This is a genomic window from Leifsonia sp. CL147 (assembly GCF_900114565.1).
Lineage (GTDB): Bacteria > Actinomycetota > Actinomycetes > Actinomycetales > Microbacteriaceae > Leifsonia.
Genome location: NZ_FOTM01000016.1, coordinates 1 through 56951, shown reverse-complemented (window position 1 = coordinate 56951; position 56951 = coordinate 1). Strand labels below are relative to the sequence as shown.

General features: G+C 69.0%; 48 protein-coding genes, 1 tRNA gene and 1 pseudogene (1 of these 50 running past the window's edge). 13 read left to right on the top strand and 37 right to left on the bottom strand.

The window, feature by feature from the left end:
* On the bottom strand, nucleotides 1–954 hold the 5' portion of the coding sequence (tdh, locus tag BM287_RS13540) for an L-threonine 3-dehydrogenase (protein WP_170857555.1). It extends 90 nt beyond the left edge of the window; 954 of the gene's 1044 nt are visible here — the first part of the coding sequence; its start codon is at nucleotides 952–954; its stop codon lies off the left edge, out of view.
* Between the two features lie 109 nt (nucleotides 955–1063).
* Between tdh and BM287_RS13535 the strand changes: the two genes are divergently transcribed.
* A complete protein-coding gene (locus BM287_RS13535; protein WP_090040567.1) occupies nucleotides 1064–1801 on the top strand; it encodes a cysteine hydrolase family protein in 738 nt (245 codons plus the stop codon).
* Between the two features lie 496 nt (nucleotides 1802–2297).
* Nucleotides 2298–3983 (top strand): alkaline phosphatase family protein, encoded by a 1686-nt coding sequence (locus BM287_RS13530; protein ID WP_090040568.1) that lies wholly within the window; start codon nucleotides 2298–2300, stop codon nucleotides 3981–3983.
* A gap of 218 nt (nucleotides 3984–4201) precedes the next feature.
* Here the strand turns inward: BM287_RS13530 and BM287_RS13525 are convergent, their stop codons facing one another.
* From BM287_RS13525 to dnaK, 4 genes are all read right to left on the bottom strand, one after another.
* Entirely contained in the window at nucleotides 4202–4615 is a 414-nt protein-coding gene (locus tag BM287_RS13525; RefSeq protein ID WP_090040570.1) for a heat shock protein transcriptional repressor HspR, read from the bottom strand.
* A 2-nt stretch (nucleotides 4616–4617) separates the two neighbouring features.
* The gene (locus BM287_RS13520) at nucleotides 4618–5619 is read right to left on the bottom strand and encodes a DnaJ C-terminal domain-containing protein (protein WP_090040572.1); all 1002 of its coding nucleotides are present in this window, start codon (nucleotides 5617–5619) and stop codon (nucleotides 4618–4620) included.
* Nucleotides 5620–5748: 129 nt separating this feature from the next.
* On the bottom strand, nucleotides 5749–6414 hold the full coding sequence (locus BM287_RS13515) for a nucleotide exchange factor GrpE (RefSeq protein WP_090040574.1): 666 nt from the start codon (nucleotides 6412–6414) through the stop codon (nucleotides 5749–5751).
* A 2-nt stretch (nucleotides 6415–6416) separates the two neighbouring features.
* Nucleotides 6417–8291, bottom strand: a complete 1875-nt coding sequence (gene dnaK, locus BM287_RS13510; protein WP_090040576.1) for a molecular chaperone DnaK — start codon at nucleotides 8289–8291, stop codon at nucleotides 6417–6419.
* A 283-nt stretch (nucleotides 8292–8574) separates the two neighbouring features.
* Between dnaK and BM287_RS13505 the strand changes: the two genes are divergently transcribed.
* On the top strand, nucleotides 8575–9309 hold the full coding sequence (locus tag BM287_RS13505) for a GTP pyrophosphokinase (protein ID WP_090040578.1): 735 nt from the start codon (nucleotides 8575–8577) through the stop codon (nucleotides 9307–9309).
* 429 nt (nucleotides 9310–9738) lie between these two features.
* Here BM287_RS13505 and BM287_RS13500 read toward each other — a convergent pair whose 3' ends face one another.
* On the bottom strand, nucleotides 9739–10818 hold the full coding sequence (locus BM287_RS13500) for a hypothetical protein (protein ID WP_090040580.1): 1080 nt from the start codon (nucleotides 10816–10818) through the stop codon (nucleotides 9739–9741).
* A gap of 145 nt (nucleotides 10819–10963) precedes the next feature.
* Between BM287_RS13500 and BM287_RS13495 the strand changes: the two genes are divergently transcribed.
* Nucleotides 10964–12403, top strand: a complete 1440-nt coding sequence (locus tag BM287_RS13495; protein WP_090040582.1) for an MFS transporter — start codon at nucleotides 10964–10966, stop codon at nucleotides 12401–12403.
* Nucleotides 12404–12902: 499 nt separating this feature from the next.
* Here BM287_RS13495 and BM287_RS13490 read toward each other — a convergent pair whose 3' ends face one another.
* Nucleotides 12903–13502 (bottom strand): TMEM175 family protein, encoded by a 600-nt coding sequence (locus BM287_RS13490; protein WP_090040584.1) that lies wholly within the window; start codon nucleotides 13500–13502, stop codon nucleotides 12903–12905.
* Nucleotides 13503–13579: 77 nt separating this feature from the next.
* Entirely contained in the window at nucleotides 13580–14575 is a 996-nt protein-coding gene (locus BM287_RS13485; RefSeq protein ID WP_244528283.1) for a MarR family winged helix-turn-helix transcriptional regulator, read from the bottom strand.
* A 56-nt stretch (nucleotides 14576–14631) separates the two neighbouring features.
* On the opposite strand from BM287_RS13485, the gene BM287_RS13480 reads away from it, so the two are divergent.
* Together BM287_RS13480 and idi are read left to right on the top strand one after the other, a co-directional pair.
* Nucleotides 14632–16371 carry a DUF2339 domain-containing protein gene (locus tag BM287_RS13480; protein ID WP_090040586.1) on the top strand — a complete coding sequence of 580 codons (1740 nt, stop codon included), beginning with the start codon at nucleotides 14632–14634 and terminating at the stop codon, nucleotides 16369–16371.
* On the top strand, nucleotides 16368–16919 hold the full coding sequence (gene idi, locus BM287_RS13475; protein WP_090040589.1) for an isopentenyl-diphosphate Delta-isomerase: 552 nt from the start codon (nucleotides 16368–16370) through the stop codon (nucleotides 16917–16919). Before BM287_RS13480 ends, idi begins: the two co-directional genes overlap by 4 nt.
* A gap of 99 nt (nucleotides 16920–17018) precedes the next feature.
* Here the strand turns inward: idi and BM287_RS13470 are convergent, their stop codons facing one another.
* The 11 genes from BM287_RS13470 to BM287_RS13420 all read right to left on the bottom strand — a co-directional run bounded on the left by BM287_RS13470 (nucleotide 17019) and on the right by BM287_RS13420 (nucleotide 25255).
* Nucleotides 17019–17759, bottom strand: a complete 741-nt coding sequence (locus BM287_RS13470; protein ID WP_244528281.1) for a glycoside hydrolase family 16 protein — start codon at nucleotides 17757–17759, stop codon at nucleotides 17019–17021.
* 10 nt (nucleotides 17760–17769) lie between these two features.
* Entirely contained in the window at nucleotides 17770–18297 is a 528-nt protein-coding gene (locus BM287_RS13465) for a hypothetical protein (RefSeq protein WP_090040593.1), read from the bottom strand.
* A 44-nt stretch (nucleotides 18298–18341) separates the two neighbouring features.
* Nucleotides 18342–18944, bottom strand: coding sequence for a dCTP deaminase (gene dcd, locus BM287_RS13460; protein ID WP_090040595.1), 603 nt, complete (start codon nucleotides 18942–18944; stop codon nucleotides 18342–18344).
* Nucleotides 18945–18953: 9 nt separating this feature from the next.
* Nucleotides 18954–19376 carry a hypothetical protein gene (locus tag BM287_RS18250; protein ID WP_090040597.1) on the bottom strand — a complete coding sequence of 141 codons (423 nt, stop codon included), beginning with the start codon at nucleotides 19374–19376 and terminating at the stop codon, nucleotides 18954–18956.
* Between the two features lie 140 nt (nucleotides 19377–19516).
* Entirely contained in the window at nucleotides 19517–19921 is a 405-nt protein-coding gene (locus BM287_RS13450; RefSeq protein ID WP_139230686.1) for a hypothetical protein, read from the bottom strand.
* A 16-nt stretch (nucleotides 19922–19937) separates the two neighbouring features.
* A complete protein-coding gene (locus BM287_RS13445; RefSeq protein WP_090040601.1) occupies nucleotides 19938–21248 on the bottom strand; it encodes a polymorphic toxin type 44 domain-containing protein in 1311 nt (436 codons plus the stop codon).
* Nucleotides 21239–21601, bottom strand: coding sequence for a hypothetical protein (locus BM287_RS13440; protein WP_090040603.1), 363 nt, complete (start codon nucleotides 21599–21601; stop codon nucleotides 21239–21241). The genes BM287_RS13445 and BM287_RS13440 overlap by 10 nt, the downstream gene beginning before the upstream one ends.
* Complete coding sequence (locus tag BM287_RS13435; protein WP_090040605.1) at nucleotides 21598–21882, bottom strand: TIGR04197 family type VII secretion effector; 285 nt, start codon at nucleotides 21880–21882, stop codon at nucleotides 21598–21600. The genes BM287_RS13440 and BM287_RS13435 overlap by 4 nt, the downstream gene beginning before the upstream one ends.
* Nucleotides 21883–22332: 450 nt before the next feature.
* Entirely contained in the window at nucleotides 22333–23421 is a 1089-nt protein-coding gene (locus BM287_RS13430; protein WP_090040609.1) for an ABC transporter substrate-binding protein, read from the bottom strand.
* A gap of 95 nt (nucleotides 23422–23516) precedes the next feature.
* Complete coding sequence (locus tag BM287_RS13425) at nucleotides 23517–24395, bottom strand: ABC transporter permease (RefSeq protein ID WP_090040649.1); 879 nt, start codon at nucleotides 24393–24395, stop codon at nucleotides 23517–23519.
* A 5-nt stretch (nucleotides 24396–24400) separates the two neighbouring features.
* Nucleotides 24401–25255, bottom strand: coding sequence for an ABC transporter ATP-binding protein (locus BM287_RS13420; RefSeq protein ID WP_090040651.1), 855 nt, complete (start codon nucleotides 25253–25255; stop codon nucleotides 24401–24403).
* A 160-nt stretch (nucleotides 25256–25415) separates the two neighbouring features.
* Here BM287_RS13420 and BM287_RS13415 point away from each other — a divergent pair, with 160 nt between their 5' ends.
* Both BM287_RS13415 and BM287_RS13410 read left to right on the top strand, forming a co-directional pair.
* Entirely contained in the window at nucleotides 25416–27020 is a 1605-nt protein-coding gene (locus tag BM287_RS13415) for a sensor histidine kinase (protein WP_170857554.1), read from the top strand.
* Nucleotides 27017–27706, top strand: coding sequence for a response regulator (locus BM287_RS13410; protein WP_090040613.1), 690 nt, complete (start codon nucleotides 27017–27019; stop codon nucleotides 27704–27706). The genes BM287_RS13415 and BM287_RS13410 overlap by 4 nt, the downstream gene beginning before the upstream one ends.
* Before the next feature lie 144 nt (nucleotides 27707–27850).
* Here BM287_RS13410 and BM287_RS13405 read toward each other — a convergent pair whose 3' ends face one another.
* A complete protein-coding gene (locus BM287_RS13405; RefSeq protein WP_090107337.1) occupies nucleotides 27851–28381 on the bottom strand; it encodes a hypothetical protein in 531 nt (176 codons plus the stop codon).
* A gap of 518 nt (nucleotides 28382–28899) precedes the next feature.
* Between BM287_RS13405 and BM287_RS13400 the strand changes: the two genes are divergently transcribed.
* Nucleotides 28900–29871 carry an LCP family protein gene (locus tag BM287_RS13400; protein ID WP_244528279.1) on the top strand — a complete coding sequence of 324 codons (972 nt, stop codon included), beginning with the start codon at nucleotides 28900–28902 and terminating at the stop codon, nucleotides 29869–29871.
* Between the two features lie 36 nt (nucleotides 29872–29907).
* Here the strand turns inward: BM287_RS13400 and BM287_RS13395 are convergent, their stop codons facing one another.
* Together BM287_RS13395 and BM287_RS13390 are read right to left on the bottom strand one after the other, a co-directional pair.
* Complete coding sequence (locus BM287_RS13395) at nucleotides 29908–31062, bottom strand: cation diffusion facilitator family transporter (RefSeq protein ID WP_090040617.1); 1155 nt, start codon at nucleotides 31060–31062, stop codon at nucleotides 29908–29910.
* A complete protein-coding gene (locus tag BM287_RS13390) occupies nucleotides 31059–31439 on the bottom strand; it encodes an ArsR/SmtB family transcription factor (protein ID WP_170857553.1) in 381 nt (126 codons plus the stop codon). The genes BM287_RS13395 and BM287_RS13390 overlap by 4 nt, the downstream gene beginning before the upstream one ends.
* Before the next feature lie 623 nt (nucleotides 31440–32062).
* On the opposite strand from BM287_RS13390, the gene BM287_RS13380 reads away from it, so the two are divergent.
* Complete coding sequence (locus BM287_RS13380; protein WP_090040619.1) at nucleotides 32063–33580, top strand: outer membrane protein assembly factor BamB family protein; 1518 nt, start codon at nucleotides 32063–32065, stop codon at nucleotides 33578–33580.
* Between the two features lie 12 nt (nucleotides 33581–33592).
* On the opposite strand, the gene BM287_RS13375 is transcribed toward BM287_RS13380, so the two are convergent.
* The 11 genes from BM287_RS13375 to BM287_RS13325 all read right to left on the bottom strand — a co-directional run bounded on the left by BM287_RS13375 (nucleotide 33593) and on the right by BM287_RS13325 (nucleotide 49209).
* Nucleotides 33593–33844, bottom strand: coding sequence for a CsbD family protein (locus BM287_RS13375; RefSeq protein ID WP_090040656.1), 252 nt, complete (start codon nucleotides 33842–33844; stop codon nucleotides 33593–33595).
* A gap of 85 nt (nucleotides 33845–33929) precedes the next feature.
* Nucleotides 33930–39374, bottom strand: coding sequence for a fibronectin type III domain-containing protein (locus BM287_RS13370; protein WP_170857552.1), 5445 nt, complete (start codon nucleotides 39372–39374; stop codon nucleotides 33930–33932).
* Between the two features lie 94 nt (nucleotides 39375–39468).
* Entirely contained in the window at nucleotides 39469–40299 is an 831-nt protein-coding gene (gene kduI, locus BM287_RS13365) for a 5-dehydro-4-deoxy-D-glucuronate isomerase (protein ID WP_090040623.1), read from the bottom strand.
* 55 nt (nucleotides 40300–40354) lie between these two features.
* The gene (gene kduD, locus BM287_RS13360) at nucleotides 40355–41119 is read right to left on the bottom strand and encodes a 2-dehydro-3-deoxy-D-gluconate 5-dehydrogenase KduD (RefSeq protein WP_090040625.1); all 765 of its coding nucleotides are present in this window, start codon (nucleotides 41117–41119) and stop codon (nucleotides 40355–40357) included.
* Entirely contained in the window at nucleotides 41116–42042 is a 927-nt protein-coding gene (locus BM287_RS13355; RefSeq protein WP_090040627.1) for a fumarylacetoacetate hydrolase family protein, read from the bottom strand. The genes kduD and BM287_RS13355 overlap by 4 nt, the downstream gene beginning before the upstream one ends.
* Before the next feature lie 28 nt (nucleotides 42043–42070).
* Nucleotides 42071–43261 (bottom strand): glycoside hydrolase family 88 protein, encoded by a 1191-nt coding sequence (locus tag BM287_RS13350; RefSeq protein WP_090040629.1) that lies wholly within the window; start codon nucleotides 43259–43261, stop codon nucleotides 42071–42073.
* A 30-nt stretch (nucleotides 43262–43291) separates the two neighbouring features.
* Complete coding sequence (locus tag BM287_RS13345) at nucleotides 43292–43963, bottom strand: hypothetical protein (protein ID WP_090040631.1); 672 nt, start codon at nucleotides 43961–43963, stop codon at nucleotides 43292–43294.
* A 5-nt stretch (nucleotides 43964–43968) separates the two neighbouring features.
* Nucleotides 43969–44886, bottom strand: a complete 918-nt coding sequence (locus tag BM287_RS13340; RefSeq protein ID WP_090040633.1) for a carbohydrate ABC transporter permease — start codon at nucleotides 44884–44886, stop codon at nucleotides 43969–43971.
* Entirely contained in the window at nucleotides 44886–45818 is a 933-nt protein-coding gene (locus BM287_RS13335; RefSeq protein WP_090040635.1) for a carbohydrate ABC transporter permease, read from the bottom strand. The genes BM287_RS13340 and BM287_RS13335 overlap by 1 nt, the downstream gene beginning before the upstream one ends.
* Nucleotides 45819–45895: 77 nt before the next feature.
* Nucleotides 45896–47200 carry an ABC transporter substrate-binding protein gene (locus BM287_RS13330; protein WP_090040637.1) on the bottom strand — a complete coding sequence of 435 codons (1305 nt, stop codon included), beginning with the start codon at nucleotides 47198–47200 and terminating at the stop codon, nucleotides 45896–45898.
* 50 nt (nucleotides 47201–47250) lie between these two features.
* Nucleotides 47251–49209: a DUF2264 domain-containing protein gene (locus BM287_RS13325; RefSeq protein WP_244528277.1), complete on the bottom strand. Its 1959-nt coding sequence runs from the start codon at nucleotides 49207–49209 to the stop codon at nucleotides 47251–47253.
* Nucleotides 49210–49330: 121 nt separating this feature from the next.
* Here BM287_RS13325 and BM287_RS13320 point away from each other — a divergent pair, with 121 nt between their 5' ends.
* The 3 genes from BM287_RS13320 to BM287_RS13310 all read left to right on the top strand — a co-directional run bounded on the left by BM287_RS13320 (nucleotide 49331) and on the right by BM287_RS13310 (nucleotide 52653).
* Complete coding sequence (locus tag BM287_RS13320) at nucleotides 49331–51328, top strand: heparinase II/III domain-containing protein (RefSeq protein WP_244528274.1); 1998 nt, start codon at nucleotides 49331–49333, stop codon at nucleotides 51326–51328.
* Entirely contained in the window at nucleotides 51325–52455 is a 1131-nt protein-coding gene (locus BM287_RS13315) for a substrate-binding domain-containing protein (protein WP_090040641.1), read from the top strand. The genes BM287_RS13320 and BM287_RS13315 overlap by 4 nt, the downstream gene beginning before the upstream one ends.
* Nucleotides 52456–52579: 124 nt before the next feature.
* Nucleotides 52580–52653 (top strand) — tRNA-Gly (locus tag BM287_RS13310).
* A 4-nt stretch (nucleotides 52654–52657) separates the two neighbouring features.
* Here the strand turns inward: BM287_RS13310 and BM287_RS13305 are convergent.
* The 4 genes and pseudogenes from BM287_RS13305 to BM287_RS13290 all read right to left on the bottom strand — a co-directional run.
* On the bottom strand, nucleotides 52658–53140 hold the full coding sequence (locus BM287_RS13305; protein WP_090040643.1) for a hypothetical protein: 483 nt from the start codon (nucleotides 53138–53140) through the stop codon (nucleotides 52658–52660).
* A 32-nt stretch (nucleotides 53141–53172) separates the two neighbouring features.
* Nucleotides 53173–54843: a UvrD-helicase domain-containing protein gene (locus BM287_RS13300; RefSeq protein ID WP_090040645.1), complete on the bottom strand. Its 1671-nt coding sequence runs from the start codon at nucleotides 54841–54843 to the stop codon at nucleotides 53173–53175.
* Entirely contained in the window at nucleotides 54840–56459 is a 1620-nt protein-coding gene (locus tag BM287_RS13295; RefSeq protein WP_090040659.1) for an ATP-dependent nuclease, read from the bottom strand. Before BM287_RS13295 ends, BM287_RS13300 begins: the two co-directional genes overlap by 4 nt.
* Nucleotides 56460–56617: 158 nt before the next feature.
* Nucleotides 56618–56951 (bottom strand): annotated as a pseudogene (locus BM287_RS13290) (hypothetical protein); the annotation flags it as partial.

Here is a 56951-nt window from a genome sequence, read left to right as displayed (position 1 = left end):
ATCGGAGACGATGGAGGCGATGGCGTCGTGCAGCGTCGCGGAGGTCTGCAGCATGGCGCCCATGGCGTTCCAGGTCTCGAACATCTCCCGTCCGTAGATGCCCTTCAGGGTGAGCATGTGCGTCACGACGATGCCCCAGTCGATCGCGATCGTGTGCGACGGCAGCCCGAGCATCGCGATGCGGCCCCCGTGGTTCATGTTCTCGATCATCGACGGCAGGGCGGTCGGAGCACCGCTCATCTCGAAGCCGACGTCGAATCCCTCGCGCATGCCGAGCGCGGCCTGGGCCTCATGGATGTCGTGCTGGGACACATCCACGGTGAAGTCGGCGCCCATCCCGCGGGCGAGCTCGAGGCGCGCCGCGCTGATGTCGGTGCCGACGATGAACCGTGCGCCGACGTGGCGGGCGACCGCGATGGCCATCAGGCCGATCGGGCCGCATCCCGTGACCAGCACATCCTCACCGACGACCGGGAACGCCAGCGCGGTGTGGACGGCGTTGCCGAGCGGGTCGAACAGCGCTCCGACCTCGGGCTCGATCGCGCTGTGGTGCACCCAGACGTTCGTCGCCGGGAGCACGAGCTGCTCCGCGAACGCACCGTCGCGCTGCACGCCGACGCCCTTCGTCCGGATGCACATCTGCCGGCGGCCGGCGCGGCAGTTGCGGCAGGTGCCGCAGACGATGTGGCCTTCGCCGGACACCAGGTCCCCGACGGCGACGTCGTGGACGAACGGCCCGACGTCGATGACCTGGCCGTAGAACTCATGGCCGGGGATGAGCGGGGCCTTCACGGCCGACGCCGCCCACTCGTCCCAGCGCTGGATGTGCAGGTCGGTCCCGCAGATCCCGGTGCGCAGGATGCGGATGCGGACGTCCTCCGGCCCCATCTCGGGCTCCGGGACGTCGACCAGCTCGAGGCCGGGCGCGGCCTCCCTCTTGAACAGGGCTCTCATCGTCGCTTCCTCGTGGGACTCGGTGTGCTTCATCGCGTGGGCGTGCGCGCCTTGTGGGCGGTTCGGCCGGCACCAGCCTACTCGCGCAGGGCGGCACTAGAGTGCTCCCATGAAGCGCGCGCTGATCGTGATCGATGTCCAGAACGAGTACGTCACGGGCAACCTGCCGGTCTGCTTCCCGGACCTGATGACCTCCCTGCCGAACATCGAGATCGCCTGGGATGCGGCGGACGACCACGGCCTTCCGGTGGTCGTGGTCCAGCACATCGAAGAGGAGGACGCGCCGGTGTTCGCGCGCGGGTCGGAGGGTGCTGCGCTGCACGAGACGATCCTCCACCGGAAGCCCGCGCACGTGATCACCAAGAGCAGCGTCTCGGCGTTCCCCGGAACGGACCTGGAGGAGTGGCTGCGCGCGGCCGGCGTCGACACGGTCGCCATCGCCGGATACATGACCCAGCACTGCTGCGCCGGAACGGCACGGGATGCGGCCGAGCTCGGCTTCACGGTCGAATTCCTCTCCGACGCGACCGGGACGCTCGACCTCGTGAACGCGGCCGGGGCGATCTCGGCGGACGCACTGCACCGCAGCGTCCTGGTCACCATGCAGTCGGAGTTCGCCGCGGTGGCGACCACCGAGGAGTGGACGCTCGCCGTGGAGGCCGGCGACACCCTCCCGGTGTCGAACCTCTGGGACAGCACCCACCACGCGCGCGTTCCCGGCAAGCACGCCGAGCTGCACAAGCTCATGCGGGAGGTGCGGGCCGGGATCGACCGCGACATCGCCGCGGGCGAAGCGCACAGCATCCAGAACACCCTCTACGTCGGCCAGGGCGTTTCGTCGCTCTGAGCCGCCCCCGCCTCGCCGCGAGGCCTCCCTGCCTCCCCGCTTCGCCGTCCCGCCTCCGGACCTCCGGACCTCCGGACCTCCGCCGAAGTGCTCGTAGTTACAGCCGACACGCCGTGTCGCCCTGCAACTACGAGCACTTCGGCGCCTGGGGCGGCTCCGGGGCGCGAGACGGCACCGGGGGCGCGAGACGGCACCGAGGCGAGCGTGAGACGGCACCGAGGCGAGCGCGAGACGGCACCGAGGCGAGCGCGAGACGGCCGCGGCCCCCACGGCCCCCGCGTCCGCCGCGGCCGCCGCGGCCGCCGCCTGAGCGGACCCACAGGCTCGCCTCCGCCAGCCTGGGAGCGCGCTTCGAGGCGTCCCCCGTGCGGTGAATGCAGCGTGAACCTTCGACGAGCACTCGCTCGCGCGCATGGCGCCGGCAGTGGCGCGCCGACAGGATCGAGCACGGTTCGAACCACCCCCGGCCGGGGGTGGGCCGCTCGAAAGGATGCTGATGCTCTCCACCAGACGGACGGCCGGTTCCCGCGCCATCGCCCTCTGCGCCGCCCTCGCCGGAGGCGCTCTGCTCGCCGGCGCCGCAGCCGCGCCCGGGCTCGCCGACGAGGGACAGGGCCACGGCGGCAGTGGCCGCGCGGACGCCAAGCACGTCCTCCTGATCTCCGTCGACGGCCTGCACCAGAAGGACCTGGACTGGTACGTCACGACGCATCCCGCATCCGCCCTCGCCGCGCTGGCACACCGCGGGACCGATTTCACGAACGCCGTCACGCCCGTCCCGTCCGACTCGTTCCCGGGCATGGTGGCCCAGGTCACCGGCGGAAACCCCGGCACGACCGGCGTGTACTACGACGACACCTACAACCGGGCGCTGCTGCCCGCGGGCACCACCGACTGCACGAATGCGAAGCCGGGAGCCGAGGTCGCCTTCACCGAGGCGGCGGACACCGACCAGAACAGCATCGACGCCGGGCAAGGACTCAGCGGCCTGCCCGGCAGCATCCTGTCGATGACCGGCTCGCCCGCATCCCTCCTCGATCCGGCGGCCCTGCCGGTCGATCCGGCGACGTGCAAGCCCGTCTACCCGCACCAGTACCTGAAGGTGAACACGGTGTTCGAGGTCGCGAAGCAGGCCGGGCTGCGGACCGCCTGGAGCGACAAGCACCCGGCTTACGAGATCCTGAACGGTCCGTCGGGCGCCGGTGTGGACGACCTGTTCACGCCGGAGATCAACAGCATCGCCCCAGCGCCGTTCAGCGGCGACTGGACCACGGACAACGCCGCGACGCAGCAGTACGACGGCTACAAGGTCGCGGCGGTGCTCAACGAGATCGACGGCAAGGACCACTCCGGCACCACCGCGGAGCCCGTCCCCGCCATCTTCGGCCTGAACTTCCAGTCGGTCTCCACCGCGCAGAAGCTGCCGACCTCGGACGGCCTGACCGGCGGGTACCTCGCCGGCGGCACCACGCCCGGCCCGCTGATGAGCAAGGCGCTGGACTTCGTGGATGCGTCACTCGCGAAGTTCACGGCCGAACTGAAGAAGACCGGCCACGACCGCGACACGACCGTCATCGTCTCGGCCAAGCACGGCCAGTCGCCGACCGACCCGGCCGCGCTCAAGCGCGTGGACGACGGCCCGATCATCGACGGCCTCGACGCCGCCTGGACCGCCGCCCACCCGGGTGCGGGAGCGCTCGTCGCCTTCGCCACCGACGACGACATCATGCAGCTGTGGCTGAGCGACCACTCGCAGGCGGCGGCCGACTTCGCCAAGCAGTACCTGGCGACGCACAGCGCAGCGGGCGACACGATCACGAAGGCGCCCATCTCGGTGGCCTCCTCCGGACTGACGACGATCTACGCGGGTTCGGGTGTGGCGAAGTACTTCGGCACCTCGGTCTCGGACGCGCGCATCCCGAGCGTCCTGGGCATCGCCCAGACCGGCGTCGTGTACACCGGCGGCACCTCCAAGATCGCCGAGCACGGCGGAGCCGCGGCGGACGACCGCACGGTCCCGATCCTCGTGTCGACTCCGGACGCCCGCCACGGCAAGCGGATCGGCGCTCCGGTCGAGACGACGCAGATCGCGCCGACCATCCTCGCCGAGCTCGGCCTCGACCCGCACGCCCTCCAGGCCGTCCGCATCGAGGGCACCAAGCCCCTCCCCTCGGAGCGCTAGCCCGTCCCGTCCCCGTCCCCGCCCCGCGTCCCGTCCCCGCGTCCCGTCCCCCGCGTCCCCCGCTGGGACCTCTGCCGAAGTGCTCGTAGTTGCAGCCGACACGCCGTGTCGCGCCGCAACTGCGAGCACTTCGGCGCCCTGGCGGGACGCGACAGGCGGGACGCGACAGGCGGGATGCGACTGGCGGGATGCGGCTGGCGGGATGCGGCGGGCCGGGGTCAGCGCTCCAGGGGACGCCAGACGACGAGCTGGTTGCTGCGGCGGACGCGCGTTCCGGCGCGCATCGACACGACCTCGCCCTCGGAGCCGGCCGCGAACACGCGGCGGCCCGGGCGGTTGAGCAGCTCGTCGGCGAGCGCAGCCTCCAGCTCGCGGACCCGGCCGCGGAGCTCGGTCACCTGGTCTTCGAGCTCCAGGATGCGGCGGATGCCCTCCAGGCTCACGCCCTCGGAGCCGAGGCGCGCGATCTCCTGCAGCTTCGCGATGTCGCGCACCGAGTAGCGGCGCGACTTGCCGGCCGTCCGGCTGGGGCTGACGAGTCCCAGCCGGTCGTACTGCCGGAGCGTCTGCGGGTGCATGCCCGCGAGCTCCGCCGCGATCGAGATCACGAAGACCTGGCTGTTCTCGTCCATGGTCAGGTCCGGGCCTTGGCCAGGAGGTCGTCGCGGGGATTCTCCTCGGGCAGCTTGGCGGCGAACGCCTCCAGGGCCTCCTTCGCCTCGCCCGACAGGTGCGACGGGACGGCCACCTGGACGACCGCGAGCAGGTCGCCGGTGCCCTTGCTGGTCTCCACTCCCCGGCCCTTCACCCGCAGCACGCGGCCGCTCGGGGTCCCGGGCGCCACGCGCAGCCGGACGGGATCGCCGCCGAGCGTCGGAACCTCGATGGTCGCGCCGAGCGCGGCCTCCGTGAACGTCACGGGCACGTTGACCCGCAGGTTCAGGCCGTCGCGCTCGAAGACGGGATGCTTTCGGACGGACACGGTCAGCACGATGTCGCCCGCCTCGCCCCCGTCCGGGCTCGGCTGCCCCTTGCCGCGCAGCTTGATCTTCTGGCCGTCGGCGACGCCGGCCGGGATCTTCACCTTGATCGGCTTGCCGTCCGACGCCTGCAGCGTGATCGTCTCGCCCTTGGTGGCGGTGACGAAGTCGATGGTCGTGTGCGCCGTCACGTCGCGGCCGCGCGTCGGTCCGCCGTAGCCGCGGTAGCCGCCGGTCGTGGAACCGAAGCGGCCGTTGCCGAACAGCCCGCCGAACACGTCGTCGAAGTCGCCGCCCTGCGGGTATCCTCCCGCATTCGTGAAGTACTGCCGCTGCCCGCCGCCCTGGCCGAACATCCCGCCGAAGACGTCGTCGAAGCCGCCCTGCGCACCCGAACCGGGCGCGGTGAACCGGGCACCGGAGCCCATTGCGCGGATCTGGTCGTACTCCTTGCGCTCCTCGGGATCGCTGAGGACCGAGTAGGCCTCGCTGATCTCCTTGAACTTCGCCTCCGCGGCGGTGTCGCCAGGGTTGGAGTCGGGGTGGTACTTGCGCGCCAGCTTGCGGTAGGTCTTCTTGAGGTCTGCGTCGCTGACGTCCTTGGAGACGCCAAGGACCTTGTAGAAGTCCTTGTCGAACCAGTCCTGGCTAGCCACGGGCGCCTCCCTTCCGTTCTCTGTGAATAATGTCGTGGACCGTGCATGAAGTCTGCACGAACCCGGCGTGCACCGCGAGCGGAGCGGCGGGACCGTGGTCCCGCCGCTCCGCGGCGCGCTCACTCCGGGTCAGGCCGGCACCGAGACGACGACCTTCGCCACCCGGACGATGGTCGAGCCCAGGCGGTAGCCCGTCTCGACCACCTCGGCGACGGTGTCGGCCGTCACGTCGGGGGTCGGCTGCTGGAAGATCGCCTCGTGGATCTGCGGGTCGAAGGGCTCGCCCTTCTCGCCGTACGGCGTGAGCCCGAGCCGCTCGACCGCTGTGCGGAGCTTCGCCGCGATCGTGGTGAAGGCGGACCCCTCGCCCAGATCGCCGTGCTTCTCGGCCCGCTCGAGGTCGTCGAGCACCGGGATGAGCCCCTTCACGGCGTCGCCGACCGCGCGCTCGCGTTCGAGCTCGCGGTTCGCCTCCGTGCGCTTGCGGTAGTTCGCGTACTCCGCGGTCACCCGCTGGAGGTCGGCGAGGCGCTCGGCGGCGAGCTGCTCGGCGGTCGTCTGCCCGGAGAGGATGTCGAGGTCGTCATCGCTGAGGATGGTCTCCTCGTCTTCGCTCTCGGCCGGTCCGACGTCCACGAGCTCCTCGTGTGCGAGGTCGTGCTCGCCGGCCTCCTCGGGCTTCTGCTCACCCTCCGGCTGCCGGACCTTCCCGGTCTCGGGGTCGATCCTCCGCTTGTCGCGGACGACCGGCTCCTCGCGTTCCGGCTCCTGGGAGCCTCCGTTCTGGTCCGACATCGTTACTTCTTCTCCTCGTCTTCGACGACCTCGGCGTCGATGACGTCCTCGTCGTCGGAGGACGACGCGCCGGACGGCTGGCCCTCGCCGGCGTCACCGGCCGGAGCCTCCGATCCCTGCGAGGCCTGCGCCGACGAGTAGATCGCCTCGCCGAGCTTCTGCTGGCTGGAGCTGAGCTTCTCGAACGCGGTCTTCACCGCCTCGTCGTCGTCGCCGGCGAGAGCGGTCTTCAGGCCGTCCACGTCGCCCTGGACCTCGTTCTTGACGTCCTCAGGGAGCTTGTCCTCGTTGTCCTTGATCAGCTTCTCGATCGAGTAGACGAGCTGCTCCGCCTGATTGCGGGTCTCGGCGGACTCGCGGCGCTTCTTGTCCTCGGCCGCGTGCTCCTCGGCCTCGCGCACCATCCGCTCGATGTCCTCCTTCGGCAGGCTCGAGCCGCCGGTGATGGTCATCGACTGCTCCTTGCCGGTGCCCTTGTCCTTCGCGGACACGTGCACGATGCCGTTGGCGTCGATGTCGAAGGTGACCTCGATCTGCGGGATACCACGGGGCGCCGGGGCGATGCCGGTCAGCTCGAACGTCCCGAGCGGCTTGTTGTCGCGGGTGAACTCGCGCTCGCCCTGGAAGACCTGGATCGCGACGGACGGCTGGTTGTCGTCGGCCGTGGTGAAGGTCTCGCTGCGCTTGGTCGGGATGGCCGTGTTGCGCTCGATGAGCTTGGTCATGATCCCGCCCTTGGTCTCGATGCCGAGGGACAGCGGGGTGACGTCGATGAGGAGGACGTCCTTGCGCTCGCCCTTCAGGACACCGGCCTGCAGGGCGGCGCCGACGGCGACGACCTCGTCCGGGTTGACGCCCTTGTTGGGCTCCTTGCCACCGGTCTCCTGCTTCACGAGCTCGGAGACGGCGGGCATGCGGGTCGAGCCGCCGACGAGCACCACGTGGGCGATGTCGGAGACCTTGATGCCGGCCTCGCGGATGACGTCCTGGAAGGGCTTCTTGGTGCGGTCCAGCAGGTCACTGGTCATCTGCTCGAACTGGGCGCGGCTGAGCGTCTCGTCGAGGTTGGCCGGGCCGTTCTCGGTCAGCGAGAGGTAGGGCAGCTGGATGCTGGTCGACATGCTCGACGACAGCTCCTTCTTGGCCTGCTCAGCGGCCTCCTTCAGGCGCTGCAGAGCGATCTTGTCCTTGGAGACGTCGACCCCCGTGCTGTCCTTGAACCGCTTGATCAGCCAGTCCACGACGCGCTGGTCCCAGTCGTCGCCGCCGAGACGGTTGTCGCCGGCCGTGGCGCGGACCTGGATGGTGGAGAAGTCGTCGTCCTTACCCACCTCGAGCAGGGAGACGTCGAAGGTGCCGCCACCGAGGTCGAAGACGAGGATGAGCTCGTCCTCCTTGCCCTTGTCGAGTCCGTAGGCGAGCGCCGCGGCGGTGGGCTCGTTGATGATGCGGAGCACGTTGAGGCCCGCGATCTCACCGGCCTCCTTGGTGGCCTGGCGCTCGGCGTCGTTGAAGTACGCGGGAACCGTGATGACCGCGTCGGTGACCGTGTCGCCGAGGTACTGCTCCGCGTCGCGCTTCAGCTTCTGCAGGATGCGGGCCGAGATCTCCTGGGCGGTGTACTTCTTGCCGTCGATCTCCTGGGTCCAGGTGGTGCCCATGTGGCGCTTCACCGACGAGATCGTGCGGTCGACGTTGGTCACCGCCTGGCGCTTGGCGGTCTCGCCGACGAGGACCTCGCCGTCTTTGGTGAAGGCGACCACCGACGGGGTGGTGCGGAAGCCCTCCGCGTTCGCGATGACCGTGGGCTCGCCGCCCTCGAGCACCGAGACGACGGAGTTCGTGGTTCCGAGGTCGATACCTACTGCACGTGACATGTGTGCTTCTCTCCTTTGTTGCTGGCTGGATGCCGTGAAAGTCTGCGGTCAAGACTTGAGCCTCGACGACTCAAGACTGTCATCCACGCGGGATGGTGTCAAGACGCCGGACCTCAAACTTGAGTACACGTGACTCAACTTTGGAGGGTGGGGTGGTATTCCCTGTGCCGTCCGGGCATCCGGTGTTCCGTCCGGGCATCCGGTGTGCCGTCCCTGCATCCGGTGTGCCGTCCGGGTCGCGATTCACACCGACCGCACAAGCACCGTCGCTAGCGTCGGATCCATGGAAACGGACCCCGTCGCCGCGCCGCTCCTCTCGACCCGCGCCATCGAGGCGCTTCAGAGCATCGACCCCGCCACGCTGAGCGAGGTGCAGGCGTTCCGGGACGATTTCGCGCGGTTCATCATGCCGTACAAGTTCGGCATCGACGAGATCTCGACCAAGGTGAGCATCCTGCGCGAGGAGTTCGCCGAACTGCACGACTACAACCCGATCGAGCACATCGCCAGCCGTCTCAAGTCGCCCGAGAGCATCGAGCAGAAGGTGATCCGGAAGAACTGCGAGCCGAGCTTCGACGCCATCCGCGAGGCGATCACCGACATCGCCGGCATCCGCATCGTCTGCAGCTTCGTATCGGACGTCTACCGCGTGTTCGACCTGCTCACCGCCCAGGAGGATGTGCGGGTGCTGCGCCTGAAGGACTACATCGCGCACCCCAAGCCCAACGGCTACAAGAGCCTCCACGTCATCGTCGAGGTGCCGGTGTTCCTCAGCGACGGTCCGGTGCTGGTGCCGGTCGAGATCCAGCTGCGGACGGTCGCCATGGACTTCTGGGCCAGCCTCGAGCACAAGATTTACTACAAGTACGACGGCGAGGTCCCGGCGGGTCTGCTGCGCGACCTGACGGCGGCCGCGGTGACGGCGAACCAGCTCGACGTCACCATGGAGAACCTGCACCGCCAGGTGCGCGGCGACGATCACAGCGGGACGGTGTACAGCCTGCCTGCCGCTCGCTGAGCTGCGCGCGGGGTCGGGGGTGCGGGGTCGGGCACGGTGACCGCGACCAGCTCGGCGTCGGGCGGGGTGCGGGGTACCCGCGCCTCCGTCCCTCCGCCCCCTCCTTCCCTGCGACCCCTCCGCACCTCCGCCCCTCCGTCCCTCCGTCCCTCCGCCGAGGTGCTCGTTGTTGCAGGGCCGTCCGGCGTGTCGCCTGCAACGACGAGCACTTCGGCGAAGAAGTGGGGGTGTCCGCCCGCTCCGTCCGTCCCTCCGTCCCTCCGTCCCTCCGCCCCCTCCTTCCCTGCGACCCCTCCGCACCTCCGCCGAGGTGCTCGTTGTTGCAGGGCCGTCCGGCGTGTCGCCTGCAACGACGAGCACTTCGACGAAGAAGTGGGGGGCGACGGGAAGTGGGTCCCTCCGCTGAGGATGTGACGGCGACGGAGCGGGTCAGTAGCCGGCGACGCCGGTGAAGTCGGGAGAGCCGTCCGGGCGCGCCGGGAGCGGTGTGCCGTTGATGTAGCGAGGCCATTCGAGGCGGAGTCCGCCCTGAGCGTCGAGACGCGGATACGGGGAGACGGATGGCGCCGCAGGATCGGCTCCGCCGGCCGCCGGGGCGGACGATGAATATACGGACGGGCCGGGCGAGCGAGAGGGCTCGAACGGAGCCGGGCTGGGGAAGGTCCCCGCCGGATCCGCCGCGAAGGCCCCAGGCTGCGGCGCGAAGGGCGCGGGCTGCGGCGCGAAGGCCGCAGACTGCCGCTCGAAGGGCGCGGGCTGCGGCGAGAGGGGCGCAGGAGGCGAGAGGGGCGCAGGCGGCGCGAAGGGCGCAGGCGGCGCGAAGGGCGCAGGCGGCGCGAAGGCCGCAGGCGGCGCGAAGGGCGCGGGATGCTGGCGCTTGGGCCCGAAGAGCGAGTACGTGAGCGGGATGAGGACCGTGCCCAGCGCATCCAGAATCGCCACCACCGCCAGCAGGCGCCAGTACGTCTCGCCGAAGTCGACGCGGGTCCAGATGAGCGGCAGCGACAGGCCCGCGGTGAGGAGTCCGACGAGCGCGAGGGTGGCGACGGTCACCTTGCTCATGAGGGGGCCGGTGAACCGGCGCTGGGTGTTCAGCACCAGGTGGATGTGCAGCAGCCCCGCGCGGGTGACGAGCACGAGCAGGAACCAGGCGAACGGCTCCCACCAGGGGGCGTACCAGGCGGGACCGCCGCGGTCGTCGATCTGCCAGGTGGGCGACCACACTTTCCACAGGCCGACGCCGAACAGGTACACGGAGGTGACCACGCTCACCGCGCCGAACCAGGCGGCGCGGCGAGCGGAGATATCGGCGTCGTACCAGGAGATCAGGGCGACGAAGACGAAGAGGGCGACCGTGCCGATGAGCCGCCAGCACGTCTCGTCGAAGCGGCCGAGGACCACCGCGTAGACGCCGATCAGGGCGGCGGCGATCAGCGCTCCGATGACCAGGCGGGCCACCACGTGGCGGACCCATCCGTACGGGTTCGGGGCGATGCTGGCTGTTGTCACGGAACCTCCGTCGTCGGTGTGCCGCCAGCCTAGGGCAGCGGACCGGCGCCGCAATCGTTGCGGACACCGTCCTCAAGTCCGAGCCTGCACGGTCCCGGCGGCGTTGTCGTGGGGACATCGACGTACTGCGCTCTAGGGTGAGGGCATGACGACCGAGGTTCCGGGACTGGGCGCGGGCGATGACGCCCTGGTGAGCCCGGCCAGCCCGCTCTTCGCGGACAGCGCGACCGACCGCCGCATCCCCCGCCGGTGGGTGGTGTCCTGGGCGCTGTGGGACTGGGGCGGCGCCGCGTTCAACGCCGTCATCACCACTTTCGTCTTCACGGTGTACCTGACCAGCAGCCTGTTCGTGGATCCCGCGATCGTCGCGGCGCGCAACGCGGAGACCGCCTCCACCGGACACGCCCATGTCGCCTACGCCGCGGCCGTCGCGGTGCTGTCGAGCGGGCTGGCGTGGGGCGTGGGGATCGCGGGCGCCGTGGTCGCGCTGCTCGCGCCCGTGCTCGGCCAACGGACGGACGGCACCGGCCGGCGGAAGCTCTGGCTGGGAATCAACACCGGGATGGTCGTCGTCGTCACCGCCCTGATGTTCTTCGTGGTGGGTGAGCCGTCGTACTTCCTGTTCGGCGTGGCACTCGTCGCCATCGGGACCGTCTTCTACGAGATCGCGACGGTCAACTACAACGCGATGCTGGTGCAGGTATCGACGCCGAAGACGGTCGGCCGGGTGAGCGGCTTCGGCTGGGGCGCCGGCTACCTCGGCGGCATCGTGCTGCTGCTCATCGTGTACTTCGGGATGGTGACGGGCGAGGGCGGGCTGCTGCACGTCCCCCAGGCGGGCGGCTTCAACATCCGCATCATCGCTCTCATCGCGGCGGCGTGGACGCTGATCTTCTCGCTCCCGGTCCTGTTCACCGTGCCCGAGATCCCGCCGAACGCGCGGACGCCGCGGGTGGGATTCTTCGCCTCGTACGCGGTGCTGGTGCGCGACGTCGGGCGGCTGTGGAAGGAGAGCCGTAACACCGTGCTGTTCCTGATCGCGTCGGCGCTGTTCCGGGATGGGCTGGTCGGCGTTTTCACGTTCGGCGGCATCCTCGCGCAGGGCACCTTCGGGTTCACCAGCGGCCAAGTGATCGTCTTCGCGATCGCAGCGAACGTCGTGGCCGGCGTCAGCACGCTCCTGTCCGGGCGCCTGGACGACCGGTTCGGGCCGAAGACCGTCATCGTCACGTCGCTGGCCGGGCTCATCGTCGCCGGGCTGGCCGTGTTCTTCACCCATGATCTCGGGGCGGCGGCGTTCTGGGTCGGAGGACTCGTCCTCTGCCTGTTCGTCGGACCCGCGCAGTCCGCCAGCCGGACCTTCCTCGCGCGGGTCACGCCGGCCGGGCGGGAGGGTGAGGTGTTCGGCCTGTACGCGACGACCGGCCGGGCCGTCTCGTTCCTCGCTCCGACGCTGTTCGCGGTGTTCGTCGCGGTGGGAGGCGCGCAGTTCTGGGGCATCCTGGCGATCGTGCTGGTGCTGGCGGTCGGGCTCGCGCTGCTGCTGCCGGTCCGGGCCCCGCGCCGGTCGGTCTCCGCGCCCTGACCCGTCGCGGGCGCGGCGGGCGCGGCGGGCGCGGCGGGCGCGGCGGGCGCGGCGGGCGCGGCGGTCGGGCCGCGAGTGCGGTGGTTCGTAACGAATGCGGCTGCTCGACGCGCGGCATACGTTACAAGAAGGCGCAGGCGCCGACTGACCGGTCGCGCCGCGAGTGCGGTGGTTCGTAACGAATGCGGCTGCTCGACGCGCGGCATACCTTACGAGGAGGCGCAGTCACCAACCGACGGGTCGGGCTGCGAGCGCGGCATCCCGTGAGGGCGCAAGCGCCGACCGACCGGTCGCGGTGCGAGTGCAGTGGTTCGTAACGAATGCGGCTGCTCGACGCGCGGCATACGTTACGAGGGGGCGCAGTCGCCGACGGGAGGGTCGGCGGGGGAGGCGGACGGGAGAGGCGGACGGGAGAGGCGGACGGGAGAGGCGGACGGGAGAGGCGGACGGGACGCGGACGGGACGCGGACCGGAGGCTACCGGAGGCGGACGGGCCGGGTCAGTTGTCGGAGACGCCGGTCTGGTTGAAGAGGTAGTAGATGCTGAGGGCGGCGAAGGCGGCCAGCATCGCGGGGGCGTAGAACAGGCCGATGACCGTCATGAGCGGGTAGAGGAGCACGCCGGCGCTGAACCGGAGCATCCGGGCACGTCGGGCACGCTGATCCATCGCGCCCGAGGCCACCAGCATGGAGGTGATGCGTCCGTAGAGCAGCGTGAAGGCGACCGCCATCCCGGTCATGACCCCGCCGTAGACCGCCGCTGCCACCCGGATGTCGGCGGCGTCGCCTTCCGCGATCGCGCCGGACAGCGTCGAGGAGGCGAACGGCAGCGTCGTGACGAACAGCAGCAACAGCAGGTTCGCGAAGAGCAGCCATCTGTCGACGGAGTCGGCCAGCCGCACGATCGCGTGGTGGTTCACCCAGATGACGCCGATGACGACGAAGCTCACCAGGAACGCCACGAAGGACGGCCATGCTGCGAGCAGCTGGCCCAGGAGGTGTCCCCCGGAGGTCGGCTGGACGTGCAGGTCCAGCACGAGCAGCGTGATGGCGACCGCGAGAACCCCATCGCTGAACGCTTCCATCCGTGCTCTCGACATCGTGTCCCCTCCACGTCGGCCCACCGGAAGGTACCACCGCCGGCGACCGGATGCACCAACGGGCGCGGGATTCGGCGTCAGGAGCCCGCGCCGGCCGAGGGTCCCGACTCGGGACCGGGTTCCGCTTCGGGACCGGGTCCGGACTCGGGACCGGGTCCGGACTCGGGACCGGGTCCGGCTCCGGACTCGGGACCGGCTCCGACTCCGGACTCGGGACCAGGTCCGGACTCGGGAGCGGGTCCGGACTCGGCCGAGGGTCCCGACTCGGCCGAGGGTCCCGACTCGGGACCGGGTTCCGCTTCGGGACCGGGTCCGGACTCGGGACCAGGGCCCGGCCGCGGCCACGCGCGGACGAAGCGGTCGAAGAGTTCGGCGAAGGTGCGCGCTTCCTCGGGGGAGAAGCCGGCGAGCGCCGCCTCGACCGCCGAGCGCCGGTGCGTCCGCAGCTCCTGAAGCTGCGCCCGGCCGGCCTTCGTCAGCTGGATGAGCGCCCTGCGGGCGTCGGACGGGTCGGGCACGCGCCGGACCACGCCACGCTCCACGCCCTCCTGAACCAGCCGGCTGGCGCGCGGCTGGTCGACGCCGATGGCCTCCGCGACGCCGCTCACGGACAGGCTGCGTCCGTCGGACTCCGCCCCCTCCAGCGCCTCCAGCATGCGGACGCGCGCGATGCGGCCGAGGGATCCGTCGCGGCCTCGGCGCCCCGGTCCCGGACGTGCGGAGTCGCCGAAGGGCGGGGTGCCGAACGGAACGCCTCCGAACGGCCCGCCGCCGAACGGTCCGCCTCCGAACGGAACGCCGCCGAACGGTCCGCCGCCCGTGTGCGGGCCCGCTTCTGAATGGCCGGCGGGGAACGGCCCCCCCGTTGGCGATGCGCCGCCGAAAGGACCGCCGCCCCACGGTCCGTGGTGACCGTGCGGGTGGGCGCCGTCGTGGCCGCGGGGTGAGCCGTCGGCCCAGGGCGGCCGTCGGCGGGACTGGTCCCGGCGGACGGCGAGCAGCGCATGCTCGATCATGGCGACGATGTCCGCTTCTGGCGGAATCGGCGGATCTGCTTGACCTCCGGTGTTCATGCATGTAACTATACATTTACTTGTAAGAGTACATGTAATGAGAGGAGGAGTTCCCGATGACGAACATCGATGACTCCACGCAGACGCCGCCCGGATACTGGTTCGGCGTGATCGAGGGCCGGCTGCACGAGCGGATGCGCGAAGCGCTCGCCGACCAGGGACTGCGCCGTGGAGGCTGGCGCATCCTGCACACACTCGCCGCGTCTCCGGCGTCCGCCGCCGAATTCGGCGAGAAGCTGCCGCACCGCGGCGACCGCGGGCGCGACCGCCACCACGACGGCGACAGCGGGCGCGATCGCCACCACGACGGCGACCGGCTGCACGACCGCGACCGGCGCCACGATGGCGACCGCGACCAGCACAACGACCACGACCGGCACAACGACCACGGACGCAACAGCAACCGAGACCCCGCCGCCGCGAACAGCGATGCCGCCGAGCGCGGCGAGCGTGGCGACGTCCACGAGGACCCCCGACGCGCCCATGGATGCGAACACCACGCCCACGGCGGAGGCTACGGCGCATACAGTCAATACGGCGCATACGGCCAATACGGCCACCGCGGGTATGGGCAACGCTACGGCGACCCTCGTGACGGCGGCCCCCGTTACAGCGACCTCCGGCCCGGGTTCACGCCCGGCGGTCACGGCCGCCCCGGATGGCGCGACCAGGAACCGCGGGACGAGCGCCCGACCGGTTCGGGCTCCCCGACGGACGGTCAGCGTCCCGGCCCGGACGCGGACCACGCGGATCACAATCACGAGCTCTACGACCACGACCACCGTGAACACGAGCTCGCCGACCACCAGTTCCACGGCCACGCGCACCATCACGACGGTCACGCCGCTCACCTCGGCGTCGAGAACGCGTTCGAGCGCGGCTACGAGCACGGCTTCGACCGCGGTTACACCTTCGGAGCGGCCCGGGCCGGCCAGGCCTCCCCCGGGGCGTTTTCGCCGAGGCCGTTCGGTCCCTCCCACGGCGGCCACCCGTTCGCCGGACCCTTCGCGGGCAGCGGCGTGCCCTTCCCCGGATACTTCCCCGGCGGATTCGGCGGCCCCTACCCCGGCCACCTCCCCGGCGCGTTCAGCCGCACGTTTCCCGGTCACGTCCCGGGCGGGTTCGAGAGCCACTTCCCCAGCGGATTCGGCGGCCCCTTCCCGGGCGGAGCACCCTTCGGCGGCCACGGTTACGGCCACGGCGGCTGGCATCCGTTCGACTGCGACCCGCGCCGGTTCCGTCGGGGCCATCAGGGCGGCCGGGGCCACCGCGGCGACCACCGTATCCACCGCATCCACCGGATCGAGCGCATCCTCGCCGACTTCGTCGAGCGCGGCTGGGTGTGGTTCGACGGCGACCGGGCGACCCTGACGGACGAGGGACGCGCCGCCCACGACGCCGCCCTGGAGCGCGTCACCGCGGTGCGGGAGGGGCTCATGAACGGTATCGCCGAAGACGACTACGCCACCACGATGGCAACGCTCCAGGCGATGGCCCGCAACCTCGGCCTTCGCCCGGTGCAGACCGACGAACAGCCCGAGGATGCGACCGGCAACGAGCCCGGAACCAAGGACCCGAACGAGCCGGGCACCGAGGACGCGAACGAGCCCGGAGCAGGACCGGACCCGGTCCCCGGCGCAACTCCCGGCCCGGCCCCCGACGCACGCCCCGACTCCCCGGACACTCCCGGCCCGACCCCCGACGCACGCCCCGACGCATCGGACAGCCCCCACTCCCCGGACTTCCCCCACGCCCCGGACTCCCCCGCGGAGGGCGAACCTAAGATGGAGGCATGACCCCACCCCGCGAAGAGGTCGTGCTGCTCGCCGAGGACGGCACGCCCATCGGCACGGCGGACAAGGCGAGCGTGCACACGGCATCCACGCCGTTGCACCTCGCCTTCTCCTGCCACCTCTTCGACGGGGAGGGACGGCTCCTGGTCACCCGCCGCGCCCTCGGCAAGGCCACCTGGCCGGGCGTCTGGACGAACTCGTTCTGCGGGCATCCCGCGCCCGGTGAGCGCAGCGAGGATGCCGTGCGGCGCCGCGCGGCGGACGAGCTCGGCGCCGAGATCGACAACCTCGCGCTGGTGCTTCCCGACTTCCGGTACCGGGCGGTGGATGCGGCAGGCGTCGTCGAGCACGAGGTCTGCCCGGTCTACACGGCGACCGTCGTCGGCGAGCTCGCGCCGTCGGCGGAGGAGGTCGCCGAGTGGACGTGGGTGGATCCCCGCCCGCTCCTGGCCGCGGTGGAGGCGACCCCGTGGGCGTTCAGCCCCTGGCTGACGCTGCAGCTTCCCGCTCTCTACGCCGACCGGGGCGCCGAAGCTTCGGGTCAGCTGTGAGCCGGACTCACTATTTTCCACCTGTGTAATGAACTGTGGATAACTAACCCGGCGCATATGCCGCCGCCTGCATCCACTGGTGTATCGGCGGGGTCTTCGTCAGTGCGCCCAGACCCGGTCGACAGAGAGCGTCGGCACGAAACCGCCGCTTGCCGGGTCGCTCCCATCCGGGAAGTCGAACACCGCCAGCATGACCTGGAGCGGATACTGCGGCGGGTCGTCGAGCATCCGCACCACCCGGCCATCCACCCGGAAGGTCGCCTCCTCACCGTCCCAGCTCACTTCGTACGCGTGCGGTTCGGTCACGTCGATGGGCAGCGGGACCTTCTCGAAGTCCTCCGTCAGCCGCGGATCGCGGAACGCGTGGAAGCCCATCCCGACGAGCGCTTCCTCCTCGCCGACGTCGCGCCCGAACACCTCCATCACGCAGATCTCGCCGCTGCGCTGCGGCTGGTCCTCGAAACCGATCAGCCAGAGCGACGCCATCGACCGCGTGCCCAGGTAGAGCGAGGCGCGCATCCCCACCGTTCCGTGCTCGAGGAGGCAGCCGCGGAATTCCTCCTGCGCCTCCCGGACGCGCAGCCCCTCGCGGAACGGCTGCTGCCCGGCGGTCGAGCCGGCCGGGCCGGAGAAGTTGCCCGTCTGCAGCCCGGAGACCCGCAGCGGCGGCTGGTGCTCCCCCGGGCACCAGAGCCCCTGCTCGGGCGGGATGCTCAGCTCGAGGTGGGAGTCGTGGATGAGGTAGCTCGCCCGGCTCCCGGCCAGCGAGCTCCAGGCAGGCAGGTAGTGCGGGAGCCAGACCGTGCGGTCGAGCTCGGGCGCGTCGAAGTCGTCGAACACCAGCCCTCCCTCATCCCGTGCGGGTGGCGTCGATGTGCTGCTCGAGCCACCACGTGCGTCCCTCGTCGTCGGAGACCCAGCCGTCCCACTCGAACGAGTCCTCGGTGATGTTGGAGAAGTTCCAGCGGATGGGGCGGCCGTCGGTCTGCGTGCCGTCCTGCCGGATCCCGTCGCGCCGGTGCGGTGTCGCGACGAGGGTGCAGAAGTCGCCCGCCTCCGCTCCGAACCAGCTGACGCGCCAGGCGCCGAGGGCGGTGTCGTAGACGCGGATCGTCGAGCCGCGGCCTTGGCGTCCCTCGGGATCGGTGTCGTCGCGGATGACGAGGACGTCCTGCACCGCGCGGCCGCCGAGGGTGTAGGCGAAGATCCACTCGTTGACGGATTCGCGCCACGCGCCGGTGTCCTCGTCGAGCAGGCGGACGTCGGCGCTCCAGCTGCCGACGAGCCGGCCGAACAGCTGCATCCGCTGCGGGTTGTGCGCCATCGGGCCGCTGCTGATGAGGGCCCGCGCGAAGGCCGCGTCGGTGGTCTCGCTCATGGTGCCCCTCTTCTGGTGGAGGACAGTGCCGGGATGGATGCGGATCAGGCCGGGCGACCCGCCTCCGTGCTGGTGACGTCGGTGCGGTGGAAGTTGAGGTGCGACCGGGAGGCCGTCGGCCCGCGCTGTCCCTGGTACCGGGAGGCGTACTCGGCCGAGCCGTACGGACGCTCGGCGGCCGACGACAGGCGGAAGAAGCACATCTGGCCGATCTTCATGCCCGGCCACAGCTTGATCGGGAGCGTAGCCACATTGCTGAGCTCCAGCGTGACGTGGCCCGAGAACCCCGGGTCGATGAACCCGGCGGTGGAGTGGGTGAGCAGTCCCAGCCGGCCGAGCGAGCTCTTGCCCTCGAGCCGTGCTGCCACGTCGTCGGGCAGGCTGACCATCTCGAACGTCGACCCGAGCACGAACTCACCGGGATGCAGGATGAACGGCTGGTCCGCATCCACCTCGACGAACCGGGTCAGCTCGGGCTGATCCTCGGCCGGGTCGATGAAGGGGTACTTGTGGTTGTCGAACAGGCGGAAGAAGCGGTCGAGGCGCACGTCGATGCTCGACGGCTGGACCATCTCCGGCTCGTACGGCTCCAGGGCGATCCGCCCGGCACCCAGCTCGGCTTTGATGTCGCGATCGGAGAGAAGCACGAGGCCAGCCTACCGGTAGCGCTCGGGCACGCCACGTCCTCCGGTCTCCACCTGACCGTCCTCGATCAGCCAGTGCAGCGCCTCGGCCGCCGCCCGCAGGCTGGTGTACGCCGGCTCGTAGCCGAGCAGGCGCCGGGCCTTCTCGATCGAGGCGGAGGGGCTCCGGGCGATGTGCTCCCACGTCGCCGCTGCGTGCTCCGGCTCGGTGAGCTCGGCGAAACGCTCGAACGGCTCGAACCGCAGGTCGGGCTCGGCGTCGAACCAGCCGGCGACGGCGGTGGCCGCATGTCCGTGTTCCCCTGCGATGCGCGCGGCGACGCCATCCGGATGCAGTACCACCTGAACGCACTCCTCGGCCGGCATGTCGACGGGCTGATCGTCCTCGCGGCCGACACCGACCCCCGCCCGTCGCTCCTGAGGGTCGCGGTTCATGCCCGCGCGCTGAACAGACGGGTCGCGGTTGCAGCTGGACGGACCCGCTGGCGCGCTGCCTTCGGGTTTTGGTCGAGTCGTACCAACACTCGCGTGGCTACACAGTGAACACCTGATGAGATGCGGCGTACCAGCCAGGATCAGTCCGCGCTCTTCAAAGACCAATACTCGCCGCCCCAGTTGCACGTGTAGATGCGCACCTCGGCCCAATCCGGAACGAACTTTCCCGTGGCGTTGGCGACCGTGTACTTCGACCCCGGGAACGATATCTCGAACTGGTGATCGTTGACCTCCTGCCACGTCACGTCACCGGAATAGCGATCCTCGCTCGTCACCTCGATACAAATGTTGTTCGCCGTCTTCTGATGCCCGCGGGGAAGACCGTGAGCGGAACCCGTCCCATCAGGAAACAATCGCAGGGTCATGCCCTCAATGTCTTTCTGAATGTGTTTCCTCTCGTTCCAGAACGTCCCGCCGACCCATCCGATGCTCTTCGTGAACAGCCCGGTACACCCCACAAGCGAGAAACACACGACCGCCACCACGATTAGCAGCCCCGCGCTACTCCGCGAGCTTCGCATTCGCCAGCTCATCGAAGTACTGTGCTTCGGTCATTCCATTCGGATATTTCTTGTACAGCTCATAGCCGAATTTGACGGCACGATCGTCCAGGTCGTCATCGGTGATCCCGGCGTTGACACCGGTGTTCTTCGAGTTCGCACCCCTCAATGCCGTCTCCACGCTCACTCCCCAGTGGGCGAGCATGAAGGCGTACATCACGTTGCCGTACACATCCGATCGCACGACTCTGCCCCGATCATCGTGGAGGTAGAAGTAGGTCGACGTGAAGCCGTGCTCCCTGGCCAGGTAGCGCTTCATGTCCCATTCGCCGTCGGTTGCGAATTTGTCGAGGAACACGAAGCCGCCCCCGAGGGCGGCGCCGTTGTCCCAGGAGTTCCAGAACTGAGCGAAAGTGCCGAGGAGCCCCCACGGATTACCGTCCTTGAAATTCATGCCGTCTCGGAGGATGGCATCGAACAGTCCTGGGTCGGAAAGCGCTAGAGCGCGAAGCTTCTCCGATGCGTGCGACGAGAGCCATTCCATGAGCTTGATGTAGCTGTACGACGAGTCGATCTGCAGAGTGTCGTAGACGACCTGGCCGTCAGGGATTCCGGCAGGGTGGGCGTGCGTGGATACCTTCGCATTGCGCAAGCTCTGGAAGACCGCGAGGTTCACGCCGCCGGTGTAGTAACTGCCATCCGCCTCGACGGCGACCTTGTTCAGCTCAAGGGCTGCCGCAACGGCGAGTTGCATCACCTGCACGCTGTCGGCGAAGTAATTCGATACGTCAGATACGAACCATTCGAGCTTCTCAGTTTTGATTTTGATGATCCTGATCGCATCCTCGACCTGATCCCTGAGATCTTCAAGCGCCCTGGTCCCCGACAGCATGTCGTTCACCGCATCCCCGAACAACCCGAACGCCTCGGAGTACACGTCCTTGACGAGCTTGATCTGCCGGTCGATGAGATCGAGCTGCTCCCTGGCGTCCTGGAGGCCTTGCGTGAGCTCGTCATGATCGAGATCACCGTATTCGGCCAGAACGGAATGCGCGTGCTCATACGATCCGAGCTCGGCCTGGACATCGTCGACGGCCTGGCTGAGTTTGAAGATCCCCGGGATAATCAGCTCACCGAACAAACCTCGCCCGGCGGTGAAGGCGGCCCCCTGCAAAACGCCCGTCTCCAGCTGAGCCATCAGATGCAGCGACCCGGACGTGAGCCGATCGATGATCGCATTCGCGGTCGCGACGTTGTTGCGCATCGCGGTGATGAGATTGCTCGAATCGGCGACACCGAACCTTATTCCCATGGCAGCTCGCCCTTCTCCCGAATCAGCCGCTCGCGTTCATCATCCAGAGACCGCCGCACCTGGGAATTCACCTGCTCAAACTCTTCAGCGGCGTCGTTCACATACCGATCCATCTGAAAAAGAAGCTCCTGTTGTTCCTCCAGTTCTCGCTGCGCGACGCTACTGCCCCATTGCAGGCTCTGGTGAAGCGACGCTTCCCTTCGTCGGGACACCGACCGAAACTGTTCCTGAAAGCGCTCCAACGAACGCTGATAACTGTTCCGCAGGTCGGAGAACTCGTCTTCCTGCCGCTCAACACTGCGGATCTGAGCGTCGAGTTCGAAGCGTTCGTTCGCGCTCTTATCCCCGCTCACGGTGCGTTCCCCCAACGCTCGCCGTCGGCAACATCACGCTTCTCGATGCTGGCGGCGAGTTCCGGGAACTTGTTCGCCTGCCCGAGGACAGCAGCGCAAAACTGGCTGACGGTCTGGAACATTTGGTTTGTAACATCGCGACCGGCGTCCATTCCAGCGATGCCGGTCGTGAAACCGAACGTGACCTGCTGATCCGCGTAGCCGGAAGTATCGATACCCACCAACTCATTCACGGCGGCCTCGGCACCCGCTGTGCTGGAAGTGATTTTCCCTGCCGGCATAACGCTCCCTCGTTCTGATCCGACCCGCGCAATCTCCGCGCCGAATCGAGCTGAGATTGAATCATATCCGGTCAAACTACTGATAATGATGATGCTTCGATGTAAAACGCGAATTTGAAATGCCAGGGGGCTCTTCGGTCCCCGCCATCAACGCGGAACTAGCGTGAGGGCGCCGTGGCCAGGGCTGCCACAGGCCCAGGGCGTGTCTGATGAAGCCGGGTCCAGGAGATCATCGAGACCTTCCACCACCGTGTCGAGACGATGATCACCGGCGACGACGTCATGGTCCGGATCGCGCCATAATGGCGGGTGCGCGCAGCCCAGGGCGACGTGGGCGCGACGAAAACGGCACGAAAGAGATCGGCCCACCAGGTTGAGGTCTGGTGGGCCGATCGGGGAGCCGGAGGGCGAGGCGGGCTGGCGCCCCTGGGGGATACCCTCCGGAGTGGGTCAGCCGTTCGCGCCGGCCGGCTTCGTGGTGGGGGTGAAGCCCTCCAGCTTGTTGGCGGCGTCAGCGTACTTCTGGGTGAAGGTGCTGCTGTAGGAGATCTTCGAGGTGTCGACGCCGATGGTCTTCTCCATGTCGAAGATGACCTTCGGTCCGCCGGCAGGCATGATGCCGTCCGGCAGGAACTGACCCTTGTCCTGCGTCAGCCCATCGATGTACTGCTGCTTGCTGATCGTCGCGTTCTGCACGAAGTCCTGCGGCAGCTTGTTGGCGATGTCCGTGGCGCTGTGCGTGGAGATCCAGTGCATGGTCGCGACCAGGGCATCCACCACCTTCTGGGCAGCGTCCTGGTGGGACTTCACCCAGTCGGCACGGGCCAGCAGGCCGGCCGCGGGCCAGGCGCCGCCGAGCGCCTTCGTGGCACCCTTCGTGGTGGCGAGGTCGACCGCCGTCGTGGCGAGGTGCTGCGAGAGGAGGGCACCGACCGTCGGCTGAGTCGTCATGACGCAGTCGGCGCTTCCGCGCTGGATGGCCGCGATCGCCGTCGAGCCGGCGTGCACCGCGATGGTGGTGTACTGCGTCTTGGAGATGCCGTGCTGGGCCGCCAGGAACTGGGTGAGCTCATCCGTGCCGGAACCGAGGTCCGTCACGCCGAGGTTCTTGCCCTTGAAGTCGGCGGCAGACGTGACGCCGCTCTTCGGCGAGCACATCTCGCGCTCACCCGGTGCGCCCGAGAGCTGGACCAGGTTGATGACGTCCTTGCCCTTCGACTGGAAGTCGACCGTGTGGATGTACCAGGCACCGGCCAGGTCGACCTGGCCCGACGCCATGGCGTCCTCTGCGCCCACGCCGCCGTTCTGCTCGGTCGAGAGCTCCATGTTCACGCCGTACTTCTTGTAGAAGCCGAGGTTCTGGGCGAGCTGGTAGGGCAGGTAGATCTGCTTGTCGATGCCGCCGACCATCATCTTGACGGTCGGCATGGGTGCGGCGCTGGAGCTGCCTCCGGCCGAGCCTCCGCCCGAGCTGCAGGCTGCGAGGCTGAGGGCGACCATGCCCGCTGCGGCGAGGACACCGATGGTGCGTTTCTTCATGAGTGCTGTTCCTTTCGTGTCGCCGGCGGGGGCCGGCGGTCTGCGTCATTGCAGGTCTGTGTTTTTCGTGGCGCTCTGACGTCGCGTCGTGCGGGTCAGATCGCCTGCGCCTCGGAGCGGCTCGGCGGCCGCCACTTGAGCAGGGACTTCTCGAGGAGGGTGATGAGGTACTCGGCCACGAGCGTGACCACGGCGACGATCACCATGCAGGCGAAGACGGTGTCGGGGTCGAAGTTGCCCTGCGCCTGGCTGATGATCAGTCCGACCCCGTGCTGCGCGCCGAGCACCTCCGCGACGAGCGCACCGATGATGGCGAACCCGAACGCGGTGTGAAGGCTCGCGATGATCCACGTCATCGCGGAGGGGATGGTCACGTGCCGGGCCACCTGCAGCGGCGAGGCGCCGAGGACGCGGACGTTCGCGACCAGGCCCTGGTCGACCTCCCGGACGCCCTGGAAGGCGTTGAAGAAGACGACGAAGAAGACGAGGACGGCCGCCAGGAGCACCTTGGGGAAGACTCCGAGCCCGAACGCGACGATGAAGATCGACCCGAGGACGATACGGGGGATGGAGTTGAGGATCTTGATGTACGGGCCGAAGACCGAGGCGAGGTACCGGCTCGAGCCGAGCAGGATTCCGAACACCACTCCGGTGACGGTTCCGAGGAGGAATCCGAGGAACGCCTCCTGCACCGTGATCCAGAGGTTCTCCCAGATGGTGCCGAACGCCGTGCCCACGGTGAAGAGGTGCACCAGGCTGTCCCAGATGCCCGACGGCTGTCCGTAGAAGAACTTGTCGACCCAGCCGGCGGCAGTGAACCACTGCCATCCGCCGAGGATCAGGACGGCCGCCCCGATCCGGCCGACCCAGATCCAGGTCGTACGCCGCGTGTGGGCTCGCCGGCCGGCGGCCTGCATGTCGATCTCGCGCTTGTCGGCGACGCCGCTTCGCGCCGCCTGCTGTGTTGTTGTCATGGTGGTCACGCTGCCGCTCCTGCTGTCTGCTGGTAGGCGCGGGTCACTTCGTCGCGAAGCGACTCCCAGATGCGCCCCTGGATCTCGAGGAATCGCTCCTCGTGGCGGATTTGCTGCACATCGCCGCGCGGGCGGGGCAAGTCGACGTCGAAGACGTCCTTGACGGTCCCGGGGCTGCTCGTCATGATGACGACCTTGTCGGCGAGGGCGACGGCCTCATCCAGGTCGTGCGTGATGAACAGCACGGACGGACGCAGGTCCTCCCACAGCTGGAGCAGCTCGGTCTGCATGATCGCCTTGGTCTGGACGTCCAGGGCGCCGAACGGCTCATCCATGAGCAGGATGCGCGGGTTGTTGATCAGCGCAGCCGCCATGGAGACGCGCTTCCGCATCCCGCCGGACAGCTGGTGCGGGTAACGGTCCTCGAAGCCGGTGAGGCCGACGCGGCGGAGCCAGTCCATCGCGAGCTCGGTCGCCTCCTTCTTCGGGGTGCCGAGCAGGATCGGGCCCATCATCACGTTCGCCAGCACCGTCTTCCAGGGGAAGAGGGAGTCGCTCTGGAACATGTAGCTGACGCCGTTGGTGACGCCATCCACCAGGCGCCCGCCGACGCTGACGGATCCGGCACTGGGGTGCTCGAGGCCGGAGACCTGAGCGAGCGTGGTCGACTTGCCGCAGCCGGTCGGGCCGACGATCGCGCAGAACTCGCCGGGCTCGACCGTCAGCGACACATCGCGGATGGCCGTGAAGGTCTCGCCCTTCGGCGTGAGGAAGCGCTTGGTCAGCCCGACGATGTCGATGCGGGCGGGAGCGACGGTACCCGGGGATCCGGCTGATTCTTGGGGTCGGTGTTCACCCATTTCGAAGACCTCTCTGTCTTTCGTGTCTGTCCCTCGATGGTGCGCCAGCCGCAAGCGCCTGTCTCGCTTGTGCGCCATTCGCTCCGTTCTGCGCGTTGCGGAAGGTTTTGTGCGTTCTGCTCACGTGCTATCCACGGCCAGGGGTGACACAATCTGGCTGATGCGACGACGGATCAGGCGACTGTCGAGCCAGATCCTGCTGGCTCAAGTGGCGATCCTCACCGCCTCCATGGCGATCGGTTTCGTCCTGTTCGCGCAGACGGCGCGCAGCAACCTCGATACCGACTACCAGGCGAGGGCGGCGGGGATCGCCCAGACCTTCGCGGGCATCCCCGAGATCCGGGCGTGCATGACCTCCGGCGGGCCGGAGTGCGCGAACACGATCCAGTCGCTGGCGTCGCAGACCGCCGGCAGTACGGGCGCGGCCTACGTCGTGGTCATCGACATGAACCGGGTGCGGCACTCGCATCCCAATGTCGCACTGATCGGCCAGAAGGTCTCCGAACCGGTCGTCGCGGCCGACGGCAAGGTGCACCTCGGCACCGACCCCGGCTCCACGGGCGTGAATGCGAACGCCCGCGTGCCCCTCTACGGGACGAACGGGAAGATCGTCGGCGAGGTGTCGGTCGGCATCCTCGAGAGCAGCGTCAGCAGCGAACTGCTGTCCGAGCTGCCCGTGTACGCCGCGTGGGTGGCGGTCGTCCTCCTGATCGGCGCGCTCGCCTCCTTCGTCCTCGCCAGCCTGCTCAAGCGCCGCACGTTCGGGCTCGAGCTTGATGAGATCGCCCGCCTCCTGCAGGAGCGGGAGGCGACGCTGCACGGCATCCGGGAGGGGGTCATCGCGATCGACCCGGCCGGCCGGATCACCGTGGTGAACGACGAGGCCCAGCGGCTGCTCCACCTCCCGGAGGGTGCGCGCGGTCAGTATCTGGAGGATGTGCTCGCTGCCACGCCCATCCGCGAGACGCTCACCGGGACCAGTGCCGTGAAGGACGCCATCGCCGTGACGGACGACTACGTGCTCGTGGTCAACCGGATGCCGGTCTCGATCGGCGGGCGGCAGCACGGCGCCGTGGTCACGCTGCAAGACCGCACCGAGCTGACCGGGCTGACGCGCGAGCTGGACGGGGAGCGCAGCTTCACCGAGTCGATCCGCGCCCAGCAGCACGAGTTCGCCAACAGGATGCACGCCGTGTCCGGCCTGCTGGAGCTCGGGCGGACGGAGGACGCCCGTCAGTACCTCGACGAGATCCGGGGAACGACGGCGGACCTGGACACGACCCTCCGCACCCACATCGGCGCACCGATGATCATCGGGCTGCTGCTCGGCAAGGCCGCCGAGGCGAACGAACGCGGGATCGAGCTGGTCATCGATCCCGACACCGACCTCGGGGAGGCGCCGGACCGCGTGCAGGCACTGACGACCATCCTGGGCAACCTGATCGACAACGCCTTCGACGCCCTCACCGGATCCCCCGGTCCACGACGGGTCGTCGTCAGCGTCATCGAATCGGCCGAGCAGCTGATCGCGCGCGTCACGGACAACGGCCCGGGGGTCGCGAGCAGCGACATCCCTCGGATCTTCGAGAACGGCTACACGACCAAGCGCGGCACGCTCCAGCGGCACCACGGGCTCGGCCTCTCGCTGGTGCACCGGACGGTCACGAAGCTCGGCGGCACCGTCGAGGTCTCCTGCGACCACGGCGCCACCTTCACCGTCGTGCTTCCGCGCGTCGCGTCGCCGCACAAGGAGGTGGTCCGATGATCGACGAGCTCACCGTCCTCGTCGTCGACGACGACTTCCGCGTCGCGAGCGTCCATGTCGACTTCGTCAATGCCACGTCCGGCTTCCGGGTCGTCGGCGAGGCGCACACGGCAGCGGAGGCGCTCAGCCGGTCGGCGGCGCTCCACCCGGACCTCGTCCTGATGGACATCTACCTCCCGGACGAGGACGGGCTGGAAGTGATCCGGAAGCTGCTCGCCGAGCCGCTCCCGCCGGCCGTCATCGTCATCTCGGCCGCCAACGACCTCGCCACCGTGCGCCGCGCGGTCCAGCTCGGCGCGCTGTACTACCTCGTGAAGCCGTTCGGCTTCGCCGAGCTCGCCGACCGGCTCGCCGCCTTCCGGAAGGCCCAGACCGACCTCGCCGAGTTCCCGGCGGAGGCGACCCAGCAGGACATCGACCGATTCTTCGAGCTGCTGCGCTCGGCGCCCGCCGCGCAGACCGAGTCCCTGCGCCGCCTGGCGCCCACCCTCCAGGCCGTGTACGACACGGTGGCCGGCAGCGGGGGCAGCATCTCGGCGAGCGATGTCGCCGCCGCCATCGGGGTGAGTCGTGCCACCGCGCAGCGGGCGCTCACGCAGCTGGAGCAGAGCGATGTCCTCCGGCTGGAGCTCCGCTACGGCGCGACCGGTCGGCCGGAGCACCGCTACGCCGTGAGGCGGAAGTAGGGCCGGGCCGGTCTCGCCGTCGGGCGGCCGTTTGGCGGTGAGTGCGGGTGTTCGTTACGTCTGCTGCTGCTCGCGCACCCGCGGACGTTCCGAAACGGCGCAGTCGCGCGCGGGATGGGCGCGGGAGGGAGGGGCGGGGACGGATCAGCGGGCGGGCCGAGCGGCGGGTGCGATCACCGCATCCACCCCGATCGCGGCGCCGACGACGACCAGCCCGCCGAGGAGGGCGAGCACGATGACGATCAGCGTCTGGGAGGCGCGCAGCTCGGTCCGTTCGAGCGACTGCCCGGCCACCACGACATCCCCACCGGGCTGCGGCCGGGCGACGATCGCGAACCGCAGCCCCTGCGCCGGCTGCCAGGTGACCGCATCCTCACCGCTGCGGCGGGCGTCGTCCAGCACGCCGCGAGGGACGGTGGCGAGCGACCCGTGAAGGTAGCCGTTCCCGCCGGTGGGCCGGTCGCCCGCGTCGTACCGCATCCAGAAGACTCCCTGGTAGCCGGACAGATCGAGGTGTTCCGGCTGACCGCTGGTGTCCGCCGCGGAGAGCAGCGCTCGCGGGCCGTCCTCGACCGCGTTCCTGCCGTCGTGCTGCACGACGAAGTACACGGTTCCCAGCGCCAGCGCGAACAGGACGTAGGCGGCGACGGCGAACACGGTCCGATGAACCCACATGCGGTTCAGGATGCACCTGCCGGCCGGCGCCGGCATCCACCTCGAGAGGTATTGCTGGACTGGCGGCGCCTTCACGCGGCCTCGTCGTGGGTGTCCTCCTCGTGGCGGTCGAGGAAGGCAGCGATGAGCAGGCCGACGGCGACGATCCCCATCGTCGGCTTGGCCCGCGCGGCCGTTCTGGAGTGCCGCGGGCGAGTGTCGGAAACGGAGGGACTCCCGACGGCGCGACCCCCGGAGTGCCGGAAAGGGAGGCGTCAGCGCGCCCGTGGGCGCGGGAAGTCCTCCGTTTTTGCGATGGGCCGGGGTTTGGAGTCCTCCCCCGAACTGGGGGACAACTATGTCCGCATTAAGGGGGACAGAACGGAAAAGCGGACGTACACTCGGCTCAAGTGAGCAATTCTCACCTAACGCGATTCCTGGAGGGGGTGATCGGCTCCGGCGCCACGCGGAGCACGGAAATGGCTTGGCACATCGCGCACGCTCCCACGCATCGGCACACCAGTCCGTGGCTTGTGGCCGTGACCGCTCTGATCGCCGCGGCCGCCCTCGCCATCGCCGCACTGGTCGGCACCGGCGCCCTCTACGCCGGAAGCGTCGCCACCACGTTCGACTCGCACGTGACGCGCATCCAGCACGCGTTCCCGCCCGCGACCACCCGGCCCGCTCCCGCCCCGACCAGTGCCGAGAACATCCTGCTTCTGGGCTCCGACTCGCGCGGTGCGCCGACGAAGGTCGGGCAGACGGGCGTGACGAATCAGCGATCGGACACGATGATGCTCGTGCACATCGACGCCGACCGGAAGAACGTCTACGTCATCTCGATCATGCGCGATCTGTGGGTCCCCATCCCGGGCAACGGAACAGCCAAGATCAACGCGGCCCTCGCCTGGGGCGGAACCCCGCTGACGATCCAGACCGTCGAACAGCTGCTCGGCGTCCGCATCGACCACGTCGCCATCATCGACTTCGGGGGCCTGAAAGAGATCACCGACGCGCTCGGCGGCGTGGATGTGGACAGCCCGGTCGCCTTCACGACCGTCAAGTCGCCGCACTACACGTTCGTCAAGGGGATGAACCACCTCGACGGCGACCAGGCCCTCGCCTACTCGCGCGAGCGCTACGCGTTTCCGACCGCGGACTACCAGCGCGTCGCCGACCAGCAGGCACTCCTCCGCGGATTCGCCACGACGCTGATGAGCCGGTCCGTCCTGGCCAATCCTGCCGCGCTCATCTCGTTCGCATCCACAGCCGGCTCGTACGTCAGCGTCGATCAGCAGTTCGACCTCCCGACGATGCTCGCCCTCGCGGCCAGCATGCGGCTCAGCGGATCCAGCAGCATCCACTCGTTCACCCTCCCGACCGACGGGACGGGGACGTCGTCGGACGGGCAGTCGATCGTCAACCTCGACCCCGCGGCCACGGCCGCGGTCGGCGCCGCTCTCGCGAACGACACGGTCGGGCAGTTGCCGTACGCGCAGAGCGGCGGGTGACCGGGCGGCACTCCTGCCCCGCGGCCGCCGGCGCGGTCAGTGGCCCGGCGAGACCGGGGTGACGACGAAGTCGTCGAGGGTGCGCAGCTCACGACGGACCCGTTCCGACGCATGCTCGGCCACGTGGCCGGCGTCGTGGAGGCTCACCGCATCGGTCGTGACGATGGCCGACCCGAGGAGGCGGTGACCGGCCCAGCGCAGCTTCACGACGACGACCCCCGTGACGCCGTCGACGCTCTCGAGGCCGCGCTCGACGCGCTCGACCAGCTGCGGGTCCACCGCATCCATGAGGCGTGCACCGACCGCCTTCACGGTGCCCCACAGGAGGACGAGGATGGAGATCGCGATCAGCAGACCGATGATCGGGTCGGCGAGGGGGAAGCCGAGGAGGACGCCGATGGCGCCCAGCACGACCGACAGCGAGGTGATGCCGTCGAGGCGGGCGTGCACGCCGTCGGCCACCAGCGCTGCGGAGCCGATCTTCCGGCCGACGCGGATGCGGTAGATGGCGACGAGCTCGTTGCCGGCGAAACCGATCAGACCGGCGACGATCAGCCACCCCGCGTTCTCCACGGGACGCGGATGCACGAACCGGTCGATCGCCTCCCATCCGGCGATGACCGCCGACAGGGCCACCACGAAGACGATGAACAGCCCGGCGAGATCCTCGGCCCGCCCGTAGCCGAAGGTGTAGCGCCGGGTGGCGAGGCGGCGGCCGAGGACGAAGGCGATCCACAACGGGACGGCCGTCAGAGCGTCCGCGAAGTTGTGGATGGTGTCGGCCAGCAGCGCGACGGACCCGGTGAAGAGCACGAAGCCCAACTGGAGGAGCGTCGTGCCGAGCAGGATGAACATCGAGACCTTCACTGCGGTGACGCCCGCCTTGCTGGCCTCCAGAGCGTCGTCGACCGAGTCGGCGGCGTCGTGGGTGTGCGGGACGAAGAGGTCGTAGAGGAAGCCCTTCACGCCGCCGTGCGGGTGCGGGTGGGCGTGGGGGTGGGGGTGGTCGTGATCATGGTCCTCGTGCGTGTGACCATCGTGGGCGTGATCGTGGTCGTCGTGCGTGTGACCGTCGTGGGCGTGCTCCTCGTGCGCGTGGTCCTCGTGCGCGTGGCCCTCGTGCGTGTGACCGTCGTGCGCGTGGTCGTCGTGGGCGTGGTCGTCGTGCGGGTGGACGTGCGTCCCACTCATGAGGCGGCCTCCTCGGTTGCAGCGGCCTGCGGATGGTGGTGCCGCGGGGTCCCGCCGAGGGAGTGCTCCGCCTGGAAGATCGCATCCGTCACCAGGCGGCTCGCGTGCTCGTTTTCCAGCTTGTAGAACACGCGCTGGCCGTCCTGGCGCGTGGAGACGATGCGGGCCAGGCGGAGCTTGGCCAGATGCTGCGACACCGCGGACGGCTGCTTGTCGAGGATGTCCGCCAGATGGTTCACCGACAGCTCCCCCGCATCCTTCAGGGCGAGCACGATCCGGACGCGCGTCGCATCCGCCAGCATCCCGAACACCTCGACGGCGAACTCGACGAACTGACTGTCCGGGAGACGACCGCATATCGCCTTATCTGCATCCATACGCAGATTAAAGAACAGTGGGCGGCGCAACGCAACTCCGTGCGGGAGGAATCGAAGGAGATCGGATGTCGAATCTCCTTCGAATGGCAGTAGTGAAGGAGATTCGAACGGTATCGGTTCGAATCTCCTTCGCGGTCGCGACATCATGCCGGGATGGTGAGGCCGGCCCACCCGGGACCGGCGAGCTGATTGGAGGCGGCGCCCGGCGGCCCGCCACAGCCGGCCACCTCGGCGATTCGGGCTCGTGCGACGGGGAGTGCGCGTGTTCGGAACGTGTGCGGCCGGGCGAGCAGCCGCAAACGTTACAAACCGCAGCACACGCACCTGAGGTGGGGGCGGGTGCGGGCGGGGGGGGGCGGGGCGGGCGCGAGTGCGGGCGCGGGCGCGGTTGCGGGCCCGCGCGCGGGGACGCGCGCGGGGACGCGCGCGGGGACGCGCGCGGGGACGCGCGCGGGCGCGGGTGCGTGCACGGGGGGCGCGCGCGTGCACCCGGGCGCGCACGGCGCTGGGTCCGGGCGGCCGCCGCGCGACCGGCGCGGCGGCCGGCGCGGCGGCCGGCGCGCCGGCTGCCGCGGCGGCCGGTCGGAGTGGTCCGGTTGCGGCCGCCGGCGTACGCTGACGCCATGTACCGCGGGAGGCGGGGGGCCGTTGGTCGCACCGCGGCTCGCCTCGGGGCGGGCGCGGTCGCGGTCGCGGTCGCGGCCGCGGTCGCGGTCGCGGGTCTGGTCCTGGCTGGATGCTCGCCGTCGGGGCCTTCTCCGGCCACGACCTCTCGTGCACCCAGTGCGCCGTCAGCCTCGTCGCCTTCCCGTCCGACCCCGTCCGCGCCTCCGGCCCCGGTCGCCGTCGCGGTGCCGGGCATCACGGCCTGGTCCTCATACCACGCCGATCCCTCGCGCACCGGGGCCGTGGTCGCCGGCGCGTCGCTCGCCTCCCTCGCGCGGGCCTGGTCTGCGGACCTCGGCGGTGCGGTCTTCGGGCAGCCTGTGGTCGCGGGCGGCCGCGTGTTCGCGGCCACCGAGACGAACCGCGTGGTCGCACTCGACCCGGGCACCGGGAACATCGTGTGGTCGGCCTCCCTCGGGTCGCCGCTGACGGAAGTCGGAGGGGTCGCCGGCTGCGGGAACATCGACCCCCTCGGTGTCACCAGCACGCCCGCCGTCGACCCGGCCAGTGGAACGGTCTTCGTCGTGGGCGAGGTGAGCACCGGTGGAGGAGCGGTGCATCACCAGCTGGAGGGATTCGACCCGGCCACGGGCAAGGTCGTGCTCACGGAGCCGGTCGATCCGCCCCTCCCCAGCGCTGAGGAACCGGTCCACCTGCTTCAGCGCGCGTCGCTCGCCGTCGCGAACGGCCGCGTCTACGTCTCGTACGGCGGAAACTACGGCGACTGCGGCACCTACCACGGCTGGGTCGTCGGCGTGAATGAGACCGGCGCACCCGGTCTCGTCTCCTTCGAGGCGGCCCCGGACGGCCACGGCGGCGCGATCTGGCAGGGCGGCGGTGCGCCGGCGGTGGATGCGGCCGGGAACCTCTACGTGTCGACCGGCAACTCGAACCCGGACCCGCCCTCGGGCGGCCCCGACACGGTCGAGTACGCGGAGAGCGTCGTCAAGCTCTCACCCGACCTGAAGCCCCTGGCCGTCTTCAAGGACACGACCGCGGGCGCCGACGACGACCTGGGCACCGGGAACCCCGTGCTGCTGCCCGGCGGCCAGGTGTTCGTCGTCGGGAAGACCGAGGTCGGCTTCGTCCTCCGCCAGTCCGACCTGTCGGTGGTCGCGACCGTCAGCGGCATCTGCGGCAGCGACCCCGACGGCGGCCCCGCCTACGACCAGGCGGCGAACCGCTTGTTCGTCCCGTGCAGCGACGGCGGCATCCAGACCGTGGATCTCAGCAGAGATGAGGCGGGTCCGCGGCTGGCGGGCGCGAACGGCCCGCCCATCGTCATCGGTGGGACGGTCTGGGCCGCGCGATACCCGGACGGCACGCTCAGCCAGTTCGACGCCTCCACCGGGGCGCTGCTTCAGCGGCTGCCGGTCGGGGAGTCCGTGCCGCACTTCGCGAGCCCGAGCACGGCGCTCGGGCTGCTGCTCATCGGCACGGATACGGGAGTGGCGGCGTTCCACGGGGGCGGGTAGCGCCGGAGGACGCTACTCCAGGTTGCCTCGATCGGCGCCGTCGTACGGGACGTCCGTGTCGTCCGCGCGGTCGGCGCGCGCCTCGTCCGCACTGTCCTTCACGTGGGCTTTCACGTCGGCGACCGTGTCCTTGACGCTTCCTTTCGCCTGCTCCGCCTTGCCTTTGATCACGCGGGACTCGTCGTCGGTGGCCTTGCCGATGACCTCGTCGGCCTTGCCCTTGAGCTTGTCACCGGCCGCGTCGAACTTGTCCTCGATGCCCATGGGGTCCTCCTCCATCGGTCCTGATGCATCCTTCTGTTCCGCGACACGGTACGCGGATCCGGGGCGAAGGATAAGGGTGCCGCAATCAGCGCACCCTGACGGAGAGTTGCCTGCTCGTGGTGGAGCCCGCAGCGTTGGTGAACGTCACCGTGTATGTGTGGGTTCCGGCGGCTGCGCCGGTGACGACCACCGATGCATGCTGCGCGCCGGGGGTGGCGGCCGTCAGGCTGCCCGAACCGATGACCGTGGACCCCTCCCGGAAGGTGTAGGAGGTCGCGTTGGTCCCCCACCACAGGTCCGCCGACAGAGTGAAGGAGTCTGCACGCGGGGAGCTCGCGGAGAGCACGGGTGTGCCGGGCGACGCATCCGTCACCGTCACGGTGAGCGGCCGGGTCGCCGTCGTGCCCTGCGAATTCTCCAGTTCGCCGGTGAATGTGTAGGTGCCGTTCGGGAGGCCGTCGATGGGCACGACCGCCCGCTGGCCGAGCGGCGACATCATCGTGAGGCGGACCGACTTCACCAGCGTGCCGTCCTGGTAGAGCTTGAACAACTGGCCGTTGACACCCCACCACAGGTTCATCGTGACGTCGAAGGTGCCGTCCTTCAACCCGTTGTTCCACCCGTCGTTCGACGAGAGGACCGCCGTGCCCGGAGCCGAGGTCGCGCCGTCGTTCGACGCCACTTCCGGAAGCGTCACCGGGTCCGAGGCCGCGGAGGGCGAGCCCTCGCCGACCTGGTTGACGCCCGTCACGGTGTAGGTGTGCGTCGAGCCGAGGTCGAGGCCGGTGATCGTGCACGAGGTCTTCGACGTCGTGCAGGCCGGGGTACTGGAATCCCCGTCGTACACCCGGTACCCCGTGAACCCGAGGCCCGCTGGGGACGACGGGGCCCACGAGACCCTGATCGACGTGTCGCCGGTCGCGGTGGCCGTCACGTCGGCGGGAGCCGCGGGCTTGGTGATGTCGGCCACGGCCAGCCACGAGATGACGGGCTTCTCGCCTCCCGCGCCCTCGTTGGTGACGACGTAGTCGACGGTGGCCGGCGCATCCAGCGTGAAGGTGAGGTCCTCGGCCAGCGGCGTGCTCGTACCGGACAGCGGGATGCTGCCCTTCGCGAGCTCCGTGCCGTTCACCGATACCGTCTGGTACATCGACCGGGAGAGGTTCCACCACTCGGTGAAACCGCCGGTGAGCGTGTACGTACCCGCGTCGAGGGGCAGGTGATAGGTCAGCCGGGTCGTGTTCTGGTACAGCCCCGTCGAGTACTTGTCGGCGATGTCGGTCGCCGCCTTCGTCACCATCCCGTCGGGGTCGTAGCCCCATTGGCCGGCGGCCGGCTGCGCCTGGTCGACGGTGTCGTTGAGGAGGGTCGGGACCGACTGCTTCACCGCGGTGTACTCCGGCGACGCGACGCCGTTCGTGCCCGCGTCGATGAAGTAGACGAGACCCATCGGGATCACCTCGTACGAGGCGACCACCGGCACCGCGTCGGCGCCGATCGTGCCCGAGACGGAGAGCTTGCCGTACAGGGTGCGCTGCCGCGCGACGGATGCGTCGTCCCAGGTGACCGCCGTGTCCGCACCGTCGACCTTCACCGTGCCGGGCAGCGCATCCTTCAGGCCCAGCGTCCCCTGCACTCCGAGGTCGCGCGGGAGCGTCTGCACGTAGGCGAGCGCAAGCCGCGCGTTGTAGCCGCTCGTGCCGTTCGTGCCGAACTCGAGGTCGACGACCGCGGGCGCATCCAGCGTGATGCGCTGGGCGATCGGGGTCGCCGTCCCGTTCGCGGCCGCCGTCACCGTCGTCGCCGTGCCGCCGTGGACGCCCACCTTCGAGTAGATGTTCGTCGTCAGGCCGGCACGCGGCGCCTGCACCCCCACCACGTTGTAGCTGCCCGCGGGCAGGCTCAGATGGTACGTGACCGGCTTGTTGTAGTCGGCGCCGATGTAGGACGAGCCCCAGTCGGTCGGCGTGCCGGCGGCGAGGGTGGTCGCTGCGGTGGAGTATCCCCAGGTGGAGCCCGCGGTCGTGCCGTCCCACTTCTGGTCGGCGGCGGTGTTCTGGAGGTACGGATCGAGTCCTGCGACCGCTGCATACGCCGACGGCGCGGAGGACGTCGATGAGCCGGAGTCGATGAAGTACGCGAGGTTCGCGGGCACCATCAGGACGACGACGCTGAAGCGCTGGTACACGCCGGCGGAGGTCTTGTCCGTCGTGCGTCCTGTCGCCGTGAAACTCCCGAGCTCGGCCGTCGAGGCGACGCCGGCGAGGGATGCGGCATCCCACGTGACTGCCGCACTCGACCCGTCGATCGACAGGGTCTTCGGCAGCGAGCGGCCGGCTGTGGGCACAGCGGTCATCCCGAGATCGCGCACGTCCGTGCTGACGTCCTTCGGCACGAGTGCGTCGATCGCCGACGTCAGCCGGGCGCCGATCGCGGCGGCACCCTCCGCGTCGAGGCCGAATGCCGACGGGTCGGCGACCGCGGCTCGTGCATCCGTCAGCACCGCGCTCACGCGGGACCACGAGTCCGTGCCCCAATCGTCCGCGTTGAGCGCATCGCCCTTCGCGACCGCGGCAGCGAGCGCGGTCGTGTCGACCTTCGTCGAGTCGGCGTTCGCCGTGATGACGCCCACCGCATCCACGTCGATCGGGCTGGCGTTCGCCGTCGAGAAGACCACGGTGTGCGTGCCGTTCCTCAGGCCGCGCAGCTCGAAGGCGGTGCGCTCGCTTCCGGAGGCGAGGGTCGGCGCGTTCCCGACGACCTGCCTCCCGTCCACGGTGACGTTCAGCGTCGGCTTGCCCGTGTTCGTGCCGATGATGTCCAGGCCGGTGCCGGTGAACGTGTACGTCATCGACGCGCCCTGGCGCGTGCTGTTGGAGGCGGTGCGCTGGTACTCGAACATTCCCTGGCCGTTGACGTTGCTCCAGCCGCTGTCGAACTGCAGGACCGGCGTCGAGCGGTCGGCCCAGCTCGTCTGGTGCATCCCGTCGATGAGCTGCGAGTAGTACGGCGTGTAGCCGGGCACGGTGGTGACCTTCAGGTTGTCGAAGTCGACGGAGTCGAAGCTCGATCCGAGCTGGATGCGGCCGGTCGCCTGGGGCGACGCATCCGTGTACGTGGTGATCTGCTTGCCGTTGATGGATGCGCTGTAGACGGACCCGGCGACGGTCACCGCGAGGGTGTTCCAGACCCCGGCGCCGGACTGGAACGCGACGCCGGCGTCGCCCGCCACGGTGCCGCTGGCGACGGTCGTGCCGAAGCGCGCGAAGGTCCAGGCGCCCGTCGGGTCGACCTTCAGCTCGGCCGCCGAGACATTCTGCCCGTTCGCCGTGCCGCCCTGCTCCCTCGCGCCGATCGTGGCGTACTCGCCGGAGGATGTCGCCTCGAACCGCACGTCGGCCGACACGGTGTAGTCGGCCCAGCGACCGTCGCCGATCGTGGTCTTCGGGTCTCCCGCGTTCCAGGCGCCGCCGGCCATGCCGGGGCCGACCTGCTGGCGCAGCACGCGCCCGTGCGCCGAGTCGCTGGTGGCGACGGACTCGAACGCGCCGTTCGTGTCGTCCGTGTAGCGCGGGGTGGCGCCCTCGTCGGCGGCCGACACACCCGGCGTTCCGGCCGGCTTCGGCTTGGCGCCGCGGCTGTCGAGGTAGGACTCGCCGCTGTCGACGAGCGCACCCGTCGCGGAGTCGTAGGTCTTGACGTCGCCCTCGTTCGCGTAGTCGAAGTCGTCGGCGTAGAGGTACGCGTCGCCGGTCACGCCGTTGGTGTCGCCCGACGAATCCGTGTCGAGCACGTCACGTCCGCCGTCAGCGCCCGTGTATTCCGTGGAGGTCGGCAGCGTGTTGCCGTAGCCCGCCTTCGGCGTCAGGGAGCCGTCCGCCGCCTTCGTGGCGTGGTCGAGCGTCGTCGCGGTCAGCGTCGACCACGGCTTCACGGTGAACGTGTACGACCCGTCGGCGGCCGGCGAGAGCTCGTCGACCGGCTTCAGGTAGTTCGCGTCGTACGCCTGGCCGGCATCCGCCGCCCGCGTCTCCCAGAGCTCCATCGTCGTGTCGTCGCCGAGGTTCAGCCCGTTCGCCGCGATCGTGTAGGTGCGCGTGTATTTGCTGTCGTTGACGATGACCGTCGAGAAGTCGGAGGCATCCGGCGCCGCGAGGGTCGTGTAGGAGGCTCCGCCCGTGCGGGCGCCGCTCGGCGGGTTGCCCGTGCCGAGCTGGCTGGCGGACGCCTGCGGGATCGCCCGCCAGATCCCGGCGGTGTTGTCCGGGTTCTCCCAGCCGAGCTTCGCGAACTGCGTGAACTGGGCGAGGACGTCCAGGCCGCCGTCGTAGTAGGTCCAGCCCGACCACGGGTCGCGGGCGCTCACGAGCTCCTTCGAGGAGTACTGCATGCCGTCGTAGAACGACCCGATCGCGGGCTGGAAGATGCTGAAGGTGCGGTTGGCCGCGGCGAATCCGGTCGTGATCCAGTTGCCCATCTCGAGCGCGCTGTTGGTGCCGCCGAACTGGGTGCCGTTGCCGCCGGCCTCGTCGCTCGCGTTGTTGTTCGGCCGGTCGGCAGAGCTCGAGAAGGTCGACTGGCCCTCGGAGTTCCACACCTCCTTGTCGAACTGCTGCGCGAGCTTCTTCAGGTTGCCGTTGGAGTCGTCCGCGCTGCTGTAGTGGAAGCCGACCACGTCGACGGCGTTGCGCAGCGTCGGGTCCGTCGCCGTCATGGCATTGCCGAACGACAGCGGCGGCGTGCCCACCGTGTCGGCCGCGATGGTCTTGATCCGGTGGAACAGCTGCGCCTCCTCGGCGCTCGCGAAGCCGTCGTTGGGGTCGCCGGCGGTGGCGCCCTCGTACCCCGTGGTGTCGTTGCGCAGCCAGCCCGAGAACGACTCGTAGAGCGACGTGTTCGGGGTGCTGGTCTCGTTCGTGTCGGGGTTGATCGAGTCGACCATGATGCCGTACTCGCGGTACGCGGCGAGGACCGTGTTCTTGAACCAGATGTACTGGTCGGCGTCCGTCGCCACCCACGTCGGGCGGCTCCAGCGCAGGAGGCTGACATGCACGGTGCCCGCGGCCACCTTCTGGGCGTCGGCCGCGAGCTGGAACCCCGGCTCCCGCTGCACGTTCGGGTACTCGGCGCGGGTGCGCATCGTCGCCGCCTCCGGGCCCGTGGACGTGTTGCGGTCGTTGCCCATCTCGATCTTGACGGTGTTCATGATCGGGTTGGACCCGCCGAAGAGCGTCTGGATGAGCTGCCAGTACTTGTCGGGATGCTGCGCCTTGTAGTCCATCAGCAGCGAGCTGGTCGAGTTGCCCGAGAGCAGGCCGAACCCCTTGAAGGTGAGTCCGTTGACGTTCTTGGCGGCTGCGGCCACGTCCGCGCCGTTCACCGTGACGACGACGGGATCGGTCACGGCCGCCTGCGCGACGGCCGGGAAGCCGATGGATGCCGCGACCAGCGCGGCGCTCGCCAATGCGGTCAGGACCGGCCCGCGGATCTTCCGGCCGGACCTCGCGCGGAGCGTCATCGCCTCGGACATCTGTGTCTCCATTCTCCGCCTCCACGATGAGGCGATGTTCTTCTGCGGCTGCGGGATGCGGCCTGCGGGATGCGGCCCGCGGGCCGCATCCCGTTCACGCGAGGTCGGTGACCGGCGCAGCATCCATGTCGTCGAACGTCTGGTTCTCGCCCGCCATCGCCCACACGAACGAATACGCAGCGGTCCCGACCCCCGAGTGCAGCGACCAGCTCGGCGAGATGATCGCCTGCCGGTCGGCCACGACGAGATGGCGGGTCTCCTGGCGCTCACCGAGGAGGTGGATGACGCGCGCGTCCTCCGGTACGTCGAAGTACAGGTAGCACTCGGTGCGGCGGTCGTGCGTGTGAGCGGGCATGGTGTTCCACATGGAGCCGGGGTGCAGCTGCGTCACGCCCATGACGATCTGGCAGCTCGCGATGCCGTTCTCGTGGATGTACTGGTTGAGAGTGCGCCGGTTGCTCGTCAGCTGGTCGCCGAGCTCCCGCACGGTGCCCTCGCCCGGCGAGACCAGCGCGGCCGGGTGGCTCGTGTGCGCCGGAGCGGAGAAGAGGTAGAACTGCGCCGCGTCGCCGGCGAACGACACCTCGCGGATGCCGCGGCCCAGGTACAGGCAGGCGCCGTTCACCAGCTCGTACACCTCGCCGTCCGCCGTGACCGTTCCTGTGCCGCCGACGTTGACGATGCCCAGCTCGCGGCGCTCGAGGAAGTAGTCGCTGCGGATCTCGGGGTAGCCGCTGAGCTCCAGCACACCCCCGGCCGGAGTCGCGCCGCCGAGCACGATGCGGTCGTGGTGCGTGTAGGTGAGGCGGATCTCGCCCGGGACGAACACCTCCGGGACGAGGTATGAGTCACGCAGCTGCTGCGTCGTCATGCCCGGGATCTGGGCAGGGTTGGTCGCGTAGCGCTGCTCGATGGGGGTGGCCATGATGCTCCTGTTCGGATCGGCGGATGGTGTTCGGACCGGAGGATGCCGGCGGAGGTCAGCGGACGAGCCAGCCGCCGTCGACCGGCACGACGGCGCCGGTGACGTAGGCCGCGGCATCCGAGGCGAGGAAGACGAAGACGCCCTGCAGGTCGGCCGCCGTGCCCCAGCGCCCGGCCGGGATGCGGGAGACGATGGATGCCTCGCGTTCGGCATCGGCGCGCAGGGCCGCGGTGTTGTCGGTCGCCATGTAGCCGGGCGCGACGGCGTTGACCGTGACCCCCGAGACGGCCCACTCGTTGGCGAGTGCTTTCGTGAGCCCCGCGACCGCGTGCTTGGACGCCGTGTAGGCGGGAACGAAGACGCCTCCCTGGAAGGACAGCATCGATGCGACGTTGATGATGCGGCCGCTTCCCTGCGCGATCATATGGCGGCCTGCGGCCTGCGAGAGGTGGAAGACGGCATCCAGATTGACGGTGAGCACATCCTCCCAGTCGCCGGCCGGGTACTCCACCGCCGGGGCGCGGCGGATCGTGCCGGCGTTGTTGACGAGGATGTCGAGCCCGCCGAGTTCGGCGACGGCCTCGGTGACGGCGTCCGCGAGCTCCTGAGGAGTTGCCGAAGCGAAGTCGCGGCGGATCGGGTGCACCCGGCGACCGAGCGCGCGGATGCGGTCGGCCGTCCCGGACGCATCGCCCCGGTCGAGGAGCGCGACCTCGGCGCCGGCTTCGGCGAGCGCGATCGCGGCGCCCTGGCCGATCCCGCGGCTCGAGCCGCTCACGAGGGCGACCTTCCCGTCCAGGCGGAACGAATCGAGGATCATGCGGGGACCTCCTGCGGGGTGCCGGTCGTCGAGCGAGCGGGGTACGAGCGCGAGGGTGCGTCCGGCGCGGCCACGAAACGGGTCGTGAGCTCTCCGATCCGGGAGATGCGCACGGTGACGGCGTCGCCGTCCGCGAGCGGCCGGTGCGCCTGCTGCGCCCCGGGGAGCTTCTGCGGCGTTCCCGTCGAGACGACATCGCCCGGCTCCAGGGTCAGCACCTGGCTCAGATGGTGGATGACGAACGCCACGCTGAAGATCGTGGTCGAGGTCGACTGCGAGACGGTGACGACGCCGTCGCGGACCACCTCGACGAGCAGCTCCTGCGGATCGGGCACCTCGTCGGGCGTGACGACCCACGGCCCGAGGGGCGCGAACCCGTCCGAGCACTTGCCGAGGGCCCATTGGCTCTGCCGCCGCTGCCACGCCCGGTCGGACACGTCGTTGAGGATCGTGTACCCGCCGACGTGGCTGAGCGCGTCTTCGATCGGGACCCGCTGGGCTCGCCGCCCGATGACGATCGCGACCTCGCCCTCGTAGTCGACGTCGGTCGCCCCGGGCGGGATCACGACCGGGGCGCCGGGACCGGCGAGGGTGTTCGGCGTCTTGACGAAGACGTCCGGCCACTCCGGGTCGTTCGCCGCCGGGTCGGCGCCGTCGGGCACGTGCCCCCGGTAGTTGTAGCCGAGGCACAGGATCTTGCCCGGCGTCACCGGCGCGGCGAGCGCCGCACTCGCGAGTGCCGGCAGGGAGGCGGCATCCGCCGTCTCGACCGCCGCACGCACCTGCGCCAGCAGGGCGTCGTCCGCGAGGATCGTCTCGACGCGCGGCGCGATCCCGGACAGGTCGAGCAGGCGATCGCCCTCCGGGCTGGAGACGACGACGGCGGGCCGATCTCTCCCCTCCCGGTAGGTCACGAGGCGCATGACGGCTCCGGCTCCGAACGTGCCGGGCTCACCAGTAGAGCCGCCATCCGGGATCGACCGTGCGCATCAGCGCCTCCAGGTAGAAGTAGTCCCCCCAGAGCGTGCCCTCGTCGACGCCGTGGTCGCCGGGGAGGTTGTAGACGCCGTGCAGGAGGAGAGCGTCCGACACGTCATCGGCCGGCGTGTAGTTCTCGATGAGCGAGGCGAGGATGCGGTCCGCGGCTTCGGTCGCGCGCGCGGCGGCCTCCGGGTCGTCCTCGGCGATGGCGAGCTCGCGGAGGCCCGACACGGCGATGGCTGCGGCCGAGCTGTCGCGCGGGGCGTCGCTGCCGTCCGTGTACACCAGGTCCCAATACGGGACATCGTCGGCCGGGAGGTGCGCGAGGAAGTACGCGGCGCAGCGGCGCGACGCGTCGAGGAACCGCTCGTCGCCCGTGGCGCGGAAGTTGAGGGCGAAGCCGTAGACGCCCCATGCCTGTCCGCGCGCCCAGCACGAGTCGTCGTGCGCACCCTGCTCGGTCGCACCGCGGAGCGGCTCGCCGGTCTCGACATCCCAGTAGAACGTGTGGAAGGTCGAATCGTCCGGCCGCACGATGTGGTCGCGCAGCTGCAGCGTGTGCCGCCGGACCGCGTCGGCGTAGCGCTCGTCGCCCGTCTGCTCGGAGGCCCAGGTCAGCAGCGGCATGTTCATGAGGCTGTCGATGATCGTGCGGCCCGCCTGGCGCGGGTCGGAGAGGTCGCCCCACGCCTGCACGATGCCGGCCGGCTCCAGGAAGCGGGTCATCAGGTGGTCGGCTGCGGCCAGCGCGGCCCGGCGCGCATCCTCGTCCCCCGTCAGGCGCCAGGCGGCGACGCACGAGAGGCTGTACAGGAAGCCGAGGTCGTGGGTGTCCAGGTCCTGGCCTTCGTTCACGCGGCGCTCGAAGTCGCGCGCGTGTCGCAGGGCGGCCTCCCGGAAGGCGTCGTCGCCCGTGGCCTCCCACGCGATCCACTGCATGCCGGGCACGAAACTCGTCGTCCAGCCGTGGTTGCCGCCCTCGGGGATATCGCCCAGCGCCGGGCGCGGCCGATAGACGCCGTCATCCGTCGTGTCGTCGGGGTAGGCGGCGGCGAACTTCTCGATCGTGCGACGCGTCGTCCCGATCGCGGTCTCGAGTGCGGCGCGGGCTTCGGTCCGGATCGCGCCGGTGTATCCCGGAGCGGAGGAGAGGGAGGTCATGCGTGGCGGTCCTTGTCGATTCATCGGCGGTCAGTCGGTCAGCGGCTCGGCGGCCGGAAGCACAGGGCGCAGCGCGTAGCGGCCGTTGGCCCAGATCAGGTAGAGCGCGGCGGCGGCGGTCACCCCGGCCGCGATCGCCGGGAGGTTCGCGAACAGGGCGAGCTGCACGGCTCCGATCAGCAGCGACACGAGGCTGAGGTACCAGCGCCGAACGCCGAGGAGGACGGCCGCGCGGAGCACGTCCCGCAGCCGGGCGATCGGGACCTCCGCGATCGCGACCAGCGAGAGGATCGCCACCGCCAGCGCCAGGACGCTCAGCACGAGGAGCAGCGGGACGACCACCACTCCGACCGCAGAGGACGCGAGCGCCCGCACGTCGCCGAGCAGTACGACGAGGAGCGCAGCCGTGGCCGCACCGATCGCCAGCGCCTTGCGCCAGGTCGCCGCGTAGCCGCGGAGGAACGTCCGCAGCGGTCCGGCGCCGTTCCGCCCCTGCTCGCGGAACACCGTGAACGCCGCACTGCAGCCGGGGGCGGCGAGCGCCGCGGCCACAACGAGATAGGGCCACATCTCCGCCGGGTCGGTTCCGATGACCAGGACGAGCAGCGGCAGGCACGCGAGGACGAGCATCAGGTTGGTGGCAAGGCCGAGGTAGACGACCTCGAAGATGGCCGAGGCGAAGCCGTGGGAGATCCGTCGCATGGCCGTCAGCCCTTCATTCCGCTGGTCGCGATGCCCTCGACGAAGTACTTCTGCCCGAAGAGGAAGACGATCCCGATCGGCACGACGGAGATCACGAGACCGGCGAACATCAGGCCGTAGTTCGCGGCGTACTGGTTGCTCACGAACGTCTGCAGTCCGAGCTGCAGCGTCCACAGGTCCGGGTTCCGCAGGTAGATGAGCGGGCCGAGATAGTCGTTCCAGACCGTGACGAACGTGAGGAGCGTGAGGCTCGCCATCGCCGGCACCGACAGCGGGACCATGATGCGCCACCAGATGCCGTACTCGCTGAGGCCGTCGATGCGGGCCGCCTCCGAGAGCTCCTCGGGGATCGTCTCGTAGTACTGCTTCATCAGGAACACGCCGAAGGCGCCGAACGCCTGGAGCAGGATGATGGCCCACAGCGTGTTCGCGAGGTGCATCTTCGAGAGCATGATGAACTGCGGGATCATGTACGACTGCCACGGCACCGCGATGGTCGCGATGTACGCCAGGAAGAGGGCGTCGCGGCCGCGGAACTTCACGCGGGCGAACCCGTAGGCGGCGAACGAGCCGGTGAAGACCTGGAGGATCGTGACGGCGACCGCGAGCACGAGCGTGTTCCGGATCCAGACGACGATGTTCGAGTGGGTCCAGATGTTGACGTAGTTGCTCCAGTCCCACGTCTGCGGAAGCCACTTCACCGGGACCGAGAAGACGTCGTTGGCGGGCTTCAGGGAGCTCGACACCATCCAGAAGAACGGCACGAGGAGCGCGGCAGCGGCGATGACGAGCACGATGTAGCCGAAGACGCGGGCGACGCGGTGCAGGCGGCTGCGCGGTGCGCGTCCGTCGCGCTCGGGCGGGCGTTCGGCGAGCTCCTGAAGGCTCCGCTGGAGCGTGGCCGGTTCGGTGATCGCGCTCATCAGGCACTCCGTCGCTTGTTGATGAGGAACTGGATGATCGTCACGACGATGCAGATGAGGAACAGGACGATGGATGCTGCCGAGGCGTAGCCGAACTGGTTCTGCACGAACGCGGTCTGGTAGATGAACTGGGAGAGCACAAGGGTCGCGTTGCCCGGGCCGCCGTTGGTCATGACGAGGATCAGGTCGAAGACCTTGAACGAGTTGATCGTGAGCATGACCGTCACGAAGAAGGTCGTCGGCCGCAGGCACGGCATGGTCACGTTCCAGAAGCGCTGCCAGACGCTCGCGCCGTCGACGCGGGCCGCCTCGTGGAGCTCGCGAGGCACCGTCTGCAGGCCCGCGAGGAACAGGACCATGTAGTACCCCATGTCGCGCCACGTGCTGACGATGACCGTGGCGGGCAGAGCCCAGGTCGTGGACTGCAGCCAGGTCGGCGGGTTCGCGATGCCGACGAAGTGGAGGAGCTGGTTGATCGGGCCGTACTGCGGGCTGAACAGCAGGTTCCAGACCACCGCGATGGCGACGATGGAGGTGATGTACGGGAAGAAGGCGGCCGTGCGGAAGAAGGCGACACCGCGCAGCTTGGTGTTCAGCAGAAGGGCGAGTCCCAACGAGACGACGAACGTCAGCGGGATGTGCAGGATCGCGTAGTAGAAGGTGTTGAGCACCGCGGTGTGGAACGTCGTGTCGCCCAGCAGGCGCTGGAAGTTCGCGAGGCCGGTCCAGTTGGCGGTGCCGAAGATGTTCCAGTTCGTGAAGCCGAGGTAGAACAGCGTCACGACGGGGATCAGCGTCAGCAGCGCGAAGCCCAGGAAGTTCGGCAGGATGAAGCTCCAGCCGATGAGGGAGTTGCGCCTCCGCAGCCGCGACCTGCGCCGCGGGAGGGGCGGGGTCGGCGACGTGTCGACGTCGGTGGCGATCGCCGTCATGGCTCGTCCTTACGGTTCGGGGATGTGCGGGGTGGGGGTGGGGCGCGCTGGGGACGCGCCCCACCCGGCGGGTCGGCTCAGCCGGCCTGGTTCTTGAACTGGGCGCCGGCGTCGCTGATGGCCTTGTCGAGCGACGTCGAACCGGTCATGATCGCGCTGTGCATCGCGGTCAGCGCGGTCGACGCGATCGGGGTCTTCGGCGACGGCGGGTTCTGCGGGGCGATCTTCTGACTGCCCCAGGCGAACTTCGACAGCGAGTCGGTCGGGATGCCCTGCTGACCGAAGAACGTCTTCGTCACCGCATCCGTGACGAGCGCCGGGGAGATGCCGATCTGGGCGAGCGACTCCGCCGCCTTCTCGCTCTCGACGTAGGAGAGGAACTCCTTCGCCGCGGTGAGCTTCGCACCGTCGGTCTTGATGTTGATCCCGAAGCCGGTGGGGTCGCCGAAGGTCACCGGCTTCTTGTCCGTGCCGGCGGTCGCCGACGTGCGCTGCGGCACCGGAGCCATGCCCCACTGGAACTTGTCGGCGTCACCGCTCTTCTGCTGGGCGAGGAGCGTCGCGACGTACCACGAGCCCATGAGCTCCATGGCCGCCTGCTGCTTGCCGAACTCGGCCTGGTAGGTCGTCTTGTTGGCCGACGCGGTGGCGAAGGGCAGCTGCAGTCCCTCGTCCTGCATCTTCAGCGCCTGCTCGTAGTACGGCTTCATGTACGCGTAGTCGCCCGAGAGCATGTCCGCCTTCGGCGTCTGCGCCGTCGCGAAGCTCTGCACCTGCGAGTTCCAGGTGTGCAGGTAGGCGGGGAGCGCCGAGCTGCCGGCCGACTTCAGCCCGGTCTTGAGCTTCTCGGCGGCGGCGGTGTAGTCGTCCCACGTCCACGTGCCGTCCGGGTCGGGCACGCCCGCGGCCTTGAAGAGGTCCTTGTTGTAGAACAGGACGTTCCCGTCGAGGCGGTAGGGGATGGCGTACTGCTTGCCGTCGAGCTTGTAGGAGCTCGCACCCTTGATGCCGTCGCTCAGCTTGACGTCGGAGACATCGACCAGCTGGCCGCCCGAGGCGAAGGTCACCATGTCGGTGACCTGCTTGATCGCGACGACGTCGGGGGCCGTGCCCGCGGCGAGGTCGGCGGTCAGGAGCGTCGCGTAGTTGGCGGCGTCGTAGTCCTTGACCTGGACGGTGACATTCGGGTGCTGCTTGTGGAAGCCGTCGGCCAGGACCTGGAACTCCGGCGTGGTCGTCAGGCTCCACCCGGATACCGAGATGGTGACGGGCTTGTCGTCGGTCGTGGCCGAGGGTGCGGTCGATGCACCGCCGCTGCAGGCCGCGAGCGACAGCGTGGCGGCGATGCTGACGGCCGCCGCGGCTGCGAACTTGCGATTCATGTGGATGCTGCTCCTTTGCAATGGTCCCGGTCATGAATGCCGGGTCTGGGCTACCGGTCCGCCGGGGTTGCGGAACGGAAGAGGGTGAGGTCGTGTGCGGTGGTCCGGCCGTCCGGCCACGTCACGGCGACCTGTCCGTCGTCGAAGCCGAGCGCGGCCCGCTCGGGCGACCCGGCCCGGGCGGCGTCGAGGGTGAACAGGACGGCGGTCCATTCGTCGGGCGCCGCCGCATCCCGTTCGATGACCGGAACGGCTGCGGCGGATCCGAGTGGACTCGCGTCGTCCCGCTCGACGACCGCCGCGGTTCCCGACCCTGCAAGGAGCCGGACGGTGCTCACCAGCCGCCCGTCGCCCCGCGCGACCTCGACACGGCCCACGGATGCGTCGGCGGAGGCCGTCACGGCCGTGCCGGAGGCGAGAGGCCATCCGCCGATCCGCAGGACCCTCGCGCTCGGATGGATGCCGTCGAGGTGGACGAGGCGGACTTCCCAGGGACCGCGGACCAGCGACACCGTGAGGATGCGCCCGGCCCCGGTCGTGGCGCCGGTGATCCCGGATCCGTGGCGGGTCTGCACCTCGGCCGGATCGATCCAGTGGGCATCGGCGATGGATGCGCCCACCGCGACGTCGCCGTCGAGTCGCGCGTCGATGAGCTCCATGCCGGCGCGGTGCGAGGCGCGACCCCGGTCGTCCACCAGGGCGACCGACTGCTCGAGCGGCTCGCGCCAGGCGCGGCCGTCGTGCAGCGGCGCGGTCGCCGTGCTGTAGCCGAGGCGCGTATAGATCGGCGAATCGCCGACGGAGGAGCCGGGCGTGGAATGATCGGTGCCGTGGTTCACGACCCGGACGATGCCGTCGGCCTGCGTGCCGGAGACGAGCCATCCTGCGGCCCGGACGACACGGAGATCGTCCCCCGCCTCGACCGGGAGCGGTTGCGTGGGAGCCGTCCACACCGGGTGGTCGGCCGGGAGCGAGATGCCCAGCATCCCCTTCGTCGCCCAGTACGGCGAGGAAGGACCCGAGTAGGACTGCGCGAGCCGGGGCCAGTCGGCGTGCCAGCCCATCGTCAGCAGGTCCTGCCCGTTCGGCGCACCGGCGTCGGCGAAGTGGGCCACGCAGAGGTTCGCCGCGTGACGGAGCAGACCCGCCGGCGTCGACGGCACCTCGGCCAGCACGCCCGCCCAGAACGGAGCGGCGGCAGCGAAGCGGTAGATGAGACTGCGGCCCTGGATGAGCGGCGATCCGTCCGCGCCGACGAGGGCGACGGCATCCAAAAGGTAGCGATCGAGCGCGGCCACATCCTGAGCCGTGCGACCGCCGGACAGCTCGGCCGCGCCGCGCATGCGCGACCACAGGACCGGGTACAGGTGGAGCGCCCAGCCGGTGTAGTGGTCGAAGGAGCGCTCGACGCCGTCCGCGATCCAGCCGTCGGCACGCACGTACGAGTCGTGCCGCCCGAGGTCGTCGGCGATGTCCTGCGCCGACCACGGGCCGCCGACCGAACGGAGGAACGTCTCCACGACGATCCGGAACCACAGCCAGTTGTTGGGCGGGTACGTGCTGTCTCCGACGATCGCGGAGAAGTAGCGGATGACCCGCTCCTGCGTGAGGGCATCGAGCCGGTCCCAGATCCAGGGACGCGTCAGGTCGAGGATCAGAGCGAGGGATGCCGCTTCGACCTTCGCCTGCGCGTGCTCCTCCGGGCGCACCCAGCGGTCCGGGGCCTCCGGGTCCACGCCGGTCGCGATGCCTTTCGCATAGAAGTCGATGAGGTCGTCGAGGCCCTGACCGCGCTCCCCGGCGATACGGAAGCCCGCGAGGAGGAAGGTGCGCGCGAAGCCTTCGAGCCCGTCGACCCCACGGCCGTAGCCGCCCTCGGCGCCGGGAGGGGTGATGTGCCCGTTGCCCGGAGATGCCCATCTCCGGGCGCCGGCGAGGAGGCGATCCGCGTGCGCGGTCCACTGGTCACGCGACCAGTCCGTGCGGCTGGCGACGGGCGCTGAGCTCACGGATTCTCCTTCGAATGGCGGGGCGTGATCACGATCATTGCGATCACTTTGGGAGATTAGCAAACAGAAACGATCATCACAACAACTAATTTCGCGTGATACGATCATTTTCGATCACAGTGTGCGATCCCGCGACGCCGCCGTCACACTCGGAGGGGAGCCCCGGACAACAGTGCCGACCGAATCCACTGCATCCCTTTCCTTTCCCGGTCCCCTCGCCGCTGCTTTCGGGCCGATCGATCTCACCGCTCTGCTGGTGCCCGCCGACCGCGCCCTGCCCGTCCCGCCCGCGACCGATCGCGCGGCGTGGGCGGCGATCGCCGCCGACCGGCCCACCATCGACCGCATCGTGGCGGCAGCGGAGAAGGAGCACGGCACGCCGTGGCCCCAGACGCTGGCCAGCGACGCCGCGCGGTATCACCGCGATGGCGACCGCTCAGCCTGGGAGGACGCGGCCTTCTCCCGGCAGCGCCGACTCAGCCGCGCCGTCGTCGCGGCGGCCGTGACCCTCGACGACGCGCGGATCGACGACGTCGCCGACGGCATCGCCCTCCTCTGCGAGCAGAGCTCGTGGTGCTGGCCCGCGCACGACGACGCGTTCGCCCGGCACGGCTCGGTCGTTCCGGTGGCGGACGACCCCTTCGTCGACCTCGGCGCGGGCGAGGCCGTCGCCCAGCTGGCGTGGGCCGACCAGGTGCTCGGAGACGCCCTCGACGAGCGCTTCCCGGGCCTGCGCGCCCGGATCCGGTTCGAGGCGTCCCGCCGCGTCTTCACGCCGTTCCTCACCCGCCGCGACTGGTGGTGGATCGGTCACGAGCGAACCCCCATCAACTGGAACGCCTGGATCCACGCCAACGTGCTGGCCGCCGCGCTGCGCCTGCTCGACGGGCCCGGCGAGGCCGAACTGCGCGCGCGCACGGTCGCCACCGCGGCGACGGACCTCGACCGCTTCGTCGCCGCGCTCCCGGCGGACGGCGCGATCGACGAGGGCTACGGCTACTGGTGGGAGGGCGCTCTCCGCGCCCTCGAGGCGCTCGACCTCCTCACCTTCGCGACGGACGGGAAGGTGGATGCGTACGCCGCCGGCATCCCGGCGCTCCGGGCGACGGTCGCCTACCCCCACTCGATGCAACTCGGCGACGAGTGGTTCGTCAACGTCGCCGACGGCCGGGCGAAGCCGCCGTCCGGGCTGCTGCCCTGGTCGGCACTCCACCGCGCCGCTCGGCGCCTCGGCGACAGCGACGCGGCAGCGTTCGCGGCCTCCCACCGCCTCCCCGGCACGCCATCGGCCACCGAGGAGCAGGGCCTGGGACGGCTCCTGCGCGCCATCGCCGACGAGCACTGGGTGACGGCGACGCCCGGGGAGCCTCCGCTGCCCCGGGATGTCTGGCTGCCCTCGGTCGAACTCGCCGTCGCCCGCGAGACCGGGGGCACTGCTCGAGGCCTGACGCTCGCCGCCAAGGGCGGCCACAACGGCGAGTCGCACAACCACAACGATGTCGGCTCGTTCATCGTGGCCGTGGACGGGGTGCCCGTGGTGGTGGACGCCGGTCGCCCGACCTACACGGCGCAGACCTTCGGTCCGCACCGCTACGACATCTGGACCATGCAGAGCTCGTGGCACTCGGTCCCGGAGGTGCGCGGCGTTCCGCAGTCCGCCGGATCCGAGTTCGCCGCGGGCCACGTCCGTCCCGAGGACGGCGGGATCGCGCTCGACCTCGCCGGTGCGTATGACGTGCCCGGCCTGCGCTCCTGGCATCGCCGGGTGCGGCTCGACCGCGGGACGGTCGCGCGCGTGCACATCGACGACGCGTGGGATCTCGACCCGTGGACAGCCGGCGGCGCCGAGCCCGAGACGACCGTGCGGATGCTCGTCGCCGGTGAGGTGCGCCTCTCCCACGGTGGTGCGCACATCATCCCTCTCGAGGGCGCCCGGCCCGTCGTCGTGCGCTGGCCGGCGGAGGTCGAGGCCCGCACCACGGAGGTCGAACTCGACGACGCGCTCCTCGCCGACGTCTGGGGTACGCGACTCACGCGCCTCGACCTCGTCGTCACTGACCTCCGCGCGCTGTCTGTCACGGTAGAACTGTTCGTAACGACCCCAGAGGAATCCCGATGAACGACAACGGCACCAGCAACTACTCCCTGCTCGCGCCGGCGCGTCGCTCGCACGTGCTCGCGTCGCTCTCCCGCGACGGGGTCGTGCGCATCTCGCAGCTCATCGACGAGCTCGGGGTCTCGCCCGTCACCCTGCGCCGCGACCTCGCGCAGCTGGAGGAGGAGGGCCTCCTCGTCCGCATCCACGGCGGGGCCGTCCCGCCGGCCGTCGTCCCCGACGAGGGAAACGACGACGCACCCTCCTCGGCCGCGGACCCCGCCGTCTCTCGTACGATCGCGGTGCTCGTCCCTTCACTCAACTACTACTGGCCGGGCGTCACCCGCGGCATGGAGCAGGAGGCGCGCCGCCGCGGAGTGCGGGTGATCGTCCGCGCCGCATCGTACTCGCTGCAGGACGAGCGGCCGGTGCTCGAGCGGTTCGTCAACGCCGAGGGCGTCGACGGTCTGATCGTCGCGCCGAACACCGAGACCCCGCACCGGCAGGACGTCATCCAGTGGCTCGCCGAGTGCGGCGTCCCGAGCGTGCTCGTCGAACGGGAGGCGGTCGTGCTGCCGGGCAACGAGCCGGTGGAGTCCGTGACCTCCGACCACGCGTTGGGCGCCGTCCTCGCGGCACGGCACCTGGCCGGCCTCGGTCACCGCACGGTGGGGCTCGTCATCTCGCGCGACTCGCCCACCTCGCGGAAGATCTCGCGGGGCTGGGACGAGGCGTGCCGCGAGCTCGACCTGACCCCGACGGAGCACTTCGAGTCGTTCCTGCCCGACCGCACCAGCCCGGACTTCTCGGCGGCGGTCGACGCGGCGCTCGATACCGCCGTGGAGCGGGGAACGACGGCACTGCTCGTCCACCCCGACCCGGAGGCGATGGCGTTCGCCGACCTGGCGCTGGCCCGCGGCATCCGCGTGCCCGAGGACCTGTCGATCATCGCGTACGACGACGAGGTCGCCGCCATGTTCTCCCCCGCACTGACCGCCGTGCGGCCGCCGCGCGAGGCCCTCGGCGCGGCAGCGGTCGACCTTCTGCTGCGGCGACTCGAGGACCCGGCGCGGCCCGTTCACCGCGTGACCGTCAGCCCTGCCCTGAACGTGCGGGCTTCCACGGCGCCGCCCCCGGTGCGCGGAGTGTGAGCGGCTGCTCGGGGGGTGCCGGGATTCTGCGGCGACTTCGAGGGTGGGTTTGGCCAAAATCCGTTGACCGGGTACTCTGGGCTGCAGCCCCACTTCCCAGTGTTTTACTGGGATTCCGGGCCGCGCGAGTGTAGTTCAATGGTAGAACTTCAGCTTCCCAAGCTGATAGCGCGGGTTCGATTCCCGTCACTCGCTCCAATTGTCACTTCTCAGGCAAAGTGTCGTTTTGGGAGGGTCGCCGCGATATGGCGCGGTCCCATCTCCCTTTCATACGTTTGTGTGTAATAGACGGACCGTCCGAGTACTGCACATCGTCGAACGCAGCCAGCCAGACGCTTGCCCGGACCTTGCGCTCGTGACGTCGAACTGCGACGAACAACACTGGGAACACCACCAGTGCACTTACGACACCCAAAACAATGGATGTGGCCGCCATCTCCAGCCAAGGCCCCTCCCCCAAACGAATTGGCTTCGCGGGCACGACCAATAGCCCAAAGAACGCAATCGCGAGTCCGGCGATCGTAATCTGGATCGCAGTCGGGTCGTCAGCGATTCGACGGCGTAGCTCGCTTCGGACCAGTAGCTGGGTCTCGCCCGGTTCGGCGTGAAAGGCCAAGACCTTTTCGACGGAGACCTTCACGTCTGCGTGGATGTGTTTTCCGACCTTGTCGGGTAGCTTCGGCACGAATCGAACTTATAGGGCGTCCTGCTCGATGATTATGACGCAGCGGCGTCAAACGTCGTCGTTGCATGCAGATGGGCCTCGATCTCTTCTGGTGAACTGAACTCGGCCACGATCTCCTTCCACCAGCGAGTCTCCGGAACAGAGTACGGGCCGAACCGTCCCGGCGAGGTCCGTGCTCTGGTGACGATCACTCCGTGGCGCGCCCTCGAGAGCATGACTAGCAAGACACGTTGCTCCTCAGCCAGCGCGGCCCCCGCATTGTTTCGCTTACCAGGCAGATGGCCTTCCTCTAGACCCACAACAAACACCCAATCGAACTGCTGGCCCTTACCCGTGTGGGCGTTCAGCAGGTGGACGCCTGGCCCAACGGCCCGTTTCGGATCTGAGACCTTGATCGACCTCACCGCAGCTTGAGCAGTCGTAGCGTCGCTTGCCTCTAGCATGTCGAACGCAGCGTCGACAAGCTCTTGGGTATCGACGTCCGCTGGATCGACAGCCTCCAGAACGGCTATTCGGGCGTCGGCAAGGCTGACGCCGCGCGGGAGCGAGGCGACTCTTGTCTGGATCAGCGCAACAATCCCTGGATCGTCAATAGCCAGGTCCCATCGTCGAACCGAGTAGTTGCTCTCCCGGGCAAAAGCGGCGTCGATGTCTTCTCTTCGCCACGCGGCCCGAGAGATGATCCCGACTGACGTGTCAGGGTTTCCGTGAAGGACTGCCGTTGCTAGTCCCCGGAGGGTATCAGCCTCAGCCTGACGAGTTTGAAACACAAGCGCGGCGGAGCAGCCACCGTGTGCCCATCGCTTAGGTTGCGCAGCAACCAGGCCGGCGCCAGGGTCGACGTGCACACTGACGGAGTTAACAGTTTCCAGGACCCTTGGTGAAGAACGGTACGACTCGTGGAGGCGCAACGGCTCTCCACACGTCCGCCGAATCTCTTTCTCCACTTCGGCGGGTTCAGCCCCAGCCCACGAGAAGATCCCTTGCAATGGGTCTCCGGCGAATGTGCGCCTAGTGGTGCAACTCAACAGCGCAAGATCTAGCTGCTGTGTCGACAAGTCCTGGAACTCGTCGACCAGGACTGCCCCGAAATGTGCCTGATAGAGCCGTGCAACTGCCGGTATGCGGAGCAGACGTTGTGCGTGTCGAAGCAGATCGTCATAGTGGAGCTGGTTTGTTTCCTGCCGTTGCCGTTCAACCATTTCCGCCAGTTCGCGCGCAGGCCCGGAGGCCCGCGTGCCGATTTCGGCTAGAACCTGGGCATCCGAAACGGGCTTCCGTTTGATCTCGCTGAGGATTCGCTCGGCGTCGTACATGGAAGGACCGCCACCCGCAGCTTCGAAAGCCTTCCGCATCGTGCTGGTCTTGGGCAGTTCGATGGCATTCATATCCAAGCCGACGGTTCTGCCGTGAGCCAAAACGACTTGTGTCGCGAAGCCGTGCAGATTGCGCACGACGATCAGCTTGCGAGCTCTTGCATGGCCCAGAACAGAACGCAGACGCTCTTCAAGGTTCGAACGTGCCCGTTTGGTGAACGTCAGGGCGAGGATGCGCTGGTTTTCGTGGATGAAGGCGATCTGATGTGCCGCTCGATGAGCCAGCACCTCCGTCTTGCCGCACCCAGGTGGAGCAATGACGAGTAGGTGGTCCTGCTCTGATGTTGCTGCCGTTGTTTGTTCCTGGCTGAGCGGGACTCTGTTCACTGCTTGCTCAGCCCGTCGAGGACCCGCATGAGGCGCGAGACGCTGCCGATCTTTGCAGCAGTTTCAACGGTCAGAACCTCAGCGATGCAGGTGGCCGAATCGACCTTGCCCTTGTCTCGGCAATACTTCGCCACCGCCGCTGGATTAATCTGATCGACGGTGCCGACTCCGGCCGCTTGGAGGATCGCATCCTCTCGGCAGAAGCCGCTGTCGATGAGGGCCTTCGCTGATGCGGGGCCCCCGAGAGCGATCGTGTATTCATCCTCGAGATCGGCCACTGAGATGAACACCTTCGCGTCGATTACGTCGCGCGGCTTTCCTCCGAATGCGTTCACCCAAGGAGCGCTCTCCCTTTGGTCCACTAGACCCAACAGGGTTGGGCCGAAACCGTCCGGCCCCAGGAGAGGGAATACGTTCTTGAACTTCTCGGCACCATCGAGTTCGACAACTACGGCACCGATGCGGTCCAAGTCAACATCGAGAGCACGAGCCACGCCCTCGACGATGACCCGATCTGCGCTGCCTTCAACAAGGATCACGTATCGCGCAGTCAACGCCTCCAGGAGTCGCGGCGACCACCAGTGCGCGCGAACCTTCTCGACCCTCGACAACCTCGCGTCCCCGATCTGGTGGCAATGTCCGTGGCGATCAACCGCTATGACCTCAGCCGGCTCAAACCGGTGAAGGATGTACGGGGAATGCGTGGCGATGATCTTCTGGTTGCCATCACCGCTCAGGAGGTCCGCCGCGGTGCGCTGGCTCGTCGGATGCAGATGGATCTCGGGCTCATCGATTGCAATGACGTTCGCAGCGCCCTCCGCTAGGTCGAAGAGCGTCATCGACATCAGCTGACGCACGCCGTCGGATTGCTCCATCAGCGTTACCTGTGCGTCGCCGCGATTGAGAAAGATGGACACGTCCTGAAGCACGTCGCTTGATGGGTCTGTAACGCTCCTCACCGCGAAGTCATCCTTCGTCAGTGTGCGCGGCATCGAGCGGCTGAGATGCCCCGCCACTCGCTCAAGGAGATCACTGACCGACTCGTTGCCCGCAAGCTCATCATTGAACTGATTGAGCAGCGATTTCAAACCATCCTCGTTGTTACCGAGATTGGCCGCGGACAGGAGAGCACGAACCGGACTATGCGCGCCGTCCATCATCGAGGCGCCACGAGTCGCTTTCAGATAGCGCCACCCGAACGCCTCAAGCTGTTCACGGCTTGGCGCCCTCTCATGCCCGCCTTCCGGAAACCATCGGCGGATGTTGACCGCCTCGTCATCGTCAGGGTCTTGTTCGACCGCCATCTGAACCCAGAGGTATTCGCTGACCTGATCGTCAGCGATGCTGATCTCCGATGGGAACGGGCGACGGCTTTCATCTGTGAAGCCAGACCACCACGCGCTAACGACGAGTGGCTGTTCGGGATCACGCAAATCGCTCGGAGCTAGCGCCTGGTACAGGCCAGCAGTGCTCGTACCCAGCATGAGGTTCAACAAGCGCAATATCGACGATTTACCGACATCATTGGCGCCAACTATGACGGCGTGACGGCGCACATCCATCTCCAGGTCCTGGATTCGGCTGTGGTTGGTGATCGCCATCTTGGTCAGATGCATATTTGCCGTGCCCCTCATGCTACGGAGCGCGCTATCTGCTCCAATTGACCTTCCAATACTTGCGAAATGAGGCTTGGAATGGTCTACCCCAGTTCGGGTAACTCGACGCCCTTCTCTCGCGCTGGTCAAGTCCCGGGACGTGGATGCTCCTATTGCTGTCAAGCGGCCTGCGGTGTTTCGAGTTGAGCGAGCGCGAGGTTCGCGCGTTGTTCGAGTTCGGGGTCGGCGCGGGTGCCGATCTCGAGTCGTCGTAGCCGCTGGTAGGGGACGCCGAGCGTTGCGGCGAGGACACTGATCGGTGTGCCGATCGCCTGTCGGCGTGCCCGGAGTTCGCGTCCGACCGGGTTGTCGGTGGCGGGGTTGAGCAGGGCGGCATAAACCTCGTTCGCGACGTGTCGTTTCAGGCAACGCATGATGTCGCGGTCGGTGAGTTGCTCCGCGCGGCGCCGTTCGAAGTAGGCCATTGTGCGGGGCTCACGGTGCCGCATGCGC

What these genes read in the sequence shown, in the direction of transcription:
- BM287_RS13535 (WP_090040567.1), top strand. Translation starts at nt 1,064, where the DNA reads ATGAAGCGCGCGCTGATCGTGATCGATGTCCAGAACGAGTACGTCACG.
- BM287_RS13530 (WP_090040568.1), top strand. Translation starts at nt 2,298, where the DNA reads ATGCTCTCCACCAGACGGACGGCCGGTTCCCGCGCCATCGCCCTCTGC.
- BM287_RS13525 (WP_090040570.1), bottom strand. Translation starts at nt 4,615, where the DNA reads ATGGACGAGAACAGCCAGGTCTTCGTGATCTCGATCGCGGCGGAGCTC.
- BM287_RS13515 (WP_090040574.1), bottom strand. Translation starts at nt 6,414, where the DNA reads ATGTCGGACCAGAACGGAGGCTCCCAGGAGCCGGAACGCGAGGAGCCG.
- dnaK (WP_090040576.1), bottom strand. Translation starts at nt 8,291, where the DNA reads ATGTCACGTGCAGTAGGTATCGACCTCGGAACCACGAACTCCGTCGTC.
- BM287_RS13505 (WP_090040578.1), top strand. Translation starts at nt 8,575, where the DNA reads ATGGAAACGGACCCCGTCGCCGCGCCGCTCCTCTCGACCCGCGCCATC.
- BM287_RS13495 (WP_090040582.1), top strand. Translation starts at nt 10,964, where the DNA reads ATGACGACCGAGGTTCCGGGACTGGGCGCGGGCGATGACGCCCTGGTG.
- BM287_RS13490 (WP_090040584.1), bottom strand. Translation starts at nt 13,502, where the DNA reads ATGTCGAGAGCACGGATGGAAGCGTTCAGCGATGGGGTTCTCGCGGTC.
- BM287_RS13485 (WP_244528283.1), bottom strand. Translation starts at nt 14,575, where the DNA reads ATGAACACCGGAGGTCAAGCAGATCCGCCGATTCCGCCAGAAGCGGAC.
- BM287_RS13480 (WP_090040586.1), top strand. Translation starts at nt 14,632, where the DNA reads ATGACGAACATCGATGACTCCACGCAGACGCCGCCCGGATACTGGTTC.
- idi (WP_090040589.1), top strand. Translation starts at nt 16,368, where the DNA reads ATGACCCCACCCCGCGAAGAGGTCGTGCTGCTCGCCGAGGACGGCACG.
- BM287_RS13465 (WP_090040593.1), bottom strand. Translation starts at nt 18,297, where the DNA reads ATGAGCGAGACCACCGACGCGGCCTTCGCGCGGGCCCTCATCAGCAGC.
- BM287_RS18250 (WP_090040597.1), bottom strand. Translation starts at nt 19,376, where the DNA reads ATGAACCGCGACCCTCAGGAGCGACGGGCGGGGGTCGGTGTCGGCCGC.
- BM287_RS13445 (WP_090040601.1), bottom strand. Translation starts at nt 21,248, where the DNA reads ATGGGAATAAGGTTCGGTGTCGCCGATTCGAGCAATCTCATCACCGCG.
- BM287_RS13435 (WP_090040605.1), bottom strand. Translation starts at nt 21,882, where the DNA reads ATGCCGGCAGGGAAAATCACTTCCAGCACAGCGGGTGCCGAGGCCGCC.
- BM287_RS13430 (WP_090040609.1), bottom strand. Translation starts at nt 23,421, where the DNA reads ATGAAGAAACGCACCATCGGTGTCCTCGCCGCAGCGGGCATGGTCGCC.
- BM287_RS13425 (WP_090040649.1), bottom strand. Translation starts at nt 24,395, where the DNA reads ATGACAACAACACAGCAGGCGGCGCGAAGCGGCGTCGCCGACAAGCGC.
- BM287_RS13420 (WP_090040651.1), bottom strand. Translation starts at nt 25,255, where the DNA reads ATGGGTGAACACCGACCCCAAGAATCAGCCGGATCCCCGGGTACCGTC.
- BM287_RS13415 (WP_170857554.1), top strand. Translation starts at nt 25,416, where the DNA reads ATGCGACGACGGATCAGGCGACTGTCGAGCCAGATCCTGCTGGCTCAA.
- BM287_RS13410 (WP_090040613.1), top strand. Translation starts at nt 27,017, where the DNA reads ATGATCGACGAGCTCACCGTCCTCGTCGTCGACGACGACTTCCGCGTC.
- BM287_RS13405 (WP_090107337.1), bottom strand. Translation starts at nt 28,381, where the DNA reads ATGTGGGTTCATCGGACCGTGTTCGCCGTCGCCGCCTACGTCCTGTTC.
- BM287_RS13395 (WP_090040617.1), bottom strand. Translation starts at nt 31,062, where the DNA reads ATGAGTGGGACGCACGTCCACCCGCACGACGACCACGCCCACGACGAC.
- BM287_RS13390 (WP_170857553.1), bottom strand. Translation starts at nt 31,439, where the DNA reads ATGGATGCAGATAAGGCGATATGCGGTCGTCTCCCGGACAGTCAGTTC.
- BM287_RS13380 (WP_090040619.1), top strand. Translation starts at nt 32,063, where the DNA reads ATGTACCGCGGGAGGCGGGGGGCCGTTGGTCGCACCGCGGCTCGCCTC.
- BM287_RS13375 (WP_090040656.1), bottom strand. Translation starts at nt 33,844, where the DNA reads ATGGGCATCGAGGACAAGTTCGACGCGGCCGGTGACAAGCTCAAGGGC.
- BM287_RS13370 (WP_170857552.1), bottom strand. Translation starts at nt 39,374, where the DNA reads ATGTCCGAGGCGATGACGCTCCGCGCGAGGTCCGGCCGGAAGATCCGC.
- kduI (WP_090040623.1), bottom strand. Translation starts at nt 40,299, where the DNA reads ATGGCCACCCCCATCGAGCAGCGCTACGCGACCAACCCTGCCCAGATC.
- kduD (WP_090040625.1), bottom strand. Translation starts at nt 41,119, where the DNA reads ATGATCCTCGATTCGTTCCGCCTGGACGGGAAGGTCGCCCTCGTGAGC.
- BM287_RS13355 (WP_090040627.1), bottom strand. Translation starts at nt 42,042, where the DNA reads ATGCGCCTCGTGACCTACCGGGAGGGGAGAGATCGGCCCGCCGTCGTC.
- BM287_RS13350 (WP_090040629.1), bottom strand. Translation starts at nt 43,261, where the DNA reads ATGACCTCCCTCTCCTCCGCTCCGGGATACACCGGCGCGATCCGGACC.
- BM287_RS13345 (WP_090040631.1), bottom strand. Translation starts at nt 43,963, where the DNA reads ATGCGACGGATCTCCCACGGCTTCGCCTCGGCCATCTTCGAGGTCGTC.
- BM287_RS13340 (WP_090040633.1), bottom strand. Translation starts at nt 44,886, where the DNA reads ATGAGCGCGATCACCGAACCGGCCACGCTCCAGCGGAGCCTTCAGGAG.
- BM287_RS13335 (WP_090040635.1), bottom strand. Translation starts at nt 45,818, where the DNA reads ATGACGGCGATCGCCACCGACGTCGACACGTCGCCGACCCCGCCCCTC.
- BM287_RS13330 (WP_090040637.1), bottom strand. Translation starts at nt 47,200, where the DNA reads ATGAATCGCAAGTTCGCAGCCGCGGCGGCCGTCAGCATCGCCGCCACG.
- BM287_RS13315 (WP_090040641.1), top strand. Translation starts at nt 51,325, where the DNA reads ATGAACGACAACGGCACCAGCAACTACTCCCTGCTCGCGCCGGCGCGT.
- BM287_RS13295 (WP_090040659.1), bottom strand. Translation starts at nt 56,459, where the DNA reads ATGCATCTGACCAAGATGGCGATCACCAACCACAGCCGAATCCAGGAC.